Raw genomic sequence first — 57671 nt, 5'->3', positions numbered from 1 at the left:
GATTCTGCGCACCGAGCGGGACCGGGTGGCCGAGCGGATCAGCAGGGACCAGGCACGGCTTGAGATGCTTGACCGGCTGGCGGAGGGTGGCCTGCCCGGCTATGAGGTGACGATGAACAGCGAGCCGGAGCGACGGCTGGCGGTGGTGCGGGCGGTCTGCACCCCTGCGGAGATCGGGGAGAGGGTCGGGGAATGCGTAGGCCGACTGCTGCCCGTGCTCGGCAAGGCGGGAATCGCATGGGAGCCGCCGCTGTGGGGCCTGTACCCACTGGACCTGGAAGAGCGTATGGAGATCGCCGTCGGAGCGCAGACGCCGCAAGGGCAAGGGACAGCCGGCCTGGAATTCGAGGTGCTGCCCGGTGGACTTGTCGCCGAGACCGTGCACATCGGGTCCTACGCCCAGCTTCCCCTGGCCTACAACGCTCTCTTCGCCGCCGTCCACGAGCGCGGACTGCGCCCGCAGGCGCCCGTACGTGAGGCCTATCTCGTCGGACCGGCAGAGGCACCGCAAGAAGAACTGATGACCCGGCTGATCATCCCCGTCCAGGAGGGCATGGCATGACGACGGTACTGGACATCGACGCCCACGGTGGGCAGCACTGCGAGACGACGGCTCTGGGGGTGCTGCTGCGGCACCAAGGACTCGATCTGTCCGAGGCCATGCTCTTCGGCCTCGGCTCCGGCCTGTCCTTCATCTACTGGGACAGCAAGAACATGGGCTTCCCCTTTCTCGGGGGACGGGTCAAGCCGTTCGACCTCACCAGAAACCTGGCCACCGGACTCAAGGTGGAGCTCGTGGTCCAGGAGACCACCTCGCCCCGCAGGGCGTGGGAGAACGTGGTGGCTCCCATCGACGCAGGTCACCCCGTCGGGCTGCAACTCGACAGCTACCACCTGGACTACTTCGGCTCGAAGGTGCACTTCGGCGGTCATGTCGTCGCCATGTACGGCTACGACGAACACGACGCCTACCTGGTGGACACCGACCAGCAAGGCGGAGCGGTGTCCACCAGCCTGACCAGCCTCGCCCAGGCCAGGGCCGCGCGTGGCCCGATGACCGCCAGACACCGGTCCTTCACCCTCACCGCTCCGAGGAACCTGCCCTCCCCACAGGGCCGGATCATTCCCGCCGTCACCGCCTGTGCCGACGCCTTCCTCGACCCGCCCATCGCCAACCTCGGCCACCGAGGCATCGAGAAGGCCGGCAAGCTGGTACGCACCTGGCTCCGGCGCACCGACAACCCGGAGCGGGACCTGCCGCAGGCTGCCCGCCTGATGGAGAAGGCCGGCACCGGCGGCGCCCTGTTCCGTAACCTCTACCGAGACTTCCTCGCCGAATGCACCCACCTGCTCGACAGCAGCCACCTGCGCACCGGCCACGCGCTGTACACAGAGGCAGCCACCCTGTGGACAGAAGCCGCAGCACTGATCACAAAAGCCGGCGAATCGGGCGATGCGCAATGCCTCGTACAGGCAGGCACCATCATCTGCGATCTTTCACGAGTGGAGCGCGAGGCCATGCAGGCGCTGCGCCGCCTGGGGAGTGATACCCCAAGCGCCATCCAGCCCGGACAGTGAGCGTCCTCCATCTTCGGTCCGCGCTGACCGGATACACACAGAGGGCGGTCCGGACGATGTCCGTGATCCGGACACACACGCGAAGCCTCTGGAAGAGACGGATTCCTTGGTCGAGCACCCGTATTCCAGGTGCTTCACCCCTGTGCCGAGCCAACAGGCAAGCTACCGAATCAGGTGGGCAAACCTCTTTGGCCACGGGGCCGGCACATGCGAAGTCTTGAAATCATGGGGAAGCCGGTGGTTCTGACCGATCTGCTGCTGCGCCCGTGGTGTCGACCGCTGAGCCGCCCCCGAGCACCTGGGTGACGAAGTCGAGGAAAGCCCCCGTGTCGTCGGCGACGACGCACGGTGCAGCGTTCGCGCAAAAAGCCGAGTCGCTGCGTTGGGGTCTACGCTTTCACCGTTGCCCATTACGTTCAACGGCCCGGCTTCCGGAGTGGGAGCCTCGGAGCGTTCCCGGATCCCGGATCGCTCCGGTCGTCTGCAGAAGGGACAATGCGATGGATCCTGATACGCGGACCAGGGCCGCACTTGAGGAACACTGGCAGGCATCGGAACGTGGGGACACCGAAGCCGAGCACGCCATCTATGCTGCGGACGCGATTCTCGACTACCCCCAGTCAGGTGAAAGATTCCGGGGCCGAACGGCGATTTCGGCGCAACGTGGCGGGCACCCCGCCAGTCGCCACTTCACCGTCCACCGGATCGTCGGCAGTGGGGAGCTGTGGGTGAGCGAGTGTGTCATCACGTACGACGGGGTGCCCACCTGCTCAGTGAGCATCATGGAATTCACCGACGGGCATGTGGTGCACGAGACGCAGTACTTCGCGGACGCTTTCGGTGCGCCTGAATGGCGGACAGCACTCGCGGAGCCGATGCCGGGCAGGAAGATCGCGAGGGCCTGACCCAGGGCCAAAGGGCTGTGCCGTAACTGGTCCCGGTCCTCCGCACCGAATGCCCCACAGTTCAGCGAGAAGCTCCGCGACGTGATCGGGCTGTATCTGGCTCCGCCCGAGCATGCGCGGATGCTCTGCGCGGGGGAGGAGCCCGGGAAGGCATGGGTGCCCTGCCGGCACAGTTCCGCACCCGGTTGATCGCAAACCCGGCTGCGTAACAGCCCTTCGACCGGACGTCGTTGGCATGGACTTTCCCCGAGGTGTGCCTGAACACGTGCCGCTGACGACCCGCCGGGAGCCCGGCGGGTCGTCGCGTTCTCCGTCAGCAACGGTCACGGAAGGCGTGCGCGAAGGAGACGGGGGTGACGTGGTGGTACCGGCCTTCCAGGTGTGGCCCTCGAAGCGGGCCGGGCCCAGGGCCTGCTTCATCCCGCGGTAGTCGTGCTCCATGCGTCGATGTGGCTTCGCGGCAACGCCGAGCTGCTCCTGGCGTCATCGCCCTCGGGCTCGCTCGGCTGTTACAAGACAGCGACACATACCCGATGAACGTCTGCCCCCGCTGCGCCGTCGTTTCTAGTGACTACGCCAATCGGCACGTAGGTGCCCTATGGCGCGAAAGGCTGTTCTCATCATAGAAAGGGGCAGAACTGTGATGGTCTCGAAGCGGCGCTCCCTGCGCACAGCTGTCGTCGGTGTCCTCGGCGCGGCCTCCCTCGCCCTCGCGGGTACCGCGACGGCAGCAACCCCGGCAGCACACAACGCAACTCCGGTCGCCGTCGCCCAGAAGGCCGTGCCCGCCGGGCCCGGCATCACGGCCAAGCCGTCGGTGTCCTCCGTCCGCGCCTGGCAGCTGTTCCGGGTCACGGGCCGGACCACCGGCCTCAAGGCGGGCAGCAAGGTGACCCTTCAGCAGAAGCAGCACGGCAAGTGGGTCAGCCTGCCCGCGTCCACGAGCATCTCGCGGGACGGCTCCTACTCGCTCGGCGTCAAACTCGGACTGAAGGGCAAGAACGACCTGCGTATCGTCAGCGGCGCCACGGCCTCGCCGGTCTTCAACGTGACGGTCCGCTGAGAACCGCTCCCACCGCGGCAGAGATGCGTTGCCGGCACCGGGGTTGTCTCGTCTGCCCCGGTGCCCGCACCGGGCGGGGCGCCGGAGACATCGCCGACGCCCCGCTGAGTCATCGGTTCCGACCCGCGCATGTGGGGTGGGATCGCAGGGAGTGGTCCTGTACGGTCCGCTGGCCACCGGCTCGTGCGCGCACGCTGCCATGCGTCCGCGGTCACTGTTGCAGGGTCTTTGTGGGTGAAGTCCGCGCAGGGATGTGACGAGGCCCTTCCCCTGATGGGGGAAGGGCCTCGCGAGCGAGCGCTGGGCAGGCCTTGCACCTGCATTTCCCCGCAGGAAGCGGGGCGTCTTTCCTTGGACCACCAACGCAGCGTCAGTCGCCGTGAGTTGCGGCGGACTTCCAAGATCAATCATAGCGCATGCGGGCGTCAGCAGGCCCTTGCCGTCACGGAGGCGGTTGAGCGGCAGACCTGCCTGCCCCGCCGAGGCCGAGGATCGCGCTGTCCCGGGCCGCTGGGAAGGCGACCTCGTGACGGGCGTGCGTTCCTCAACCCAGCGCGGCGCGTGGGCGGCCGAACGCCTCCTGAACGCTCCGAGAGGCACACCCGTACCCACCGCCCAGCGGGGCATCGAGGCCCGACGACGGACCGGTGTCCTCGGCTGATCACGCGCTCCCCGAACGAGTGGGAGACCATCGGACGGGACCGAGCAGAGCCGTTGGTTGACCTTCACCTTGGGGGAGCCCACAGCATCAGTGAGGCCGGGCGACGTGCCTGGCATGAGGAGGAACGAGCATGGGGCTGCTGACCATCGGGACGTTCGCGAAGGCGTCCCGGCTGTCGCCGAAGGCGCTGCGTCTTTACGACGAGCTCGGTCTGTTGACCCCCGCTCGCGTCGACGCGGTGACCGGCTACCGCCTCTACGCACCGGAGCAACTGGACCAGGCCCGACTGGTCGCCTGGCTCCGACGCCTGGGGATGCCTCTCGCCCGGATCCAGCAGGTCTGCACGCTGGAGGCAGGCCAGGCGTCCCAGGAGATCCGCGCGTTCTGGGCCCAGGTCGAAGCCGACACCGCCGCACGGCGGGACCTCGCCACCTTCCTCATCGACCATCTGTCCCGGAAGGACCCTGCCATGTCCCCTGCCGCCACGCCCCTCGAAATCCGTTACGCCGCCCTGTCCGACACAGGCCTTGTCCGCAGGAGCAACCAGGACACCGCCTACGCCGGGCCCCGCCTGCTCGCTGTCGCCGACGGCTACGGCAGCCAGGGAGCCCCCGCGAGCGCAGCCGCCGTCGACGCACTCAAGCACCTCGAAACCGGCAGTATCCCGGCGGGCGATCTCCTCAACGTCCTTGAAGACGCGATCGAACAGGCCAAGCAGGCCGTCCACGGCGTCGCCGGGGGCGGTTCCTCCCCCGAGAAGGCCGGCACGACACTCACCGCGATGTTCTGGACCGGATCGCAGCTGGCCCTCGTCCACATCGGCGATTCCCGCGCCTACCTCCTGCGCGACGGAGAGCTGTTCCAGATCACCCACGACCACACCATGGTGCAGTCGATGGTCGACGAAGGGCGCCTCAGCCCGGAAGAAGCCGCCTCCCACCCCCAGCGGTCGCTGCTGATACGAGCTCTGAACCAAGGAGCCGACGCCGTTGCCGACATGCGCCTCCACGACGCACAGCAGGAAGACCGATACCTGCTCTGCTCCGACGGTCTGTCCACCGTCGTGTCGACCGGGGAGATCCGCCGCGTGCTCTCAGAGACCGGTGAGCCCGAGCAGGCGGTCCGCGAACTCATCGCCCTCGCCAACGGCTCCGGCGGCCCCGACAACGTCAGCTGTGTGGTCGCCGACGTCATGGAGCTTCAGCAGTAGGAGCGAGCGACATGCACCGGATCCGCTCTCAGCAACTCATCCGCGAGGCAGACAAGTACCGGATCGCCCAACAAGTCGGACGGCCCGAACCGGCTCCCCGAGCCATGGCAGCCAGTACGTTGCGGCAGGCTCCACGGCGCCTGCCGGCCCGGCTGCGCGGGTGAACCATCAGGCTGCCCACGGTTGAGCGGGACATCGACCGCCAACTCGTCCCGCTCAACCGTAGGCACAGGTCACCGCCCCACCCTGCCCGAAGATGTCCGAGACAGGACAGCCACAGTCGGCAAGCAATTACCCGACTGTGGCTGGAGGGAGGGCAGTGGGCGGCCGCGGCGTCCCTCGTTCGGTCGGTGGACGCAGCATCGAGCACACGTGCGAGGATCGCGCCGTGAACGATCTGCACTTCCGCCTCGCCGACGAAGCCGACCTCGCCACTCTCGTCCGCCTGCGCGACGACGCTGCCCGCTGGATGATCGCCCAGGGCAATACCGGCCAGTGGCAGCCCGGTGAGCTGGACGAGGACCACTTCCGCCGGATCATGGCGACCGGCGAGGTCTGGCTCGCCGAGGCCGAGGGGCGCACGGCCGGGGCCTGGGAACTGTGGTGGGCTGACGAGGAGGCCTGGGGACCGCAGCCGCCGGTGGCCGGCTATGTGCACCGGCTGATGGTGGACCGCAGCACTGCCCGGCCGGGAACGGGGCGGCTGCTGCTGCGAGCTGCGGAGCACCGCGTGGCCGCTGCGGGGCGGGAGTACGTACGTCTGGACTGCCTGGCCGGCAACGTGCGCCTGAACACGTACTACTCGGACGACGGCTACCGGCTCGTCGGCCACAAGACGGGCAAGCCGCAGCCGGGCGGTGCACCCAAGTCGTTCGCGCTCCTTGAGAAGACCCTGCGGGGCGGCCACCAGGGCTGAGCAACCTCGGCCAGGACTGCGAGCCCGCTGAGGACGTCGAAGGCGGACCGGAGCCGCTGGTCGGGATCGGGGTGGGCGGCAAGGCGGTGCGCGGGGCGAAGACTGCAGGTCGTGCGGACCCAGACCTGTTGGCCGCCGCGACCCATGACGGGCTGGTGCCGGCCCAGACCGATGTCGGCGCGAAAACCAACGAGATCACCTGCATCAGGGGCTGCTGGATGCCATCGACATCGCCGGGTGCGTGGTTACCGCCGACGCCCTGCACACACAGCGGGCCCGACGCCCGCTACCTGATGGGACGCAAGGCCGACTTCGTGTTCTGCGTCAAGGGCAGCCGGCCCAAGCTCTGCAACGCTGAGCCCAGTCGATGTCGTGAACGGTGGCCAGAACGTCGTTCACAGTGGGCCCAGCACTGCGACCTCGTGGCCGAAGCCCACGGCCAGCCGGCCGTCCGGGGTCATGGCGACGGCTTTGACGCCCGCCGGGGTAACCAGATCCGGGCAGAACGGCTGCATGGTGGTGAGGTCCCACAGGCGTACCGTGCCGACGTCGATATATTCGTCGTCGAGATCGAGCAGTTCCCTGTCGGCGTCCCAGTCGGTGACGTTGGCGGTTCCGCTGCCGGCGACGGCGATCGGGCGGCCGTCCAGCACCACGGTCACCACCGTACGTACCGGGTATGCGTCGCCGGTCAGAACAGCGCTGACCTGCTCCCGGGTGGTCAAGTTCCACACCCGCACCGTGCCGTCGCTGCTGCCGGTGACCGCGACCGGACGGCCGTCCAGCACCGTCGTCGCCACGGCACGCACCGCTTTGGTGTGGCCGGTCATCGGCTGCCCGATCTGCCGGCCGGTGGCGAGGTCCCACACGCGCACGGTGCCGTCGTAGCTGCCGCTGACGGCGACCGGGCTGCCGTCCACGACCGTCGTCGCCACGGCACGCACCCGGCCCGTGTGGCCCTTCAGCGCGTCGCCGGTCTGTTCCCGCGTGGTCAGGTTCCAGACCCGCAGCTTGCCGTCGTCGCCGCCGGTCACGATGTGGGGACGGCCGTCGATCATCACCTCTGACAGCGTCCGTACAGTGGTGAGGCTGTGAGGGCCCTGAGGGAGGTCGAGCCAGGGCGGGAGGTTGGGATCCGGTGCGGCCGGCTCCGGATCGGTGCGGTTGACGATGGACTCGCCGACTTCCTTCCCGGTGGCCAGATCCCACACCCGGATGTCGATGCGATGGTGGCTGCTGGTGCTGACCGCGACCGGACGGCCGTCGAGCACGCAGGCCGTCAGCCCCCACACCGGGCCGTCGTGGCCGATCAGGGGTTCACCGACCGGAAGGCCGGTGTCCGCGTCCCAGACCCGCACCGTCCGGTCCACGCCGCCGGTGACGACGACCGGGCGGCCGTCCAGCACGGCGGTCGCCATCGCGTACACGTTGTCGGTGTGGCCGACGACAGGCGCGCCGACCAACCGGTCGCTGCTCAAGTCCCACACCCGTAGCGTGCCCATGAAGTCCACGGTCACCACGTGGGGCCGGCCGCGGACCACCGCCGTCGCCATCGCCGCAACCCGGGGGACGTGCTCGGCCACGAGCCTTTCAACCAGGCGGCGGTCGGCCAGATCCCACACCCGCACCACGGGCTCCCCACCGCCGGCAAGTACCAGGGATTGCCCGTTCACCGCCACCACCCCCACGGCGACCATGTGATCGTCGCAGTCCTTCAGCACCTCACCGACCTGCTCGCAGGTGGTCAGATCCCACACCCGCGCGGTGCCGTCCATGCTGCCGGTCACCAGATGAGGATGGCCCCCGATCACAGCGGACACCATCCGTCCGACCTGATGTTTGTGGCCGATCATGGGCTTGCCGACCTGCCTGCCAGTAACCAGGTCCCACACCCGCAACGTGGCATCGAAGCCGCTGGGAGCGGTGACGGCCACCGCACGCCCCGCCACCACCGCCGTCGCCATCGCGAACACCTCGTCCCCAGCCGAAAGACTGAGCACGCACTCGCCGACGGCAAGGTCCCACACCCGCACCGTGCCGTCCAAGCTGCCGCTGACGACGACCGGGCGGCCGTCCACCTCGGCCGTGACCACGGCCGTGACACCGCCGTTGTGGCCGGTCATCGGCTCGCCGACCTGCTCGAACGTGGCCAGGTCCCACATCAGCACGCGGCCTGCCTCGTCGCCGGTGACCAGGACGGAACGGCCCTGCACAGCCGCCGTTCCCACAGCGAGCACGTCGCCGCCCTCCGCGACCCGCACCTCACCAAGGTGCTCGAAGGTCGTCAGGTCCCATACCGGCACCTGGCCGTCCAGACCGGCGACGGCCACGATCGGGCGGTCCCCCGCCGTCCCCGTCGCCACCGCTTCCGTCCACGACATACCGCCTTGGCCCTCGATAACGGCACACAGTCGAGGCGCCACCTGCGAACCCGTGGCCCACTGCACGTGCCACGCGGAACCGGGTTCCCCCTCTCCCTCGCCTGCGGCGAAGCGCTGAGCCAACTCCCGGTCCCCGTAGCGCGCCGCGTCCAAGGCCAACAGCTGCCGTCGCACGGCCGGTTCCGCGTCGCGATGCAGATGTGCAGACGCCTGGTACACGGCAGACGCGAGCGCGCTCGCCTCGACGTTCTCGGTTGTCAACTGCTTGTTGTGGGGCTCGGACATGGTCGAGATCGTATCCGACTGAGCGACTCTCTCAGAGACTTGAGAACGATCACCGCGAACAGCAGTGGCAAGTCACGTATTTCTACGCACCCCCCACCCCAGCACGACGATCAGAACGCCCGTTCCAAATCCTCGGGCTCACATCATGATGTCGGAACAGCCGCGAGGCGTATCCGCCGCCCGTCACGAACCGCCCACCACCGCCGACTTGGAGTATCGAGCCCATACCTGCGGCTCCGGGGCAACCGCGAGAACGACGGAGCCCTGGCCCTCCATCGACAGCACCTGCGGAGCCGGTGGGCGCCGACGGGGCGGTTCGCGGTGCCGGACGAGGCGGAAGTCGAGCTCGATGAGCACGGGCGATCCGTCGGTGGTCCGTGCCTGCCTGTGCGTCACGGTGTCAGTGAAAAGTAGCTCTCTTCCTCCTGGGCGAAGTGCAGTCGCAGGACGGTGTGCAACCCGTAGAGGCAGGAGCGCAAGTCACCGAGTTGATCAGGTGTCAGGCCACCGTCGGCGCGGGCCAGGCGCAGATGGGTGGCGATGCGTCGGGCCAGGCGTTCGATCTCCGTGTGGGCGCGGCTCATGGTGGCGGTGGCCTCGGGGCCGCCGAGCGTCGGGGCAAGTGCGGGGTAGAGCTGGTGCTCTTCGGCGTACTCGTGCGGAAGGAGCCGTTCGGTGAGCAGCCGGTGCGTCTCCTCGACGGCCGCCAGGGCCTTGCGGTCGGGGCTGTCGCAGAGACGGTCGGCGGCGTCGCGTACGGCGTCGAGGACATCCTGCAAGTCGTCGTGTTCGGCGGCGAAGCGGTGAACGAGCGCTTCAGCGGCCGGGGTGAGGGCCGGTCGCGTTGTCCGGTCGACGCGCAGGGCACGCAGGGCGTTGAGGATCACCGCGACGTCGATGCCCTCCTGGAGCAGGGCGCCGGCGGCGGGCGGGAGCAGGCCGGCGGCGGCTGCGACCATGGCGGCCAACGACATCAGCATGCCGCCCAGCGCACTCTGTACGGCGATGCGCCGTGCGCGTCCGGCGATGGCGACGGCGTCGGCAAGGCGGTCCACACGGTCGGTGGTCAAGACGATGTCGGCGGCCTCGGAGGAGGCGGTGGAACCGCGGGCGCCCATGGCGACCCCGATGTCCGCTGCGGCGAGCGCGGGGGCGTCGTTGATCCCGTCGCCGACCATGACGGTGATGGCCCGGTCGCGTTCGGCACGGACCGCGGCAACCTTGTCCGCCGGGTCGAGTTCGGCCCGTACGCCGTCGAGGCCGAGGACGGTGGCCACTTCGTGCGCCGGTTCGGCACGGTCGCCGGTGAGCATCATGATTCGCTCGATGCCGGCCGTACGCAGGTGTCGCAGGGTCCTGGGCACATCCGGACGGATGGGATCACGCAGGAGGATGGCGCCGACCAAGTGCTCGTCGACGCTCAGCCAGGCGACGGCCGCGCCATCGAGCAGCGCGCGATTGTCCACGGCCCGGGCCCAGGCCGGGGGAGCATCTTGAGTGTCGACACGGCCGACCGACAGCCGGTGCCCGTCCACGGTGCCCGAGGCGCCTCGGCCCGGCTCCTCCGTGACGTCCGAGGGCACCGACAGTTCCAGCCCGCGTTCCCGGGCGGCGTCGACGATGGCGTGGGCCAGCACATGCGGCGAGTAGTGGTCGACCGAGGCGGCCAGACGCAGTATCTCGGCGGGCTTCCACCCCGGTGCGGCAGCGACGTCCACAACGCGCGGACGGCCACCCGTGACGGTTCCGGTCTTGTCGAGCAACAGAGTGCGGGCGCGGCCGAGGTTCTCCAGCGCGCCGCCGTCGCGGATCACCACGCCGAGGCGGGAGGCACGGGACAGGCCGGAGACGATCGCGACCGGTGCGGCCAGCAGCAGGGGGCACGGGGTGGCGACCACCAGGACCGCGACTGCCCGGACCGCGGAGCCGCTCAGGAGCCAGGCCAGTCCGGCCACCGTGAGGGACAGAGGAAGGAACCAGGCTGCATACCGGTCGGCCAGGCGGATCACGGGGGCGGATTCCGCACCGGCCTGCTGCGCCAGCCGCACGATCTCGGCGTAGGTACTGTCCTGCTCGGCAGCGGTGGCCCGCAATTCACAGGCACCGCCTGCGTTGACCACCCCGCTGCGCACTGATTCGTCCGGCGCCCGCTCGACGTGGAGGGGTTCACCGGTGAGAGCCGACTCGTCGAGGACAGCGGCACTCTCCAGGCGGCCGTCGACCGGAACCACTTCGCCCGGGCCCACCACGAGCAGGTCGCCGACGCCCACTTCGGCCAGCTTCACGGTGTGCACCCCGGCGTCGGTGCGTCGACGGGCCGTGCGGGGAGCGTGCTCCAGCAAGGCCCGCAGGTCGTGGGAGGCCCGCCGCTGAGCGGCGGTTTCGAGCGTGCGGCCGGTGGCAAGCATCAGGGCGATCAGAGAACCCGCCAGGTACTCGTGCACCGCCAGGGTGCCGCCGAGGGCCAGGACGGCGATCAGGTCCACGCCCGACCGACCGCGGTGCAACGCAGCCAGAACCCACCCGACCGCCGGGACGACGGCGGATACGGTGCCCAGGCCCCAGAACAGGTCAGCCAGGCTGCCGGCGCCGACCACCCAGGCCACACCACCGGCCGTGAGGGCCGCTGCCGCAGTGGCCAACAACGCCGGTTCGAGTCCCGCGGACAGGGTTGCCGCCAGCCGGCGAACCGGCCCTGTCCCGGCGGTATGCCCCATCGCTCACCTCTGCCGTTCCGGATTGATGGACTGCAGCCCCGTGGCCTGCCTCTCGCCCCTGTATCTCTGTCCACGACACACCGGCACCAGCACCGCCAACAAGCACCGAGGCCGCCAGCCAGGGCCGACCGGACGGCCCGCAGACTGGGCGACGGAATGGGCACCGCCCACTGCCTGTCCGGCGGAGCCGGAACGTCCCGGAACTCGGCCGGGTGGAGCCGTCGAGTCCGGAGAACTCACGCGAGGTCCGCGCGCATTGCATCCGGCCGAACAACGACGCACGCGAAGCCCCCGCCGGTCCTCCTCCAATCGTGCCCATCGACGCAGCTCTGCGCCAGCCAGACCTCATCGGGAAGGCAGTCGACTCGTCGTCGGGCCGGTGGTGCTGGAGGCAGAGGAAGAGAACATGCCCATGAAGCAGCCGGTGGTGCGCAACGGCCACCACCGGCCCCGGAAGGTCACCACGGCGGCCTGCGCGATCGCAGCCGCCGCGCGCAAGCGACGTCCTGCACGCTGGTCGGCAGGGGCGTGCGCGCGGACGGCGCCAAGGAACTGATCGCGACGGCCGACGGCTCCCGCGAATCCGCCGATTCCTCGGCCGGCCTGCTACACGACTGCGCCTTGCGCGGCATGCGCGCCCCGGTCCGGGGCGAACGGCAAGCCGAGCGGTTCGTCCTCCCGATGCAAACCGCGGAGCAGGTGCCCGGCCCCGTGTCGGCGCCGACGGGCAACCTCCCCCGGGGCCGGCGGCATCGCAGGCCCATGTGTCGTCGGCCGTCGGAGATCACTTGCCGGGCGTCTTCTGGTGAGGGGTGTGGGGCGGGACGATGTCGAGGACGGACATCATGCCCATGTCCTCGTGGTTGAGGATGTGGCAGTGCAGAACAGTCCTGCCGGTGAAGTCCCTGAAGTGCACGCGGATGACGATGGCGCCACGCCTGGGCACGTTCACCGTGTCGTACACGCTGTGGGAGGGGTCCTCAGTCTTTCCGTTGATACTCATCAACTGGAAGTGGTCGGTGTGCAGGTGGAAGCTGTGGTCCTCGTCGGAGTCGTTGCGGACGGTCCACTCCTCGACGGTGCCGAGGGTGGAGGTGAAGTCGGTCCGTTTCGGGTCGAACGTGCGGCCGTTGATGTAGAAGACGGTGCCCGCTGTGTTCTCCGTGTAGACCATCGTCTTGCGGGCCGTGATCTTCGCGTCGCTCAGGTCCTCCTGCGGGGCGAAGCGGCTCGGGATCGTCGTCCGTGGCAGGGGAGTGCCGCCGGTGACGACGGTCGCGAGGTCGGCCCGGGGGAGCTGGTTGCCGGCCGGGCCCGTGTTGTAGGGCAGTGTCTCCAGCCGATTGGTGCCGGGAGCACCGCCCTGGACCAGGACGTCGAAGCGTGAGGCGGCGGGGATGAGCAGCGTGTCCTTGGCGTAGATCCTGCCCACCGGAACGCCGTCCTGGGCGATCACATGGAAGCGGACGCCCGGCAGGTGCAGCTTGTAGTAGATGTTGGCGCCGATGTTGGCCAGCCGCCACAACTGGGTCTCGCCCGGCCGCATGCGGATCACGGGGTTGTGCTGGCCGTTGACGGTGCGGTTGGTGGGAGCGCCGATGCTCAGGGGGTGGGTCTTGATCGCGTCGCCCTCGACCTGGAAGTCCTTGAGCGCGATGGTGTGCTCGGTGATGTGGTGCAACGACGGCGGCAGTTGGCGTCGCAGGCCGTCGACGACGATGATGCCCGACTCCCCACCGGCGACCTGGGGGGCGGACAGCATGTCGGCGTGTGAGTGATACCAGTAGGTACCGGTGGGGTGATTGCGCGGGAGCCTGTACGTGTAGTGGTACGACTGCCCGTACTTGATGGAGATGAAGATGTTGTCGGCGGGGGAGCGCGGCGAGACCATGAGTCCGTGCGTGTGCAGGTTGGTGTGCTTGTCGGTCTTGTTGGTCATGGTCAGGTCGATGCGGTCACCTGGGCGCACGCGCAACGTGGGCGGCATGTAGGCACCGTTGTAGGTCGTCGCGTACAACCGGCGGTCGCCGACCTGGACCTTGCGCCGCTCGACGACGATGGCCGCCTTGAGCACGCCGCCGCCGCTGACGAGCTCCGGTGGGTCCTGGAGCAGGGGCCCCGTGCCCCCTGAGGCGGGGTGGCCGTCCTGCGTGGCGGGGCTGTGTGCGGCGCGGTAGAACCCCGTCGGTGTGTGCGCCACGCCGCCGGACAGCCCGGCCACGGTGAGCGCCAGACCAATGGCCGTCAAGGTCGGCGGGAAACGGGTGCTGAGCCGGGTCACGTCACTCCCCAGGGGAACCGTGCGGCCGCGCGGGTGACGCCCGGCCGGGAACGAGTGTCGATACATGGACGGTCCGTGACCCGGATCGTATGCACGGCGGGGCGGTGATGCCCCCGGTCGCACCCGGACGGTTCCTCCGTTCACTTGAATGAACCCCGCAGCGGAGTTCACGCAGGCGCGGGGCTCGGTGCCGGGGACAGCAAGGCGGAGGAGGGAGTCCTCGCGACCGGCGACGACGCGGCGAGGAACGGCAGTCCGACGCCGCGCGCCGCTCCACCGCGGATTTCCGGGCAGCCCTCAGACGTGGTGAGCCGCGGAGATCTGACCGACCAGGACGGCGAACGGCATGTCGAGGGCGGCGTAGAGGGCGCCGGCGTCGGGGGAGGCGTTGTCGGCCAGGGCCTCGACCATGAGGGTGGCGTAGTCGCTGACGATGACGCCCGCCTGCTGCATGCGCAGCAGTCCGGCCTCGCGCTTGGCCTGGCTGAACGTGCCGGAGGCGTCCACGACGACGTACGCGTCGTGCCCGGCGGCCGTCGCGGAGATCGCGGGCAGCGCGGCACACACTTCGAGCGACACCCCGGCGAAGATCAGCTTCTGTCGGCCGGTGGTCTCGATGGCTCCGCGGACCCGGTCGTCGTGCCAGGCGTTGACCGTGCTGCGGTCGATGATCTTCTGTCCGGCCGGCAGCACCTGGACCAGCTCGGCGGTGGTCGGCCCCCACATGCTGTCCGCTGCGGTGGTGGTGACAACGAGCGGGATGCCCAACACGGTCGCCGCGCGTGCCAGCGCCACCACGTTGTGCTTCAGCTCACCGAGGGGGATGTCCCGGACGCCGGACAACAAGCCCACCTGGTGGTCCACCAGCACCACGGCGACGTTCTCGCGGGTGATCGGTTCCAGGAACCTGCTGCGCTCGCTCATGTTCCGCTCCTTTGGGGAGGTGAGTCGCAGCTTCATTGGTCGCTAAACTCGATAGTCAAGTTTGGTGACTACTTTTGAAGCTATGCCCAGGCCTTCCGGAGCGCAAGCAACGGACGCGACGTCGCTCCGGGGGTGAGGTGACGATGTCCGAGCCCAGCGGGCGGTCGGTGACCGGGCATCAGACCATGGAATCGGATCTCGGCACGCTCGCTCGCCCGGGGCTCCTCTCCGCTCAGTGTGAGCTGTTGATCGCGCTCGCCGGGCGGGGCTTCGACGACATCCCGTCCATGCCGGTATCGTCCTCGCCCTCCTGCGTGCCGACGGCATCCGCGCAGGCGACTCGCCGGCGCCTTCGGACAGCACAAGCAGGTCGTACGCCCCCTCGCCGAGAAGATGCCGCTGAACGTCCGTACCCGGACGTGCGACTGGGGAACGACCCACGACCGGGACGTGAATGAAGCGAAGAAGGTTGTGCTGTTCGCGTGAGCTTCTCAGGGGCCCCACTCTCGCGCGTTCGCACCTCGTGCGACCGATCTGTGGTCCGGTCGAAGGCGAGGAGGCGCGGGTTGTCTGCACCTGGGGTGTTGCGGGACCTGCGCAAGTACGCGGATCCGGTCGCGGCGGAGGAACCCGGTTCGGTTCGGGATCGAGCCCCGCACTCTCCGGTCCCCTCATGGTCACTGTCCGACTCCAACCCGGTGCGGTGCGTCGCCGAGCGGGCGCATCGCGCCGCATCCCGCTCCCTTCCAGGTGTGGTCATGCGACCGATAGCGCCTGCGTCATTCGGCACGCAGGCTGGGGGCATGGACACCATCGTGCTTGGAAACGCGGAGATCACCCGTGTGGTGGAGTTGCCCGCCAAGGGCCGCGCCCGCGACTACGTCTTCCCCGACGTGCCCGTCGAGCACTGGCAGGCACACGAGAACTGGCTCGCTCCCACCTTCCTGGACCCGGCCGCCGACGAGGTCCACCTGATGATCCAGACCTGGCTGATCCGCAGCGAGGGCCGGACGATCCTGATCGACACCGGCATCGGCAACGACCGGGAGCGACCGGCCATGCCGTCCTTCCACCGTCTGAAGACCCACTACCTCGGTGAGCTGGCCGCGGCAGGCGTCCGCCCGCAGGACGTCGACACGGTGATCTGCACCCATGTCCACGGCGACCACGTCGGCTGGAACACCCGCCTGACGGACGGCGGAGAGTGGCGACCGACCTTCCCCCACGCCCAGTACGTCATCTCGCGCGCCGACTTCGACTACTGGAACCCGGCCAACGGACACCGGACCCGCTCCGGCCCACGGATGGCCAACGTCTTCGAGGACAGCGTCGCCCCCGTGCACCGGGCCGGGCAGACCGTGCTGTGGGAGGGCGACCACCACGACATCGACGCCCAGCTCCGTATCGAGCCCGCTCCCGGCCATACGCCCGGCTCCAGCGTCGTATGGCTGCGGTCGGGCACGGACCGGGCGGTGTTCGTCGGGGACCTGCTGCACAGCCCACTGCAGATCGTGGAGCCGGACGACTGCCCCGGCTTCGACGAGGACGAACCTCGCGCACGGGACAGCCGGCGCCGGGTGCTGGGGGAGGCCGTGGACCGGGGCGCCCTGCTGTTCCCCGCGCACCTCCCCGGGCCGGGCGCAGCCCAAGTACGTCGCGTCGGGGACCGGTTCGCGGTGAAGGAGTGGGCGGCATGGCGATGAGGGCATGGTCGCGGTGATCGGCCCTGCGGGCCTCGTTCTTGACGCCGAGTACTTCCCCCACATCACCTTGCAAGACAGCCTGACGAGCCTCGCTCAGCGAGGGGCGGGCGTCGGGCCCGCCCCGGGATCTCCCCGCTGCTCATCTCGTCCTGCACGAGGTCCGTTCCGGTGACCACCGGAACGGACCGTACGTCCTGAGCCTGCCAGTCGCATTCGTGCATCCGCCCGACCAGGCGTCCGGCCGGTCCGAGCCCGGCCACGATGCCGGTCGCGGCCGGGAGCAGGCAAACGGAATGCGCGGCTTCCGGTACGCGGTCGGGGAGTTGCCGGAGTCCTCCGTTCTGGCTGTCGATGTCAGCAACTGGCTGCGGCCGGAGGCCGGCACCAGCCCGAACCGGTGCGGCGGGGCGGTTCGGCGGTGGGGGTCAGGCCAGCAGCCACACCGCCGTGTCCTGGGGGAGGTGGCCCCGGTCGTCCAGGGGGCCGCTGGCAAGCAGGACGTCTGTGTGGGCCGGGAGCTCTGCGGGCTCGGTGGCGAGGTTGACGACGCAGGTCAGGCCATGACCCCGGCCGAAGGCGATGACTCCCGGCGTGGACGGCAGCCAGGTCAGCGACTCGTCCCCGAAGCCGGGGACGGTACGTCGCAGCCGCAGCGCCTCGCGGTACAGCGTCAGCATCGAGGCGGGGTCGGTGATCTGCCGGTCGGCGGCGTAGGACGGCCAGTCCTCCGGTTGCGGCAGCCAGGGTTCGCCCTGCGAGCCGAAACCGCTGTGCGGCGCATCGGCGACCCACGGGAGCGGCACTCTGCAGCCGTCGCGTCCCGGGTCGGTGCCACCGGAGCGGAAGTGCATCGGATCTTGGATTCGGTCCAGGGGCACATCGGCCTCGGGCAGGCCCAGTTCCTCGCCCTGGTACACGTAGACGGCGCCGGGAAGCGCCAGGGTCAGCAGGGCAGCGGCCCGGGCGCGCCGCGTGCCGAGGTCCAGGTCCGTGGGCGTCCCGAAAGCCTTCTCGGCGAAATCGAATCCGGTGTCCTCGCGGCCGTACCGTGTCACGGTCCGGGTCACGTCGTGGTTGCACAGGACCCAGGTCGCGGGGGCGCCGACCGGGGCGTGCTCAGCCAGGGTGTTGTCGATGGTGCGCCGCAGGCGGTCCGGCTGCCATGGGCACGCGAGGAAGTTGAAGTTGAAGGCGGTGTGCAGTTCGTCGGGGCGGAGGTAGCGGGCGAAGCGCTCGGAATCGGGCAGCCAGACCTCGCCGACGTAGATCCCCTGGTACTCGTCGGCTATGGCGCGCCAGGACCGGTAGATGTCGTGGAGTTCGTCCTGGTCGATGTAGGGGTGGGGGTCGACGCCTTCGACGAAGTCGGCGAGTTCCGGGTCCTTGGCGAGCAGTGCCGCGGAGTCGATCCGTACGCCCGCGACGCCCCGCTCGAACCAGAAGCGCAGTATCTCTTCGTGTTCTTGACGGACCGTCGGGTGCGCCCAGTTGAGGTCGGGCTGCTCCGGGGTGAAGAGGTGGAGGTACCACTCACCGTCGGGCACGCGGGTCCAGGTGCGTCCGGAGAACTGGGAGGGCCAGTCGTTGGGCGGGAGTTCGCCGTTCTCGCCCCGGCCGGGCCGGAAGTGGAACAACTCGCGCTCGGGGCTGCCGGGCCCCGCCTCCAGGGCCGCCCGGAACCAGACGTGCTGATCGGACACGTGGTTGGGGACGATGTCGACGATCACCCGGAGACCGGACTCGCGGGCTTCCGCGATGAGTTTCTCGGCCTCGGCGAGTGTCCCGAAGGCGGGGTCTATGGTGCGGTAGTCGGCGACGTCGTAGCCGCCGTCGACGAGTGGTGAGACGTACCAGGGTGTGAACCACAGGGCGTCGACGCCGAGTTCGGCGAGGTAGGGCAGTTTCGCCCGGATGCCCGCGAGGTCCCCGGTGCCGTCGCCGTCGCCGTCGGCGAAGCTGCGTGGGTACACCTGGTAGATGACGGCGTTGCGCCACCAGTCGTCGGTGCGTTCCGAGTGAGGGGCTGCCACGTGAGGGTCCTTTCGGGCAGGGGGTTCTCCACCGTCGGCCCGGACAGCGGGGCGCCGGGGAACGGGCCGGCGGCGGAGGCTTCATGGAGGTGCGAGAAGGGTGGGACGTGTGCGGGGGCGGGAATGCTCGGTGCGGGTGCGCACGGGCTGTCAGCCCTTGAGGCCACCGGCGGTGAGGCCGCTCATGATGTTGCGCTGGAAGATCAGGAAGATGAGCAGCGTCGGCAGGGACGCGATCGTGAGCGCGGCGATCAGCACGTTCTCGGGGACGCCGTTGGAGAGTGAGTAGATGCCGACGTTGAGCGTCTGCATGGCCGGGTCGGGCAGAGTGAGCATCGGCCAGAGGAAGTCCTTCCAGACCCCGACCACGGCGAAGATGGAGACCACGCCCAGGATCGGCCGTGAGATGGGCAGCACGATCGACCACAGTGTGCGCATCGGTGAGGCTCCGTCCATGGAGGCGGCGTCCAGCAGTTCCTTCGGGATGGAGTCGAAGAACCTTTTCAGCAGGAAGATGTTGAACGCGTTCGTCACCGAGGGCAGCCAGATCACCCAGGGGGAGTTCAGCAGATTGCGCTCCACGAGCGGCACGTCCAGGACCGTGAGGTACTGCGGAACGACAAGCACGGTCGCCGGGATCATCAGGGTGGCGAGCATCATGCCGAGGATCGCCTTGCCGAAGAGCGGCCGCAGCTTGGAGAGCGAATAGGCCGCCGCCACGTCGAAGATCAGCTGGAAGGCCAGGGCGCCGAAGGCGTAGTACAGCGTGTTGAAGAGGAGCCGGGAGAGGTCCATCACCTCCCACGCGCGGGAGTAGTTCCCGGACTCCAAGGACCCGGGGACGAGGGTCGGCGGTATCTGGACGGCTTCCTGAGTGGACTTGAGGCCGCTCGACGCCATCCAGTAGAGCGGTCCGAGAAACACCAGGGTGAACAGACCGACGACGAGGGCGAAGGTCACCCAGTAGGCGATCCTGCCCCGGGGCCTGGCCAGTTGGGCCGGTGAGATGAGTGTGCGTGTGGACATCCGTCGTATCCCCCGGTCCTACTCGTCCTCGGCGCGGCTGAGCTTCACGTACGTCGCCGAGACACCGGCGAGCAGTACGAGGAGGACCAGACCGAGCGCCGCCGCGGCGCCGTAGTTGTTGAAGTTGAAGGCGTATTGGTAGATGAGGTAGACGACGGTGGTGGTCGACCCCTCGGGGCCCGCGCCGCCGGTGAGCAGGAACGGTTCGACGAACACCTGCATGGTCGCGATGACCTGCATGAGCAGCAGGAGCGAGAGGATGAGCCGGGTCTGCGGGATGGTGACGTGCCAGATCTTGCGGAACAGACCGGCGCCGTCCAGTTCCGCGGCCTCGTACAGCTCGCCGGGGATTCCTTGCAGTGCGGCGAGGTAGATCAGGGTCGCGCCGCCCATGTTCATCCACGTCGCCGCGATGACCACGGAGAGCATGGAGGTGTCCGGGTCCTGGAGCCACTGTTGCGCGGGCAGACCGAAGAAGCCGAGGATCTCGTTGAGCAGGCCGTACCCCGGGTCGTAGAGGTACTTGAAGAGCAGTACGGAGGCGACCGGTGGCAGCATGACCGGCAGGTAGACCAGCAGACGCAGATACCCCCGCGCGTGCCGGAACTCGTTGAGGACGACCGCGACGACGAACGGGACGGCGAAGCCGAGGACAAGCGCGAGCAGGGTGAACAGCAGTGTGTTGCGCCAGGCCTGCCAGAAGGCGGGGTCGTGGTAGACGGTGCTCAGATTGGCGAGGCCGACCCATGTGGTCCGTCCGCTCTCGGTCTTCTGGAAGGCGAGCAGGAACTCCCTCACCATCGGGTACCAGGAGAACAACGAGAAGCAGATCACGGCACCGATCAGGAAGCCGTGGGCGGTGAGATTGCGGCGCAGGTGCTTGGCGAAGGTGCCGCCGGACGGCCCCGGCCCGCGACCGTGATGCCGGGAGCGGTGGGGCTTGTTCGCCATGTTCGTGGTGGAGATGGTGGGGGCCGACATCTGTCGCCTCCTCGGTGCGGGAGTGCCGGAGCGCGGTCGGGGAGCGGTCGGGACGCGGGGGCCGGCAGGCCGGCCCCCGGTGCCGGTCACTGGTTGGCCAGGACCTGGTTGACCTGCGCCTCGGCAGTGGCGAGCAGCTTGTCGAGGTCGGCGTCCTTGTTGGTGAGGATGCCCGACATCACGTTGTCGAGGACCTTGTAGACCTCCTGGGCCTTCGGCGGCTCCGCCTTGCCCGCGACGGGGTTGTCCATGAACGTCTTGAAGTTGGCGACCGGCATGGTGGCGTACTGGACACGGGCCGCGTCGTCCTTGGTCTTGGACTCGTTCAGCCAGAAGTTGGGCTGGGGAACGCCCACGGGCAGCTTGTCGGCCTTGGTACGGGCCCACTCGAACTGCCCCTTGCCGACGGTGAGGTTCTTGAAGTTCAACCAGGCGACGGCGGCCTTGATCTTGTCGCCGGAGATTCCCTTCTTGACCATGTAGTTGTTGCCGCCGGCCAGAGTGTTCCTCTCGCCCGGGATCGGTCCCATCCCGAAGTTCGCGTAACTGGCGCCGAGTTGCTGGACCATGTACGCGATGTCGTCGGGTGCGGCCAGGAACATGCCCAGCTTGTCGGCGGCTATCTGCTTCTGCAGGTCGCCCCACTTGAGCAGTTGCGTCTTGCCCATGCTGTCGTCCTGCCAGCGCATGGCGTGCAGGTTCTCGGCGACCTGCTTGCCGAGTTCATTGTTGAAGGCGGCCTTCTTGCCGCTCGCGTCGACGACTGCACCGCCGAGACTGTACATCTGCGCGGTGAAGTGCCAGCCGCCCGTGTTGCCGGCACTGTACTCGCCGAAGCCCGCGATGCCCTTGCCCAGGCCCGCGATCTTCTTCGCAGCCGCGCGGACCTCCGCCCAGGTGCGCGGCGGGGCGTCGGGGTCCAGGCCCGCCTGCTGGAAGAGCTTGCGGTTGATGAGCAGGCCCATGGTGTAGTTGCTGGTGGGCAGGCCGTAGAGCTTGCCGTCCTGCTTGAGCGAGTTGAGGACGTTCGGATCGATGTCCTTCAGCAGGGGAACGCTCTTGTCGTTGACGTAGGCGGTGATGTCCGCGGCACCGTCGTTGTCGAGAACCTGAGGCAGATCGGTGAAGTAGGTGTAGAACACGTCCGGCTGGGACTTGGCCTTGAGCATCGCCGTGAAGCGTGGCGGCTCCAGACACTGGCCGGGTGTGGAGCGTCCTTCGATGGTGACATTCGGGTACGTCTTGTTGAACTCGGCGACGTCCTCCTTCCACTCCTTGAGCTCGGCCGCCTTCGCCGCAGGGGGCATGCAGTCGATGGTGAGCGTCACCTTGGTCTTCGGATCCAGGGGGGCGGCGGGGTCGGTCGACCCGCCACCGTCGGATGCACCGCTGCCGTTGTTGCTGCTGCTCGTGCCGCAGGCGGCGAGCGCGGTCAGCGTGAGCGCGGAGACGAGGGTGACCGCGCTGGCGCGGCGGATACGGCGGAACCGGGCACTTCTCATGGGTGGTCCCCTTCGGGCATGAACGTGGAGGTCGCCCCACTGCCGATGCGTTGCGGGGCGTCGCACACTCAACCATCGCCGATAGATTGACGCAATATCTCGCGCTGATTTCGTAATTGTTTGACAGATGACCGCATGGGGCGCCCGGGAGCATGGGGCCCGCCGTCGGACAACCCCGGCTGCGCGGACCCGGAAATGCCGCAGGGCCCTGTCCGGGAAGAGTGGACAGGGCCCTGCGGTGTCGCGACGCAGAGAAGCGGGCCGACGGCCGGGGCTACCGCGGAGCCTGAGCCGTCGAACCGCGCACCACCAGTTCGGGCTCGAAGAGCAGTTCACCGGGGTGCACCTCCCCGCCCTGGATCTGGGTGCACAGCAACTCGACGGCCGCGCGCCCCATCGCCTCGATGGGCTGACGCACGGTGGTGAGCGGGGGCTCCGTGCAGTTCATGAAGGCGGAGTCGTCGTATCCGACCACGGAGACGTCGCCCGGTACGGCGAGACCGCGCCGACGAGCCGCCCGTACGGCACCCAGGGCCAGCGGGTCGCTCGCACAGATGATGCCGGTGACACCCCGGTCGAGAAGGCGCGACGCGGCCGCCTGGCCGCCTTCCAGGGAGAACATCGTCCGCTCCACGCACACGTCGGGCAGTTCCCCGCCGTTGGCCCGTGCGACGTCCCGCGCGGCCCCCAGCTTGCGCCGCGAGGGAATGTGGTCGGCGGGGCCCAGCACCAGACCGATGGACTCGTGGCCCAGCGAGACCAGATGGCGCCAGGCCTGCTCGACGGCGACGGCGTCGTCGCAGGAGATGCAGGGGAAGTCGAGGTTCTCTATCGGGGCGTTGATGAGGACGACCGGGATCTTCCGCTCGGCGAGCTGCCGGTAGTGCTCGTGCGGCGCGTCCGCCTGGGCGAACAGCCCGCCGGCGAAGACGACGCCGGAGACCTGCTGCTGGAGCAGCAGGTCCACGTAATCGGCCTCGGAGACGCCACCCTTGGTCTGGGTGCACAGGACCGGAGTGAGACCCTGCTGCGCCAGCGCACCGCCGATCACCTCGGCGAAGGCCGGGAAGATCGGGTTCTGCAGCTCGGGCAGGACCAGGCCCACGAGGCGCGCGCGCTCGCCCCGCAGCTGGGTCGGCCGCTCGTACCCGAGCACGTCCAGTGCGGTGAGTACGGACTGCCGGGTCGCCTGGGAGACTCCGGGCTTGCCATTGAGGACCCGACTGACCGTGGCCTCACTGACACCCACCTTCTTCGCTACTTCAGCAAGTCGTCGCGTCATACACGCAAGACTAACGCAAGCTGCGCAAGCTGCTTGCGTTAGTCCTGCATCTCAGCTGGAGGGACTCCCCGTCCACCTGCTACGGGTTCCCGTCTCCCTTCTACGGATTGACGTTTATCTTGAAGGTGGAGGTCGTGTTCCGGGTGTCCACCGCGTTGCCGGAGAACCGCAGACCGTTGAAGGTCATCTCACCGACCGCCGGCCCCTGCCCCGATTCCGGCAGCTCGTTCGCCCACAGGCCGAACCCGGACTTGGCGTCGAACGCGTCCCCGCTCTTACGGGCACCCGAGATCGAGATGTCGGTGAAGATCGTGTCCTTGATCGGGAACTGGGGCTGCCCGCCGACGTAGTTCGTCTGGAACATGACTCCGCTGTAGGTCGGATCGACGATGTCGACATGGTTGACCCTGATGCCCTGGAAGATCTTGGAAGCCGAGAACACCCAGATGCCCGGGAAGGTCTGCGAGCCCCAGAAGTGGCCTCCTGCCCGCACGATCGAGATGTTCTCGAAGGTCGTCGGATCGGTCCCGAAGCCGTTCATCGGGTAGCCGAAGTCCAACGACGAGATGGTGACCCCGGAGTAGACGAGCGTGTCCGCGATGCGGATGTTGCGGAAGGTGTTGTCGTAGCCGCCATAGACGGCGACGCCCGCGGCCCGCCAGGTCAGTATCGAGGTCAGGTTCTCGTAGACGTTGTTCTTCATGTCCGACCCGCCGGCGTCGATCGCCGAGAACAACGCGAAGCTGTCGTCGCCCGTGGCGCGTGCCTCGTTGTTGGTCACGAGGTTGTCCGTCGACCCGTTGGTCATGTTGATGCCGTCGGCGAACATGTTTCGGATCCGGGAGTTCTTGATGGTGATCCGGTCGGTGTTGGCGCCCCAGTACAGGCACACCATGTGTTCGTTCCAGATGTTGTCGATCACGATGTCGCTGACGTTGGCGAAGTCGAACACCTTCCCCGGTCCGTCGATCCGCGAGGTGTAGTTGCCGAAGTACGCGAAGTTCGAGAACGACGACCCCTTGGCGGAGGCGTCGGCCCGGAACCCGACATCGGTGTTCTCCTGCGCGGAAGGCGCCCGGAACTTCGTGTACCAAGGACCGGCGCCGACCACCTTCACCGCCTTCCCGTAGACCTGGAACTTGCTCGACGTCTGGTAGTCACCGGCCGGCAGATAGACGCCGACCAGCTTGCCGGTGGTGTCCATCCGCACCGCGTCCAGCGCGTTCTGCACGTCCTGATGCGTGAAGCCGGCAGGCACCGTGTACGTGGCAGGATCCGGGTTGGCGACCGGCGCGACCTTCTCCAGGCTGATGAAGTCGATCGCGTACGTGGAGGTGTTCGCGGCGTCCTTCTGCAGTCGGATCTTGCTGCCGACGGGCACGGTTTCGTCGAGCATGATGTGCGCCTCGTCGTAGATGTGCCGCGGCGCGCCCGAACCCGGGGAATTGCCGGGCGAGGTCTCGGCGCCGTACAGCCAGGCGTACTTGGACGTCAGCGGGAGCGCCTTCTTCATCACGCCGTCGACATAGACGTTGATCGTGGAGTCGATGCCTCCGCCGCCCGGGGCGTCCGGGATGGAGAAGCGGGTCACCAGGGTGTTCGACGGGGCGCGGGTGGTGAACTCGACGTACTCACCGGTCGCGTCCAGATTCACCGCCTTGCGGCCGGACGCCTCGCCCGCGATGTCGCCGACCGTGCGGTTGGGACCCACGACCTGGGCGCCGCCACCGACCGTGCCGTCCTCCGCCTCGTACATGTCGTACGGCATGTCGGCGCCGCGCCCGACGAAGAGCGGCTGGGTGGACGTGTTGTTCTCGCGTTTCACCGGCAGTTCGTTGGCATCGTCGGCCAGGACGACCTTGATCGTGTACGAACCGTCGGCCGCGGTCCAGGTGCCGAGCTTCACCGGGGCGGTGGTCGCGCCGGCCTCGATCTTGCCGGTGTACGCGCCCGTCAGCGTCTTGACGGTGGCGCCCTTGGAGTCGACCACGGCGAGTGTCACGCCGTGGTTCCCCCCGTCGGAGGCGACGGTGCCCTGATTCTTGATCGCGACGGAGAAGGTCACGGCGTCTCCCGCGGCGGGGCTGGACGGCGAGGAGTCCACCGCGGCCGCGATCAGGTCGGAGCTGCTGACGGGCTTCACCACGAGGGAGTCCGGACTGGTGAAGGTGTTGTTGGACTCGTCCTGCTCGATGATCTCGTTCGCCTCGTCGACGACCGCGCTCAGCTCGTAGGTGCCCGCGTCCCGGGACCCGATGGAGGCGCTGACGGTGGTCTGCGCCCCGGCGGCCAGCGCTCCGACCGGCGCGGTGGCGACCTTCGTGCCGCCGAGCCGCAGCGCCACGCTGCCGGCGGGCGCCGCGACCGGGCCGTTGTTGCGCACCGTGGCCTTGAGCGTGATCACGTCCGACTCGACCGGCGCGGCGGGTGTTGCCGTCAGACCCGTGACCTCCAGATCCGGGTTGGGTGCCGGAACTCCGATGACCTGGAACTCCGCGAGCTGCCCGGCCGACGAGCCGGAGTTGGCCGTGAACTTCAGTTGCACGTCGGCGACGCGCGCGGTGACGGGAACGGTGACGCTGTTCCCGCTCGCCGGGTCGAACGTGTAACTCTTCGCGGCGACGAGCCCGGTGAAGGACGTGGCGCTCTGTTCCCGGCCGAGTACCTCGATGGTCTGGGTGCGGGCCGACCACACGCTGTCCGGGTTGAGTTTGAGAACGAGGCTGCTGATGTCGGCGTTCGCGCCCAGCTTGACGGTGAGGGTGTTCGGGTAGCTGCCCGCCGCCCCCTCCCAGTAGGTCGTCACGCTGTTGTCATTGGCATTCGCCGCGACGAAGGTGTGGACCACGGAGGACGCGCTGATCTGCTTGCCCACCGCGAGGTTGGAGCCCGCGCCCCCGGATCCGTTGCGGGTGACGGAGTTGCTGTTGCCGGACTGGTTCCCGGCGGCGTCCTTCGCCCGGACGACGTAGTTGACGGTGGCGGAGGTTGGTTGCGTGTCGGTGTAGGTGGTCACATCGCCGGCGACGCTGCCCCTGAGCGTGTTGTTGGCGTAGATGTCGTAGCCGGTGACGCCGGTGTCGTCCGAGGACGCGCTCCAGGTCAGCTTGATCCGACCGTTCGCCTGTTCCGTGAGTGCCAGGTTGGCGGGCACGGTCGGCGCCTGCGTGTCACCCGTGCCGGCGCGCCGGGTGACGGTGTTGCTGTTGCCCGACTGGTTTCCCGCCGCGTCCCTGGCCCGCAGGTAGTACGAGACGGTCTGGTCGGCGGGCCGGTTGTCGGTGTACGTCGTGACGTCACCGCTCACGCTCGTCAGGAGCGTGTTGTCGGCATAGATGTCGTAGCCGGTGACGCCCGTGTCGTCCGAGGACGCGCTCCAGGTCAGTTTGATCTGACCACTCGCAGGCTCGGTGAAGGCCAGGTTGGCGGGCACGGTCGGTGCCTGCGTGTCACCCGACGCCGGACCGTAGATCTCCAGTTCGGAGACCTGGGCCCCAGGCTGGACACTGTTCGCGGTGATCAGGACGCGGACGTACCGTGTGGTGGCCGCGTCGAAGGTGATCGTCGCGGACTGCCCGCCCGCACTGTCGAAGGTGTACGCCTTGGACGCGGTCAGGTCGGTGAAGTCCGAGCCGTTCGTGCTGCCCTGGAGCTTCAGTGTCTGGCTGCGCGCACCCCATCCGTCGGGCAACCGCAGGACGACCCGGTCGACACGGACGGCAGAGCCGAGATCGGCCTGGATCCATTGCGGGAAGGCGTTGTTGCGGCTCTCCCAGTACGTGGCCCTGTTGCCGTCGTTGGCGTTTCCTTCGGTGTAGACCTCGGTGTGGCTGCTCGCGGTCAGAGTGCGTCCGCTCGCCAGGTTGACGGAGGACTCGCCTGCCGTGTGCACCTCCAACTCGGAGAGCTGGGCGACCCGCCCGACCGTGTTCGCGGTGATGTTGATCCGCACGAACCGCGCCTTGGTGGCGGGGAAGGCCACCGTGACGGTATTGGCCGATCCCGGACTGAAGGTGTACGCGGCGGAGTTCTTCAGCGTCGTGAAGCTCGTCCCGTCGGTGCTTCCCTGCACGGAGAGTGTCTGGCTACGGCGCTTCCATCCGGCCGGCAGCTTCAGGACGACCTGGTCCGCCCTGATCGTGGTGCCGAGATCGGTCTGGACCCACTGCGGCAGAGAGGTGCCTGAGCTCTGCCAGTACGTGCTCTGGTTCCCGTCGGTGATGCCGGTGGCGGCCTTTCCGCTCTGTGCGCTGCTCGCCGCGGCCGACCGGCCGGCCGCGATGTTCTCTCCGTCGGCCGCCGATGCCGTCAGCGTCGGCGCGCCGAGCGTCAGAAGAGTGGTCACGATCACGGCGCTCAAGCCCCGCGACCTCCAGCGTTTCGCTCTCATGGTTCCCCGATCCTCGGCCTCGCGCCCTGACGGCGACGAAGCGCGGCTCAGTCGTGTCGTGATGAGGATTAGATTTATGCACCATGTACGAGATCTCTTGCGTTGAACGATCGGAGGGTTGCAGAGAATTGATGCACCGTCTACTGATCGCGCAGGCAGCGATCGGCAACGTCTCGACCTCGTGCAAGCCAACACCCGTTCACACCAGGGGTTTTCGCTTCGACTTTCAGGAAACGTAAGTTCGCTGCAAACCGTGCAAGCCGCTTGCGTCCATGGACAAGGACACCGTGAGCTGCTCGGGGGTGCCTCGGAGCGTCCGTAACGGATCGCGGTTGCTTCTGGATACCGGTGCCGGCCAGGCCGGGGGAGAGGCGCATCGATCGCGCCTCCACCCGTTTCGTCGAGGGGCGGAGGGCAAGGGGTAAATCGAGCCGACATACCGCGGCGTCGGCCACTTCCGCGGGGAGGCGGGCAAGGGCGCAGGAGAGCAGGGTCGTGCCGAGCGGGTCGGCTCCGTGGATGGGGGAGAGCCGTGACCATCGACGTGGTTCGCGATGTCTCGGTCGACAAAACGTAATGCGGTGGCAGTGGTTGCCGAGCTCCTGCTTGGATGCTCGGCGTGACGTCTCTGGATCTTGCTGATGGCCGAAAGCTGCTGGGTCGACTTGAGCAGTACTACGACGCGGTTCCCCGCTCCGGAGCCCGAGTCGAGGACTTCGGGCCGCTGACCCTGTTCGTACGAGAGGAGCAGGGCTGGCCCCTCTATGCCCGTCCGACCCTGGGGTGGTCCGGAGCGGTGAGTGCCGCCGATGTGAACCGGGTCCGTGCCCGGCAGCGCGAACTCGGGATTCCGGAGACGTTCGAGTGGGTCGCCGAGACCGCCCCCGAGCTGCGGGCTGCGGTCGAGCAGGCGGGCCTTGAGGTGCACGAGCACCCCTTGATGGTGCTCGGCCCGAACGTACCGACCCCTGTCGTGCCCGAGGTGGCCGACGGCGTGGTGCTCCGGACTGTGAGGCACGACGATCCCGTGCTGCCGAGCGCGCTGGCCGTCCCCCACCTGGCCTTCGCCGAGCCCGGCACCGCTGTCGGGGCCGCCGGCCCGGCGGAACTGGACGAGGCGGTGCGCGGCCATGCCGGTGACGGATCGATGGAACGCGCGGTCGGACGCATCCTGGCCGGTCTGACGCGTGTTGCCGCCGCGGTGGAGGACAGCACGGCGTTGTGTGCCGGCCAGCACCAGCCTGTCGGCGCGGTCACCGAGATTGTCGGCGTGGGAACTCTGCCGACCGCGCGCCGCCGGGGTCTCGCTGAGGCGGTGACCGCTGTGCTGGTGGCCGACGCACGATCGCGAGGCGTCGAGACCGTCTTCTTGTCCGCGGGTGACGATGACGTCGCCCGGATCTACGCCAGGCTCGGCTTCCGAGCCATGGCCACGGCGCTGATCGCCGAGCCCGCCGGGCCCGCCGAGTAGCGACGGGCAGACAGGCCGTCAGCCGCGACGCGACGACGGTTGCACGGGCCGGCCGGGCCTGCGCCCACGGGTATCGCATCGGCGTCCATCACTGGCCCCTTCCCTCGTAAGGCATTCGTTGTGGGCCGCAGCGCGGTCCGATCCCGTGGCGAGCGCGTACAGCCTGCCGTCACGGCCGTTCACCGCGTCTTCTCCACGACCGTGTCGGTGTCGGTGACGTGGTCAAGGTCGAGGTCGAGGTCGTCGGCCACGGTGGAGGTCGGGGTGTGGAGGATGGCGTCGAACGCGTCGAGGACGGGGGTGCGCAGGTAGGCGCTCTGGATCCGGATGCGGTCGGGGCCCGGGGCCAAGTCGGCGTCGCTTCCGGCCTCCGGGCGTGCCCGTCGCAGATCGGCGATGCTGAGTCCGAGGCCGGCATCGGCGAAAGCGGCTTCGATACTTCCCGGTTCGGGGGCGTCCAACGGGGTGGGGTCGACGGTGAAACCGAAGCGGGTGTTTTCGTCGCGGCGCATCTCCGCCGTGTGTCCGGTGGTGCTCGTCAGGGCGAGGGCGACGTACTCGTCCCCGAGAGCGCGGTGCAGGTGCTGCCCCATCGGGAGTCCCGTGAGGTGACCGTTGAAGGAGACAGGCGTTTTCTGGATATGGGCGTTGTGAGCGGCCAGCACGACGCGGGTTCCGGGTTCGAAGCGCTCCAGGTGCCACAGGACCGACTCGGCCATGTAGACGTCCCGGGCCGACGTGTCGGCGGTCAGACCTTTGCCGGCGAAGAGGCCGGCCATGGCGCGGAAGGTGTAGTCGCCGTGGCAGGCGCCTTCGAGTCGGTGCACGGCGATGTCGAAGCTCTGCTGGTCGCCGCGGGAGACGTACAGCGGTTCGAGGGAGCGGAACCGGATGAGCAGGCGCATCAGGGTCGCGCTGAGGCCGTCCTGTTCGGCGGTGGCCAGGCGTGCCCACGCGGGCGCGGCGTCCGCCCCGGAGCCACCGGCGAACGATTCGGCGATCCGTATCGCCTCCTGGGCCGCCGGCAGGGTTTCGGGGTCGATGCGGCGCAGGTAGTCGGCGATCGGGGCCAGGGCGGGAAGCAAGGACCCACCGGCCGCCGGGATGTCGATGCCGGCGAAACGCACCGGCGATGAGGCCGCGCGGTTGTGCCCGCGCATCCAGCGCAGCGGCCCATCGACTCCTACGGGGATCGCCGCGTCGAGGTGGGCCGACAGGTCGTCGTCCACCCCCTCGCCCAGGGCCCATGCATCAAGGGGGAAGCCTTCGCTGAAACCGTATTCGAAGGCCAGGACGGTGAAACCACAGCGTTCGACCAGGAACCGCAGGATACGCTCGCGCATGAGCGCGAACTCGTCGATGAAGTGGGAACTTTCACCGATCGCGACGACGCGGGCATTGCCGATGACGGCGCGCAGCGGCTCCAGGTCGTCGAGCGGTGCTTCCCGGTCGAGGTGGGTGAGCGGGGCGGCATGGGTGCGAAGCCGGTCGGCGAACGGGTTGTGGTGGGACGAGGCAGGCATGTGGACACTCAATTCTCGGTGCTGGAACGTGAAGGGACAGCCGGTACGGGAGCGGGCCACCGCTTGTAGGGCGACCACCGGAGTTCGGCAACACGGCCGTGAAGCCGTTCGGCCCGACCGCGCGTAGCGTTTCCTCAGGAGGAGCCCGGCTTTCGCAGGGTCGGTCGTTCTCGGTCAGGGTTCGTTCAATGGATCGGCGGCGGGCCTTGACGTGTAGGAGAACTCCCCGACCTCGATCAGCGGCGAGGTGATCAGCGGCTTGAGCAGCGCCACCCGTGGCTGCTCGGGCAGCGGATGCACCACGGTCGGGTCGGCGTGAACACGTGACATCACGAAGTGCTTCCTCTTTGAAGGGATGCCTGCGGGGCCGGCGGGCCTCAGGCCTGGGCGGTGGACGCCGCAGTCGGCTGCACGGCCAGATGGGCGCCCCGCCAGCGCCGCCGCAGGCGGCGATCATGGCTGACGATGACGACTGCGCCGTTGTACCCGGTCAGAGCGGCTTCCAGTTCTTCGACGAGGGCGGGTGACAGATGGTTGGTGGGTTCGTCGAGCAACAGGACGTCCGACGGCTCGCTGAGCAGTCGCGCCAGAGCGAGACGCTGCCGCTGTCCGGTGGACAGCCGGCCGACCGGCACCATGAGCTGATCGCGGTCGAACAGGCCGAGGGACAGCAACCGTTCGGTGTATCCGGCCGCCTCCCCCGCCCGTCCACGGGCGAAGGCGGTCAGTACCGTCTCGTCCGCTTTCCCGGGTCGTGGCTCCTGGGGGAGGTAGCCGATCCTGCCGCGACGGTTGACGCTCCCGGTGTCGGGGGCGACTTCCCCGGCCAGGACACGGAGCAGGGTGCTCTTGCCTGCTCCGTTCGGCCCCGTGATCAGCAGGCGTTCGCCCGCCGTGACGGTGAGGTCGGTGCGGTCGAGCCGGTCGTTGACGGCGATGCCGGCGGCGTCGAGTACGACGCCCTGCAGGCGGCGGGTCCGCAGTACGGGGGTGAAGCGCAGTGGCTCGGGCGGAGGCGGGACCGGGTCGGCAAGCAGGCGGCGCAGTCGCTCCTCGGCGTTGCGAACCCGGCCTGCCAGCGACTGCTGCACTCGGCCTCCCGCCCGGTCGTAGGCCATCTTGTTGCCGTCCTTCATCGGACGGCCGTGGGCCACCTGGCGGGCGGTGGTCGCGGCGGCCTCGCGAAGCCGGTCGACGTCGGCCCGCCACTGGTCGTGCGCCTGGACCCAGCGTCGTCGGGCAGCCGCCTTCTCGGCGAGGTAGCCGGTGTAGCCGTTGCCGTACCGGACGACGCGGAGCCGGTCGGCGTCCACCTCCAGCAGGCTGGTGGCGACACGTTCGAGGAAGACACGGTCGTGGGAGACCGCCACCGTGCTGCCCCGTCGGGTGCGCAGGTGATTTTCCAGCCAGCTCAGGGCAGCCTCGTCGAGATGGTTGGTCGGCTCGTCCAGCAGCAGCACCTCCGGTGCGGCCGCCAGAACGGCCGCCAACCGCAGCCGGACCTGTTCTCCGCCCGACAGACTGCCCACGGTACGTTCGCGGCCCACCAGCCCCAGGCCGAGGCCGTGCAGGGCACGTTCCACCCGGGCGTCGGCGTCGTAGCCGCCACGCAACTCGAAGACCGTCATCAGTTCGCCGTACTCGGCCATGCCCGACTCGTCGCCATCGGCCATCGCGGCCTCCAGACGACGCATTCGCTGCTCGACTGCGCGTAGATCTCTCAGGGCCCGGTCGACGATCTGCTGGACGGTCGCCTGCGGCGCCAGTCGCTCGTCCTGGGCGAGATAGCCGATGCCGCCGGCGGCCTGGACGACGACCTCCCCCTGATCGGGCCGTTCACGCCCGGCCAGCAGGCGCAGCAAGGTGGTCTTGCCGGAGCCGTTCTCGCCGACGATCCCGGTGCGCTCGCCCGCGGCGAGCGAGCAGGTCACCGAGTCAAGGACGAGCCTGCCGTCGAAGGACTTGCTGACGGCGAGCGCAGTGATCTGTGTAGGCATGCAGGCACTCCAGAGCATTCGAGAACAAGGCGGCCGTCAAGGGCCGCGCGGCCGGGCGAACGCTTCGGAAGAGCATCGATCGATCACTCCACTAATGCGACAACTGTTGTTTTAAGATGCTGTCATACCACTGTCCCCCTGAGCAATCGGATTACCGGCTATGACTCCCACCGACCCAGGACCGGAAAGCACCCGGCCGCCTCCGACGCGACGCCGGCCCGGAGGCCGCACCGCCCGAGTTCGTACGCAGGTGCTCGACGCGGTCCTCGCGGAACTCGGCGAACACGGCTATGACGGGCTCACCATGGACGCCGTCGCCGCCCGCTCGGGTGTGCACCGCACAACGGTGTACCGGCGCTGGGTGGACGTCGGCGGCCTGCTCGCCGACGTCCTCGACGCGGCGAGCGACGACGACTGGCAGCCACCGGACACCGGCTCACTGGAAGGCGACCTGGCAGCACTGAACCTGGAGATCCAGACAGCCCTGACTGCACAGCCACCGATCGTCGCAGCGCTGATCGCCGCCTCGTTCCGTTCCGAGAAAGCCTTCCACGCCCAACAACGGCTCTGGGAGGACCGATACGCCCGTTGCGAGATCGTCGTCGGCCGGGCTGTCCGGCGCGGCGAACTCTCACCGCACACCGACGCCCGGCGACTGCTCATCGTCGCCACCGCGCCGCTGTACCACCAACTCGTGCTTCTCCGCACATCACCCGACCCGCACCTGCCCGGTCACGCGGCCAGAACCGCCGCCCTCGCCGCAGCCGCCGGCGCTTTCGCCGAGTCCCCGTCAGCGGGCCACACCTGAGGGAGACTTCACCGGTCCGCAACCCTTCGAAGGCATGTGCTCCGGCCTCTTCCACCACCTGGTGGAGGCGTCTGTCCCAGCCCGGCTCCCGCACGCGCCCAGAGCGCGGAACTACCAGGCAGTGGGGCCGACGAGTTCGGTGAAGGGCCGGCGTGCGGCTCTGGGGATGCCGAGGCGTTGGCGTGCCTCGTGGACGGCGTCGAGCTGATCCGCGGCCGACGGGCCCCAGTCGAAGAGCTCGACGGCCTGTTCTGGGGTGGCGAGGACGCGAGTGCAGACGTGACCGGTGGCCGGATCCGGTGGTGAGCCGATGCGGGGCGCCCGGGACCGGCTCGGGCGTGAGCCGTGTGAAGTGCTCGGTTCGGATGATCTTGTGGCGGGTTTCTTCGGGCAGGCGGACGAGGACGCCTGGCAGGGAGCGCTCGCGGGCGACTTCGCCTTGATGCGCGAGGATCGCGGCCCACTTCACAGCAATCCACGGGGTTACGTCCACGAGCGTGGTGACGTACTCGTCCGGGACGCGCAGCACGCTCTTTCCGACACCCGCGAGCAGCGGTGCCAGCTCGCCGACGTCGCTGTCGGGGTGGGTGGCCGCGTACAGGGCTTGAGGCCGCCAGGGGGCGCCGGCTTCCGGATAGAGGTGCGGGAGGCCTGAGGCTTCGCAGGCGAGGAGGGCGATCTGGTGGGTGCGGCGGTGGTCCGGGTGGCCTGTCATCTGGCCGAGTACGTCGTGGGTCACGACGATGTCAGGGCGGAAGCGCCGCATGTGGTGGACCAGTCGGGCGACGGCCTCGTCGAGGGGCGTGTCGATGAGACGCGGCCGGCCGGGAGCAGAGGAGGGGTTGCGTGCGTCGGCGTAGCCGAGCATGCGCGGTTTGCCCGCGCCGAGTACGTCCAGGGCGTCGGCGAGGTGGGCCGCACGGGGACTGTCTGCGGCCCAGGTGGTGGTGACGACCGCGGTGCGGTTCCCCGCGGCGGTGTGCTGGGCGATCGTGCCGCCCGCGAGCAGGGACTCGTCATCAGGATGCGCGAACACGCCCATCGGAGACGGGGGAGTGGATGGCGTCACGGGGTGCCTCCGGCTGGTGAACGGATCGATCGGGAATGCGCCTGCGCCGCCTCGCGGATCAGCGCGTCGACGACGTCCTCGTGGAGGCCGTCGAGGTGCCCGAGGACCAGGTGCCACAGCCCGGAGGCGTAGAGGTTTCCGGCACGGCGGGACAGCAGGAAACCTCCGGGCCCGTGGTGCCGTCGCGGCGCAGAATCAGCTGGACGTCGACCGGTTCCCGGTGTCGCTGCTCCGGCCGGGTGGTGAGGGAGCACCATGGAAGCGGCGCCGCGGTGACCTCGCCTGCCACGAGTCGAGGCTCGGCCACCGCCACGTGTTGGGCGCGCTCTCATCAGGGGGCGTCTACGATGCCCCTGGACCCCAGGCGAACGTGCGCACACGCTCGGAGACACGGAATCGCCGGCCGGAATTCTCAGCTGTCAACCGCCCACCGACGTGCAGCTCAGCACTCCAGTCTCCTTGAGTTCTCCGCAGCAGCACAGCGTCATCGCTCTCTTCCCAGGAATTTCCTTGCTTCTCCAGAGTCCTGAACTTCCTGGGTAGCTGCTGGAAGCAGGGGTACTCCACAGTGAGAACGTCGCCATCATCCATCGGAGGGGCGAGGACGGCGTGAGGGTTCTTCTTCTCGTCGTACCAGAGGTAGCACGGCTCCCAGGACTGGTAGAGAGAGGGAACCGGAACCGTACTCAACTGCCCGGTCCTGGACACCTCCGAGAACTCCAGATGGCCCGGCCGTCCTAGTCCGTCACAGCCGCCGGAATTCACTCCGGAGAGCAGCAACCGCCCGTCGGGTCCGGGTTCGACCACGTCGGGGTAGGCGTTGGCGACGGTGAGGGCGGATGGCTGGAGGCGCGAGTTGACGCGAAACAGCTTGGGGCGACAGTCGTTCCACGGAATTCCGATGAGTGAATCGCCCGAGCTCGCCGCTTCGCCGTAGAGATCAATCGTCGCACAGCCTCCGGTTCCGCAGTATTTCCTGGCCACCTCCCAGACTTCTTCTTGGGTCTGCCCGCGGTGGAGCGTCGCGGGGTTCTCCAGGTGAACAGCGGTGGGCTCTTCTTGCCCGATGCGATACCGGGCGAAGCCGGCTTCCTCACCACCCAGCGTGTCCCATTTGGAGAGCAAGGCGTCTCCCGCGAAGGAGAACCGACAGCTCCCGCACTCCCAGCTGCCGACCTTGCCCGTCGCCAGATCAGCCAGGTAGACGCGCCCCTCGTCATGACCGGATCTCGTCGGGGCGGTGCTCCAAGCGAGTTGTTCGCCGTTCGGTGACCAGACAAGCCGGCGGGCCGCCATGCCCGGGGGAATCGGGGCGACGCGGTCAGGGCCGGCTTCGCCCGTCCTGACCTCGATGCTGCTCTGCGTGGCGTAGGCCAGGGTCGGAGGGATCTTGCGTTCCCAGAGTGGCACTTTGTAGAGCGGAATCGTCATTCCGACCTGCCGGCCGGCGAACTCACCTGCGCTCACCTCCATGCCGGCGCCACCTTCGATGAACCCTTCGACCTTGGCCTTTCGGTTCAGTGGTTCGATACTTCCCTCCACACCGGTTCCGAATTCCAGGAAGAATTCTGTAGCAAAAACATCCAGGGGTACGCCCGCCACAAGTTTGACCCTGAAGCCGACCTTTCCCTTCAACTTCCCTTCTGTGGCCCCGGCCAGCTTGGAATCATACTTGGCAGGATCCTTGTCCTCGATATGCGCTGTAGCGAAAGGTCTCAGGCTGAGCCGGGACTTCACCGTGAATTCATTCTCAATCTTCGACTCAATCTTGAGTCCTGTCGCCGCCTGGGCTTCGACCCCTCCGAAGACCGACAGTTCAGGACGGACGGTGAATGGTCCGACGCGCGCCAGCACGGCGATCATCGCGCTGGCCACGTGAGTCTTGTCCAGGCTTTCCTCCCATTCCCAGCCGCAATGCGCAGAATGTGGGGTACCCCAGGTGGTCTTCAGGGAATATTTGATCTTTGCTTGAAGCTGCGCCCAGACAAGATCGGTCTCATCGAACCCCATATCGGTTCCGGTGAGGTCGACGCTGGGCCATTCGCCCTCCGCCTTGAACAGCGGGTGGTTGATCCCGCATGAAGCCTGACCGCCTTTGACCTTGCCCATCCGTGCGTCGATCTTGAGGGCTACCTCGGCCTCGGGCTTGGGGATCGGCGGATCCGCCGCGTACGCGGCCGGCACCACGTCCGAGGCCGCCGCGCTCCCCTTGCGTGCAGCAGGGAAGCGCAGGACAGCCTTGGGCATGGCCTCCTGCAGCCGCGCCGGTGCCGTTTCGACGGCCAGCACGGACTTACGATGCTCGATACGGACTACCCGCCGCAGCAGGCCTTTGGGCGTCTGAGGCCCCTCGGCTGCGAGAAGGATGTCGCCGGTCTTCAGATTCTGTGCGCTCTCGGCATCGGCCCGGAACAGCAGCTCTTGATCCTTGCCCGTGGTCGTTCTGGCCAGCCCGGGGTTGGTGTGGTCGAGAATGCGAGCCTTGTCGGCAACAGCGATCTGGTAGTCGACGATCAGGCGCGCCGACTCGCCGCTGTCGACTGTGGTGGTGAGCACGTCACGCGAGGTGTAGTAGGTCGCGTGGGCCGCCTTGAACGGTGCAGGTGTCACGCGGACGGATCCCGGGGGTACCTCCACGGTGGCGGAGGCCGTCACTGAACGCCTGAACCCGCCGGCCCCGGTGACCGTGACGGCTGACCGGGCATCGCCGGGCAGCCCTTTGATCTCGATGGCAAGGCGGGTGTCGGATTCTTGAATCTTCCAGAAGGCGACCCCGCCTCCGGCCAGTAGTGCGAGCACCACAAGGACGCCGAGCCACCAGGCCCGTCTGCGTTGCATGGTCATGCGTTATCCCTTCACGGCGCCACGGTGAGGCGTGACACCCATCAACAGAGTGAAAGGTATTAACCACATAACATGGTGTCACTGCAACTGGGAGATCCATCAACTTCGCAGCGGCTTGGCCGAGTTGCTGAGCCGAGAGTCATTGAGAGGTGAAGATGCGCCCCTCCGTCAGGGGAGAGACCGGTCGGCCCGCGTCACGTCGGGAGCGCCTGCGCGTCGAGCTGGAGCACGACGCGCTCGCGGCGGCGCGCCGGCTCATCGCCACGCAGGGCGTCGAGGCCCTGAGCCTGTCGGCGGTGGCCCGGGAGCTGGGGGTCACGCCGCCGGCGTTGTATCGCTACTTCGAGGGAAAGCCGGGCCTCACGCTCGCGGTCTACCAAGGCGTCACGCGTGATTTCGTGTCGACCGTCGCCGACGCGGCGGGGACGATGGACCCGGAGGATCTCGGTGGTCAACTCTACGCAGCTACAAGGGCAGTGGTGGACTGGTCGGTCGCGAACCCTGGTGAGTTCGATCTCCTCATGGGCGCGGGCTACGCACGGTTGGTCGCCTCAGGGCAACACGTCGACCAGGTGCTGATCAGGGAATTGGGCGGTCTGTTCGGACAGACCTTCGCACAGTTGTGGCGCCGGGGCATCCTGCGGTACCCGTCTGTGAAAGACATGGAGCCGCGCCTTCGGGCACAGGTGACGGCGTACGGACGGTTGATGGAGCACGACTACCCGCCAGGGGTCGCCATGGTGATGATCACGTGCTGGCGGCAGATCTACGGGCTGCTCTGCATGGCCGTCTACGGACACATGGCCTCGTCATTCGATGACTACCTGCCCTTGTTCGAAAACATGATGGACGACCTCCTCGCCCTGTGCGGTGTGCCGCGGAAGCGGTGAGCGCGCGCCGCGCCCGTCGGGGAGAAGCTGAGCGTGTCGCCGTCGGCGAGCTCGGTGCGCTCCAGGACGAGAGGCGTCAGCTCGACCGGCGCGTCGGGCGCGTAGCCGAGGAAGGCGTAGGCGCCCGGCCAGCCCCTCCGCCTTGCGACGGGCAGCACGACTGCTGTGGTGACGGTCCCGATTCGAGCGGCGTCCCGCGGATCCATGCCGTACACGAGCCGCTCCTCATCCTGCCGACTGCCGTGAGGCAGGATGAGGCCATGAGCGTAGTCAAGATCAACGTACTGACCGTCCCCACCGAGCAGCGGATGACGCTGGAGAAGCGCTTCGCCTCCCGTGCCCATGCTGTGGAGAACTCCGACGGGTTCGAGTGGTTCGAACTCCTCCGCCCCGTCGAAGGCACCGACAACTACCTCGTCTACACGCGGTGGCGTGATGAAGAGTCCTTCCAGGCCTGGATGGAGGGCCCCATGAAGACGGCCCACCAGAGCGGTGGCACGGAGAGCAGTGAGCGCCCCAGGCCGGCGGCGAGCCAGTCCACACTGTGGTCCTTCGAGGTCGTGCAGCAAGCGGCGCCGCCGAGCGCGTAGCCAGGACACGTCAGCCGGGGCAACGAGGTGACTCAGGAAGTACGCCGCGCGTTCGCCACGAACTGAGCGGCACGCCCTGCCGCCGGCCCGGTGAGTCCGTCAGATCAACCGGCATTCGACCTGACGGACTCACCGACGTCCGCTGCGGGACGGGAACAGCGGCTCGTATCTCATGAAAGCCACCTCCTCTCATGGCAGCCACCCCCGCCGCGCCGCCTGCCACACCAACTGCGTCCGCGTCGCGGCACCGGCGCGCTGCATCAGTACCTGGATCCGGCGCTGCACCGTGCGCTGACTGACCCGTAGCTGCGAGGCGATCGCCTTGTCCGCGACCCCGGCGACGACCAGGGACAGCAGATACCGCTCGTCGTCGGCGACGTTCGCGCCGGGTCGCTGACTGCCGCCGAAGTCGGCCAGTTCACCGGAGTCCGTGACGTGCAGCGGCGACGCCGCCGCCCACTGGCTCTCGAACAGCGCGATCAGAGCGTCGAGCAGGCTGCTGCCGTGCACCACCGCGGCCGTAGGCTCGCCCAGTGAACCCCCCGAACCACCGTGCATCAGCGGGCAGATGGCGATCGAACCGTCCGCGATCACCATCCGCACCGGAAGCGTCCCGGTAGCCCGCGCCTGCTCACCCGCGCGGATACTCCGGGCAACGTTGTCGACCATGCCGGGCTCCTCCAGCAGAGCGCGCTCGTATATAGCCTCGTACCGCACCCCACGGGCGAGCAGCTCCCACTCCTCGTCGTTCTCCGCCGCAGGCATGGCCACATGGCCGGCCTTGCAGAGCCAGCGCATCTCACGTGCCCCGTAGGCCATATGACGCAGCCGCTGTCGGATCACACTCACCCCCGTGATCACCTCGACGAGCTGCCCGGCGTCATGCCGCCGCCCCGCGGCCCGGTACTCCTCGGTGAGCTGCTCCACCCCCCGCCGCGCCGACTCCAGCGCCTCATGTCCACGCAGCAGCAACGGACGCAGCGCCGCATCGGGCGCCACCGGCACATACCGCACCGCGCCCCCCGGAGGCGAGACGGCCACCCGTCCCACCAGCCCCTTGTCGTGGAGCGAGGCCAACAGCCTGTGTGCCTGGGCCACTTCGAGCCCCAACTGCTCCGCGATCACTGCGGCATCAGCCTCACGCATCCCGACGAGGAAGCGGTACACCCGCTCCTCCCCCTCCCCGATCCCCGCGGCCTCCAGCATGTGCCCGCCTCTCACGACGCCCCCACCCACCCCGACCCACCCCAACCGATGTACCACCCACCGGAAACAGCGTGATCTAACCACACCCGCACGCCGGGACGATGTCCGCGCTATCACGTACGACGACCTCCCGACTGCGATACGCGCAAAGTGGCGGCGAGCGGACATGTCACTTCTTCGTCAGGCGCGGCCGTAGCGTCGGTGCCCCTTCCTGCCAAGGCTTGACCCGCCGGTCGCGGAACCCTCCCTGCCGGCGGAAGGAGAGCGTTCAGCATGCGTTTCAGGCGAAGAGCCGCACTGCTCAGCTTCACCTTGGCGACCACCATGGCCACCACCCTGGCCGGCGGCGGTCTGGTGTACGGTGCCACCCCCGCACCGAAGACCGGGGAGGACGCGGTAACCACCCCGTCCCAAGCAGAAGTCCGCACCTCGAAGGTCACCCTCGTCACGGGGGACCAGGTGACGGTGGCCACGAGGGCGGGCAAGACCCTCGCCGTCAACATCCTCCCGTACCACCGCAATGCGGCCGAACTGCGGACGTACGCCGTCGGCACCGATGTGTACGTGATCCCGCGCGACGTCGAAGCGCTGGTGCACAACGGCCAGGTGGACGGTCGGCTGTTCAACGTCACCCAGCTCATCGCCCAGGGGTACGACGACGCCCACCACGCGTCGACCCCGATGATCGTGCGCTACGCGTCCGGCGCCAAGGACACCGTACCCGGCGGAGCCCGCCTCACCCGGAAACTCCCCGGCCTGCGCGGAGCCGCCGTCAGCGCCGACAAGCGCAAGAGCGCCACGTTCTGGGAGGCCATCGACGACGACAGCGCCCGCGCAGGTACCCCCAAGGCCCGCCTGTCGGGCGGCATCCAGCGCCTCTGGCTGGACGGGCAGGTCAAGGTGCTCCTCGACAAGAGCGTCCCGCAGATCGGCGCCCCGGAGGCGTGGAAGGACGGTTTCGACGGCACCGGCGTGAAGGTCGCGGTGCTGGACACCGGTGTCGACGCCACGCACCCCGACCTCACCGACCGCATCGTGGAAAGCCGCAGCTTCGTCCCCGGCGAGACGGTGCGCGACGGCCACGGCCACGGTACCCACGTCGCCTCCACCATCGTGGGAAGCGGAGCCGCCTCCGGCGGGAAGTACCGGGGCGTGGCACCGGGAGCCGGACTGATCGTGGGCAAGGTGCTCGACGACGGCGGCAGCGGCTCGGAATCCTCGATCATCGAAGGGATGGACTGGGCCGCGCACTCGGGGGCGAAGGTCATCTCCATGAGCCTGGGCGGCGGAGAGGGCGCCGACGGCACCGACCCCATGTCGATGGCGGTCAATGAACTGACGGCGCAGACCGGCGTGCTGTTCACCATCGCGGCGGGCAACAGCGGCCCCGCGGCGACGTCCGTCGGCTCACCCGGAGCCGCCGACGCGGCCCTGACGGTCGGCGCCGTGGATTCCACCGACACGGTCACCGACTTCTCCAGCCGGGGCCCACGAGGCGGTAACGGCGGGCTCAAGCCGGAGATCACCGCGCCGGGCTCGCGGATCGTCGCCGCCCGCGCCGCCGGCACGACGATGGGCACACCGGTGGACGGCTCGTACACCACCGCGAGTGGCACCTCCATGGCCACGCCGCACGTGGCCGGCGCCGCCGCGATCCTCGCGCAGCGCCACCCCGACTGGACGGCGGCCCGTTTGAAGAGCCAGCTGATCAGTACGGCCAAGACCACCCCCGCCACCTCCGTCTACGCCCAGGGCGCCGGCCGCGTGGACGTGGCACGCGCACTCCGGCAGCCCGTATCGGCCAGCGGCACGGTCGACTTCGGACTGCGGGACTGGGACGCCACCGCCCCGGTCGGGAAGAAGATCGAATACGTCAACGACGGCGACCAGCCGGTCACCCTCGCCCTGAAGGTCGAGAACGCGGGTGAGGAGCTGCCGCCCGGAGTGCTCAGCCTGGGAGCCGACTCGGTGACCGTGCCGGCGCACGGGACCACCGAGGTCGACCTCACCCTCAACACCGTCGGTGTGACGACCGGATCGCACGGCGCGCACGTCACCGCGGTCTCCGCCGACGGGCGGACGGCGGCAGTGACGGCGGTCGGCTTCGGCCGGGACGTACAGCGCTTCGACGTCACGCTGAAGGTGCTCGACCGCGACGGCAAGCCGACGAGCGGCATCGCCGCGGTCACCGCCTGGCAGCTGGGCCGCTACGGGCTGCCCGAGACGTACCCGGTCGCAGCGGACGGGACCGTCGTGGTGCGGGTACCGCGCGGCGAGCACGCCTTCATCTCGGAGATCTTCCACTACAATTCCGACTGGAGCCGACTGGAGGAGTACACCTACGCCGCCCGGCCGGGCACGGTGATCGACTCCGATCGGACCTTCACCCTGGACGGCACCAAGGCCGGCCCGGTCACCATGACCACCTCCCGGCCGACGGAGACCAACCGCGCCCGCATCGGTCTGAACTTCCAGGCCGTGGAGGGCGACCTCATCCACGACCGCGAGACGTGGCTGGACGGCGAGACGGCCGTGTACTCCATCCCGTCGCAGACCGCGAACGAGCGCTTCGAGTCGCGCGTCGGCTGGTCGCTCGGCGCACCCGCACTCGACGCCCGCCTCGTCGGGCACGGCAACCGGGCCCTGGACGCGGCCTACCTCGAGGGCTGGACGGGCTCCGCACGTATCGACGGCACCCGCGTCCTGCGCGTGGCGAAGGCCGGCGAGGACGTCCGGGGCAAGCTCGCCCTGGTGAAGCGGAGCGCCGAGCGCACGGTGCGGGAGCAGGTCGACGACGCCGCGAGCGCGGGTGCGCTCGCCATCCTCATCTACAACGACGTGCCCGAGAACTGGCTCGCAGGCAACTGGGGCTCGACGGCCACCAAGATCCCGGCGATGACTCTCTCCGGCACCCAGGGCGAGGAGCTGGCGGCCCTGGACAACGCCGTGATCAGGATCTCCGGTACGGCGGTGAGCCCGTACGCCTACGAGCTGCTGAAGTACCGCAAGGGCGGCATCCCCGCCGACCAGCGCTACCGGGTGCGCGACGAGGAACTGGCCACCGTGGACTCCTCGTTCCACGCTTCGACGCCGGTCACCGAGGGCGGATACGCCCGGCTGACGCGCTCGCCGATGCAGCCGACGGCGTACTTCGGCTTCGACCGAGTGGTCCTGCCGCGCTCCCGGACCGAGTACGTCTCCGCGGACGTGCCCACCTGGGAAGCGGTGAAGGCGGCTCCCGTGTGGACGTCGGACGGCTCCTGGATGGTGACGAACGCCTCGACGCTCAAGGCCGGACAGCGCGTGCACCGCGACTGGAACAAAGCCGTGGTCCGCACCGCGCTGCGGGACGGACAGTCCAACTCGGCCGTCCGGCAGGGCGATGTCGGTGTGGTGGCGTCGGGCGGTCTGCTCGACACCGCGCCGGACCAGTCTTTCTCCGTCGAAGCCGCCGGCGACAAGGCGCTGTCCACCGTCTACCGGGACGGCCAGCTCCTCGGCAGCGTCCGTTCGGCGCCCGTCGCCTTCCCGATGACGGCAGAGCGCGCTGAATACCGCGTGGTCACCGACGTGCAGCGGGACGCCCCCGGCTGGACGACCTCCACCAAGGTGCGCACCGACTGGCGCTTCCACTCCGAGCGGAAGGAAGGACTGACCCTGCTCCCCGTCCTGTCGGTCGACTACCGACTCGACGTCGACCAGGCCAACAGCGCCCGGCCGCACTCCACCACCCGCATCGGACTGGGCGTGCGCCACCCCAAGGGCCTGAACGGTCTGAAGCTTGCCGGGGCGAAGCTGTGGGCCTCGTACGACGACGGCGCGAACTGGCGGCAGGTCCGCCTCGACGGCGGCCTCAACGGCACGATCGGCAACCCCGCGAACGCGGGCTTCGTATCGCTGCGCGTGCAGGCCACCGATGCCGATGGCAACACCATCGAGCAGACCGTGACCCGCGCCTACCAGATCCGCCGCTGACCGATGCCGGGGCGCCCGCACCGCAGGCGCCCCGGCGCGCGCGTTCACCCGGCGTCCGGGGCACAGGCCCCGTCCCGCGCGCCCCTCTTCGTGGAGCCCTGCCACACTGCGCTCGGCGCGGCCCGTTGTGGCGGGGCTCACCCCACCCGCGGCTCGCCCGCGGGTTCGCCGCTGTCCTGCTCGCGCGCTGGGGCCGCGCCCGGTGCGGGCCCCTCGCCGGCCGGGGCGTCCGCCACCGACGGCACCACCTCCGGAGCGGGAATCGAGCGGACCAGCAGACTGACCGCGCACGCCACCGTGGTCACTGTCATCACCAGGTACATGACCCGGTAGTCCAGCACCCCGATCAGCGCGGCGCCCGCCGTGAGCGACAGGGCCTGCGCCCCGTCCTTCGCGGTGTTGACCGTGGCGTTGACGCGGCCCTGCATGCGGGCCGGTGCGTACAGGTGCACCGCCGCGCCCAGCACCACGGCCACGAACGGCAGTCCCGCACCGATGAGTGTCGTCCCGACGAGGAAGAGCGCCACATCGCGGGAGACGCACAACAGCAGCCCCACCGCGACGAGTCCGTAGCCGACGCAGCTGGTTCCGACGTCCCCCAGCCGCCGTACCACCGTCCCGGAGATCAGACCGCCGAGCGCGGAACCGGCGCCCTGGATCGACGCCATGACCCCGACGAACGCCGCCGGGCGTCCCAGGCCGTGATCGACGGCGGCGAAGGCCGCGGTCTCCAGCATGCCGATGCCGCCGAGGAAGACGACCATCGCCAGCGTCAGCCGGAACAGCAGCGGTATGCCGCGCAGATACCGCAGGCCGGCGGCGAGGGAGGTGGTGAAGGACTCCTCGACAGGATCCGGTTCCGACTCGACCACCCGGACCGAACCGATCAGCAGCGCCGCCGCGCTCAGTGTGAGCGCCCCCAACACGGCCAGTGCGACACCGCCGAAGGCCACGTACACCCCGGCGCCCGCCACCGGGGAGGCGATGCGCACGCCCTCCCTGGTGGCGATGAGGAGCGACCTGGCCTGGACGGCGTCGGACGACGGCAGCAGGTCCTTCAGCAGCGCCTGCCGGGCGGGCGTGGAGACCAGCACCCCGTAGGCGAGGGCGACCACATAGATGATCCACAACTGGCCGGAGCCCCGGACGGCCAGCAGCGACAGCACGAGAACCGCCATGCCGCCGTACATCCTGACCAGCAGCGGTTTGCGATGCACCCGGTCCACGAGGTGCCCCAGCAAGGGCGCGGACAGGCCCGGCACGGTGAGTGCCAGCATGACCAGACCGGCGGCGGCGTTCGAGCCGGTGAGGTCCTTCGCCCAGATGGCGAGTGACAGAAACATGGCGCTGTCCCCGAAGCTGGAGACCGCCTCGCCGGCGAACATCCGACGGAACTGCGCATTGCGGCGAAGAAGCGCCCACACGGCTGACCTCCACTGCTGGCTGGGATACGACCGGGGAAGGCACCCGTACGACGACGGATTCCCTCCCCGGCCCTCGGTCGGTGAGCTGTCAGTTCTCGCCCATGGCCACCCGCAGGCTCCTGGGGCGCATGTCCGTCCAGACCTCGTCGATGTGGGCCAGGCACTCCTCGCGCCCGCCGCTGAAGTCCGTGCGGTGCCAGCCGGCCGGGAGCGGCCGCCCTTCGGCCCAGAGGCTGTACTGCTCCTCGTCGTTGTGGACCACGCTGTACCGGGTGCCGGTCGTCTGCTCGCTCATGAGTCTGCTGCCTTTCTGACTGACGGTTGAATCGACTGGAAGGATCAGTTCGGGCGCACGACCGGTGACGGTGTGCCGTGCCTTGTTCAGGGGCGTCTCAGGCGCTCCTCGACGATCCGCCGCACCTCGTTGCGGTCGGTCTTCCCCGAGGCGTTGCGCGGCAGTTCGTCGAAGAACAACAGGCGCCCCGGCCGCATGTGGACCGGCAGGTCCCGCCGCAGGCGTTCGCGCAGCGCGGCCTCGGCGGCTCCCGGGCCGACGGGTTCGCCCTCCCCGGCCCGGTACACCACGGCGAGATGCAACTCGGCCCGCCCACGCAGCGCTTCGGTCAGCAGGGCGACCGCCTGCAAGACGCCCGGGGTGCGCTCGGCGACTGACTCGATCTCGCCCAGCTCGACCCGGTGTCCCCGGATCTTCACCTGGTCGTCGATCCGGCCGTGGAAGAAGTACTGCCCGTCGGCACCGATCCGCACCATGTCACCGGTCAGATAGGCACGGGAGCCGTCGGGGCCGGTGGTGAAGGACCGGGCGGTGAGACCGGGCTCACCGACGTAGCCGCGCGCCACACCGACCCCGTAGAGACAGAGTTCACCGACCTCGCCCTCGGGCACGGGCTGCCGCGACCCGTCCAGCACCTGGGCGCGCAGGCCGGTGATCGGTACGCCTATCGGCAGCGGGTCCCGGTAGGGGGGACGGACCTCGGTGCACAGGCCGCAGACGGTCGTCTCGGTGGGGCCGTACCCGTTCCACAACGTACCGACGACCCCGTCCAACTCCTCGGCCAGCGCGGCGGGCAGCGCCTCCCCGGCGCTGACCAGGTGGGTGAAGGCCCGCTCACCGGCCAGGAAGGGAAGCAGCAGCCGCAGCTGACTGGGTGTGGCGTACGCGGCGCCGGGCGCCTGGGCGAGCAGCCATTTCGCGAAGAACTCCGGGTTGCGCGCACACCGCGACGGAGCGACGGCGATCGTGCCGCCGCTCGTCAGCGGCACCAGCATCTCCGGCACCGACATGTCGAAGACGATGCTGCTGTGCGCGAGCATCCGGTCGCCCGGCCCCAGGCCCATGGACTCGGAGAAGTGGTCCAGCATGGTGAGCAGCCCGGTGTGCTCGATCTCCACCCCCTTCGGGAGCCCGGTCGAGCCCGAGGTGAACAGGATGTACGCGGCAGGCTCGCCCGCGCCCGGCGGGCCGGCGGCCCAGGTCGCCCCCGCGGAGACCACGTCGGCGACGGCGGCGCGGACGATGCCGTCGGTGTACGGAAAGGGAACGGCCGCCTCGCAGCCCGCCTGTCGGACCTGGTGGCGGCGGCGCTCGGCCGGCGCGGCCGGATCGAGCGGCACCGCCACCGCGTCCAGCAGCCAGGTCGCCAGCAGGGCGACCACGTAGTCGGTGCCGTACCCGCACTCGACGGCGACCCGCGTTCCTGGGCGCACCCCGGCGGCCGACAGCCCGGCCGCGCGGGTGCGGGCGGCGGACTCCAGTGCCGCGTAGCTCAATTCGCCGCTCTCGTCGACGATCGCCGCGGCGCCCGGCTGGACCTGCGCCCAGTGCAGGAAGCGGCCCAGAGAAGGAGCGGAGCTCACAGCTCACCTCCCGTCAGTTCCTGCCGCACGAGGGTGGTGAGTCCGCGCAGGGTGGGATTCTCGAAGAAATCGACCAGATCGATCGTGACGTCCAGCTCCTCGCCGAGGAGGGCCAGCAGCCGCATGGCCTTGATGGAATGTCCGCCCGCGTTGAGGAAGTTGTCCTCCGGCCGGACGCTCCCGGCGCCGAGCACCTCCTGCCAGAGCGCGGTGACCGTGCCGTCGACCGGGTCGCCGTCCTGTGACGGATCGGCGGACTCTGCCGGAGCACAACCACCGGCCGCCGCCGACGTCGACAGGAGTGCCTCGCGGTCCGCCTTTCCATTGGCGGTGACGGGGATGCGGTCGACGACGATCAACGTCGGCAGCATGTACTGCGGCAGTTCGCTGCGCAGTCCGTCCCCGAGCACGGTGACGTCCAGGGCCGCCTGCGGTCCGTCCCCGGCGGTCTGCGGTGCCACGAAGGCGGTGATCTCGATGCCGTCGTCCGTCGCACGTGCGTGCACGACGGCGTCGGCCACCCCGCTCTGTCTCCGTACCGCCGCCTCGATCTCGGCGAGTTCGACGCGATGGCCGCGCACCTTCACCTGGTCGTCGAGCCGCCCCACGTACTCGTACCGTTCACCGGGCAGGACCCGTACCTGGTCGCCCGTGCGGTAGAGCCGCTGCCCGGGACGCCCGGCGAACGGGTCGGGGACGAAGGCGGCGGCGGTCTGCGCCGGGGCGTCGAGGTAGCCGTGGGCGAGCCCGTCGCCGCCCACGTACAGTTCCCCGGTCCCGCCGGTACCGACCCGGTGCCCGGATGCGTCGAGGACGTACGCCGTGCTGCGCGGGAGCGGTCGGCCGAGGGGGACCACGCCCTCGGCGAGATCCTCGGCGGTCACCTCGTGGGTGGTGCTGAACGTGGTGTTCTCAGTGGGGCCGTAGCCGTTCACCACAGCGGCGGGCGGGGCGGCCGCGAACAGCTTCCCCAGCCTGCGTGCATCGTGCTTCTCGCCGCCGAAGAGCAGCACCCGGAGATCCCGGAAGGCATCCGGCGCGAAGTCCACCATCTGATTGAGGAGCGTCACGGTGAGGAACATGACGGAGATGCGCTCGTCGGCGAGGAAGGTACGCATCCGCCGCGGAGACAGCAGGACGTCCCGGTCCGCGACGACGAGAGTGCCGCCGCCGGCCAGCGCCCCCCAGATCTCCAGCGTCGCCGCGTCGAAGGCGGGATTGGAGACATGGGCGACCCGGTCGGCGGGGCCGAACGTCACGAAGTCCGCGTCGGGCACCAGCCGTACGACGGCGCGGTGCGGCACCACCACTGCCTTGGGGCGGCCTGTCGAGCCCGAGGTGCAGATAACGTAGGCGACATCGGCGCCGGTGACCTCCGCCGGGGCCACCGGGGTCTCGTCCGTGACGAGCAGCTTCTCCAGCAAGTGGGTGGGCACGACCTCCGCGAGCAGTTCGGCCGCGGCGTCGTCCGCGACGACGGCCACCGTCGCCGCGGTCCGCACGATGTGCCGGGTGCGCTCGGCCGGCTGAGCGATGTCCACCGGCAGGTAGGCGGCGCCCGCGTACAGGATGCCGAGACATGTGATGACCGACCCGATGCCACGCTCCATGGGCACGGCCACCACCGCGCCACGGCCGATCCCGGCCGTCCGGAGCCCCGCGGCCACAACGCCCGCCCGCCGGTCCAGCTCCCCGTACGTCAATGTCGTCCGCCCGTGTCGCACCGCCGTCGCGCCGGGGTGCTCCACGGCCCGGCGGTGCACCCTTTCGTGGATCGGGACGAACACGTCGAGCACGTCCGTACCGCACTCCGGTAGCGGGGCGTCCGGTTGCGCGAAGGCCTCGTCGACGGCCGCCACCATGCGTCGGTGGAGGGCGGCTGCCGCCTCGTCGGTGAACAGGTCCGTGGAGTACTCCAGTTCGCAGACCGTTCCGTGACCGGTCCGCGTGACCAGCCACAGCACCTCGTACTTCGCGGTGCCCGTGCCGATCTGCTCACGCTCGGCATCGTGACCGTCCCACCGCAGCCCGCACCGTGTGGTGTCCATGTAGGTGAGGGCGGTCTGAGCCAGCGGGGCCCGCGAACGGTCGGTGCCGGACCGTACCTCCTCGACGAGCGTCTGGAACGGCACCTCCTGATGGGCCAGGGCACCGGTCACCACACGACGCACCAACCGCACCACGTCACGGGCCGTGGCCCCCGGCCGGACGGTGAACCGCAGCGGGAGCGTATCGACGAACATGCCGACCTCGCCCGCCTGGGCGGGACCCCGCGACGAGGCCGGCACGGCGAGCACCAGATCCCGGTCGCCCGTCACCGCGATCAGGCCGGTCACATAGGCGGCCACCCACGCCATGAACGGACTGAGCCGTTCCTCCTCGGCCGGCGACAGGATCGTCGACACCTGCTCGTCCGTGAGCAGGATGCGATGGGCGGCGCCGTTGACACCGGGCCGCGCAGGACGGGGCAGATCGTGCGGCAGGGACAACGCCCCCGGGCAGCCGGCGAGCATCGTCCGCCAGTGGTCCAGCGCCGCTCCGGCATCCCGGGGCCGTACGGACACGGCCTGACGACCGGCGGATTCCCGCTCCCATCCCGAGCCCTGCGAGCCCGAGTCGCCCTCGTAGAGGTGCTGGAGCTGAGTTTCGAGGAGGTCCAGCGACACCCCGTCGCACACCAAGTGGTGCACGGTCAGAATCAGTTCAGCGCCCGCGTCGCCCCGGTCCACGACGAGTGCGCGCAACAGCGGCGGCCGGCCGAGGTCGAACGGTGTGCGCACCTCGGTGTCGACGAGCTCGCGCACACTCCCGTCCGACACGCCCCGCGCGTCCACCCACCGGCACGCCACGGAGGCCTTCCGCGCGGTCAGTGCGAGCGCGGGCTTCACGAAACCGCGCCGCAGTGCCTCGTGCCGGGCCGCCAGCGTGTCGAGCGCGGCGCGCAGCCTGATGACGTCGAGACCGCCGGGAAAGCGGTAGCGGACGGCGAGATGGTAGACGGCGGTTCCCGGGTGGAGCTGTTCGGCGGTCCACAGCCGTTCCTCGGCGGCGGTCAGCTCCCTCGTCTGCGGCGCTCCCTCGTCGGGGCCGGTGATCAACGCCGCCGACAGTGCGCCGAACTCCGGGTACTCGTAGAGGATGTCCAGTTCGAGCTCCTGGCCCATGAGTTCGCGCAGCGAGATCGCCACCTCCACGGAGAGGACGGAGTCGCCGCCCTCGTCGAAGAAGTTGCAGTCGTCGCGGACGTCGTCCAGGCCGAGGGCGTTGCGCCAGATCGCGGCGACGGCCTCACGGAGCTCCGCCGCGGAACGTGCCCCTGCGGGGGCCGGCCGCTCACTCATCGGTCGCACCTGCGGTCCCGGCGGCCGACGGCTGGTCGCGGGTCACCAGCCAGTCGCCGATCGCCAGTGCGTCCAGCGTCGAGCGGGCGTACGTGGCGACCGCGACGTCCGGCGTCCGCACGATCGGCTGGCCGCGCAGATTGAACGAGGTGTTGACCACCATCGGGATGCCCCGGTCGTCACCGACCCGGCGGATCAGGCGCCAGAACCTCGGCGCGCTCTCCCGGTCGACGGTCTGCACCCGGGCCGAGCCGTCGACATGTGTGATCGACGGCAGCCTGTCACGGTACTCGGGCCGCACCTGTGCCACGAACAGCATGTGACGGTACATCGACTCCTGACCCGGCTCGATCTCGAAGTAGGTGGTCGCCTCCTCCGCCAGGACGGCCGGCGCGAACGGCCGGAACTCCTCACGCTGCTTCACGACGGTGTTCAGATGGGCGCGCATGCCGGGCGATGCCGGGTCCGCGAGGATGCTCCGGTTGCCCAGCGCGCGCGGGCCGAACTCCATCCGCCCCTGGAACCAGGAGACGACCTTCCCCGCGCCGATCAGCGACGAGACCTCGGCCAGCAGTTCGTCCTCGGCCAGCTTCCGTACGGTGAATCCGGCACCCAGCCCACGCAGCTGCGCCTCGATGTCCGCGTCGTCGAACTCCTCGCCCCAGTAGGGCATCATCATCGGGGCCGGCGGCGCCGGTACGTGCTGCTGGAGCTGCCACAGAGCCGCGCCGAGGGCCGTACCGTCGTCCCCCGACGCCGGCTGCACGAACACCCGGTCGAACAGACCGCTGCGGGCGATCACTCCGTTGGCCGTGCAGTTCAGCGCGACACCACCCGCCATGCACAGATTGCGGGAGCCGCCCGCGCCGTCCGCCGTCTCGCGCAAGACGTACAGGAGGCTCTCCTCCAGCTTGCGCTGGACGGTCGCCGCGACATCCATGTGCCGCTGGTCGAGCGGTGCCTCCGGATGCCGGGCCGGACCGAACAGCTCCTCCAGCCGTCGGATGGCCCCCCGGTGCGTCTCACGCTCCGTCGGTGACTTGTCGTGCGCCAGAACGGGGACCAGCAGCCGTCCGCCCGGAGCCCTGCGCACCAGTTCGTCGGCCACATTCGCGTACCGGCTCGCGTCCCCGTAGGGCGCCAGGCCCATCACCTTGTACTCGTCCATCCCCGGCAGGAACCCCAGGTACTGGGTGATGACGCTGTAGAGGATGCCCAGTGACGCGGATATGGAGTAGCTGCGCACACCGTGCAATGCGTCACCGCTGCCCCGCAGCACCGACGTGGACTCGGCCTCGCCCATGCCGTCGGCCACCAGAACCGTCGCGTCGGAGAACCCGCTCAGGTAGTAGCTGCTGGCGGCGTGGGCGACATGGTGGCCCACCCGGACGAACTTGCGCTCCCAGTCCTGGTCCGGATAGTGCGCGCGCAACACCTCGTACTGCACGTCCTCGCTGTACACCTCGTGGTACCAGCGCCGGGCGAACTCGTCGCGCTCGAAGGCGACGGACGGCTCGTACCGGAAGCCGTGCGCGACGAAGTCGACGTCGTCCAGGGTCACTCCGGCCATTCTCAGGCAGGCCTCGACCGCGTCGACGGGGAAGGCCCCCGTTCCCTTCACCCCGTCGTGCCGCTCCTGCGCCGAGGCGGCGATCACGCCCTGCTCCCCGACCAGGGCCGCGGCCGAGTCGAGGCCCTGCACCACACGCTGTTCCCGCCGGTCCAGACCGGGCAGCATGTTCTTCTTGACGGACAACGATCGGTCGAGTCCGCTGACACCGAGCACCAGCACGTCGAGTTCCTTTCGAAAGGGTCCAGCCGGATTCGGATGTGTACGGCGGATCAGGACCGGCCGGACACGCCCCCGTCGGTCTGATCTGTCGGATCGTCCGGGCCGGCGAACGCCTTGGCCACGTCCCCGATCCAGGGCTCCCGCATGAGCTGGTAGTGATCGCCGTCGGTGTACGAGACACGCAGCGTCCCGGCGCACCGCTCCCACCCGGCGATCTGGGCACGGACCGCCGCCTCCTCGCTCCGGCGGGACACCACGAGGTGCACGGGGCCCGGGTAGAAGGAGGGCCGGTGCCCGGCCAGGCCGGACAGCATCCCCTGCCAGAACTCCATGAGTGACGCGGTGACGGGCCCGTTCAGCTCGGCCAGCGCCTCCGCGTCCACGCCGAGCAGTCGCAGCACGTCGTCGATGGCGTGCTCCGCCAGGAGCCGGCGCGGTCCCAGCCGTGCCACATCAATACGCAGCCGCTCCAGCGCCTTTGCGTCCGCAGCCGTGTCCGGCCCCTGTCGGGGAGCGGCGTCGATGACGACGACGCGATCGGCCACGATGCCCCGGTCCGCCAGCCGCGAGGCGACCTCGTGCGCCAGCACACCGCCCGCCGACCAGCCCGCGATCACCGGCCGCCGCCCCCGGAGCAGGGGCGCCAGCTCGCGGGCGTAACCCGACGCCAGCGAGGCGAAGTCCGCCGTGTCCCCGCCGCCCATCAGGTCACCCTGGACCCCGAGGACCTCGAAGGACCCCGAGATCCGGGCCGTCAGATCCCGGTAACAGAAGAGCGTGCCGCCGAGCGGATGCACCAGCACCAGCGGCTGGAGCCCGGGAGAGCCGCCGAGGCCGATGACGCTGCGCGGGCCGCCGCTTCGGCCCCTGCCCTCACGCTCGTGCCGCGCGTCGTCGAGGTACGCCGCCTGACCCGCCAGTGTGGGGGTGCTGTACAGCTGCGGCAGGGGAACCGTGGTGCCGAACGCGGTGCCCAGCTCACCAGCGAGCCGTACGGCCAGCAGACTGTGACCGCCGATCGAGAAGAAGTCGTCCTGCCGGTCGGCACGAAGGCCGAGGAGCTTGTGCCACACCTCGGCGACGCGCCGCTCCGTCCGGGAGAACGCCGACTCCGTCGTGCCACGCACCGGTTCGCCCGGACCCCTGATTTCTTCGGACGTCCCGATTCCTTCGGGACCCGTGCCGGGGCCGGTGGTCAGCAGGGCGCCACGGTCCAGCTTTCCGGCCGGGGTGAGCGGCAACGCGTCGACCACGACGAAGTGCGCCGGAACCGCTGCCGACGACAGCCGGGAGGCGGCATGCCGTCGCAGTTCCCGCTGGTCCGGGGCACCGCCCTGGGCCGGTACGACGTTCGCCAGCAGCCCCTCGTGGTCCGGATGGCGGCCGACGATCGCGCCGGCCACGCCCGGATGGGCGCGCAGCACCGCCTCGACCTCCTCCGGCTCGACGCGCTCGCCGAGCACCTTCAGCTGGTGATCGACCCGCCCCAGGAACTCAAGATCGCCGGAGTCGGTGAGACGGCCGACATCACCCGTGCGGTAGAGACGACTGCCCGCCGGGCCCCAGGGGTCCGGCACGAATCGCTCGGCCGTGGCCCCGGGCCGGCCGAGATAGCCCCGGCCCACCCCGGCGCCGCCGACACAGATCTCACCCGCGGTGCCGGGCGGCACTTCACGCCCTGCGGCGTCCAGGAGATGGATCCGGGCGTTGGCGCAGGGCCGGCCGATGACGGGCTGGCCGTCACCGGTCACCCGTGAGACGGTCGCCTCGACCGTCGCCTCCGCAGGCCCGTAACTGTTGAACACCTGCACCCCGGACCGTGCGGCCAGCGCCGCCCACAGGTCGGGCGGGCATGCCTCGCCCCCGAAAACGAGCAGCCGGGGCGGCCACGGGGCATCCAGCAATCCTTGCTCCACCAGGAGTTGAAGCTGGACGGTGGTCGTGTCGATGACGTCCACGGCCCGCTCACGGTCATGGGCGAGGGCGACGAGATGTCCGGGGTCTCGCCGCTGCTCCTCGTTCAGCACGCACAGTGTGTGACCGTCGAGCACCAGGAGGACCTGCGCCAGCAGGAAGTCGGAGATGTACGCCGACGTGCCGGTCACCACCCGCAGCGGCCTCTCGGCCCCCAACGAACGGGTACGCGCCAGCGGTGTTCCCACCGCGTAGGCGGCGAGGCTGCCGTGCTCGATCATGACGCCCTTGGGACCGCCGGTGGTGCCGGATGTGAACATCACATAGGCCAGGTCTCGGGCGCTCACGGACGGCAGTGCGGAACTGTCCGGGCCCTCCCCGGACCGCGAACCGGTCTCCTCCCGCATTGCCTCGTGCGTGACGGACGAAAGGTCGAACAGTCGGTGACCGCTCGGGGCGGCCTTCGGGTCGTCGGTGACCAGCACAACGGGCCGGGCCTGATCCAGCATCGAGCGCAGACGGTGTTCCGGCAGCCCGGGATCGAGCGGAACGAACGCGGCCCCCGCCTTCCACACCGCCCAGAAGGTGGTCAGCGCCGCCGATCCGGGCCGCAGGAAGATTCCGACGAGATCGCCGTGACGCACCCCGTCCCGGCGCAGCCGCCGGGCGAGCCGGTCACTGTCCGCGTCCAGCCGGGCCAGGCTGATCCGTGTTCCGCCGTCCTCGATCGCGAGCGCGTCCGGGGTACGGGCGGCCTGCCGCCGCAGCAGCTCGTGCACCGGAACCCTGCCGGCCGCCCGGGCGTCCGTCGTGTAGTTCAGCATGTCGAGCAGCGCCTGCTCGGACTCGCTCAGCAATGGCGTCCCGTACGCGTCCGCTCCGATGTCCGCCGCCACCGCCTCCAGTGCCCGCAGGTGGTAGTCGCGCAGCCGGGTGACCTGGTCGGCCGACAGCTCCGCGGTGTCGTACTCCAGCTCCATCCACATCCCGCCGAGTACCGACTCCCGGCTGAGCGTGACGCTGAACGGGAAGCTCGTGGGAGCCACGCCAGGGACGTCATTGCCCGGTCCCTCCTTGGCGAGTGCACCCGCCTCGGCGAGCGCACCGAACTGCGGGAAGCTGTTGTAGGTGAAGTTGACCTCGAAGAGCGGTGCACCACCCAGCTCGCGCCGGAGCGCGGCCATCGGATATCTGCGATGCGGCAGCATCTCGCGCTCGGCATCGAATACGGCCCGCGCCAGATCGGCCCAACTACCCTCCGCCAGAAGGAGCCTGAACGGCACGGTGTTGAGGAAGAGCCCCCGCACCTCGGTTCCGTCGGTCTCCTCCAGCCGCCCGTTGGCCGTCAGCCCGGTGATGACATCCGGGCTCCCCGTCGCCAGGCCCAACGCACGCAGATGGGCGGCCAGCAGCACCGCCTTGAGCGGAACACCGGCCTGCGCGGCACCGTGCTCCAGTGCGGCGAGGAGCTGCGGGGGCAGATGCGTGGTGACGTTGCGGTAGCCCGGCTCGTCGGACAACGCGGCCGAATCGCACCGGAGGCGGGTGTCGGGGCGGTCGGTGAGGAGGTCCAGCCAGTAGGTGGTGTGTGCGGGGTTGGTGAGTGCTTCCTGTTCGGCTGCGATGTAGTCGCGATAGGTGGAGCGGAGGGGTGGAAGCGATGGAGTGCTGCCGTCGAGGAGGGTGTGGTAGGTGTCGATGATCTCGGCGAGGGTGGAGGCGAGGCTCCAGCCGTCGAGGATGGCGTGGTGGTCGGTGACGGTCCACTGGAAGGCGTCGTCGGACAGCACGTGGACCGTCATCCGGAACAACGGCGCCGCACCGATGTCGAACACCTTCGCCCGCTCGGTACGGACGCACTCCCGCAGAGCCGTGCGCTGCGCGTCATCCCCGAGTCCCCGCAGATCCAGCACCGTCAGCTGCACATCGGCTTCGGTGTGCACCAGTTGGAGCGGCTTGCTGTACCCGGTCAGCGCCAATGACGTACGCAGAACGGGATGCCGCTTCACCACCAGCGCGAGAGCCCGCCGGAAGAGCGGAGCGTCGAACGGACCGGCGACCGGAAGGTTCTCGACGTTCAGGTAGGGGTTGCGGTCGGGGTCGCGTTGCATTTCGTAGACCATGCCGATCTGGAGTTCGGCCATGGGGTAGGCGTCGTCGAGGTGGTGGGGGAGGTGGTTGCGGTCGTGGGGTGTGAGGAGGGAGAAGGGTTGGGTGGTGGGTGGTGTGGTGGTGGGTTGTGTTGTGGTTGTGGTGGTGGCGAGGTCGGCGAGTGTGGGGTGGTGGAAGAGGTCTTGGAGGTGGAAGGTGAGTCCGTTGTCGCGGGCTCGGCCGAGTATCTGGATGCTGCGGATGGAGTCGCCGCCGAGGTCGAAGAAGTTGTCGTGGCGGCCGATGCGGTCGACGCCGAGGATGTCGGTCCAGATCGCTGCGAGCAGTTCCTCCGTCCCCGGCAGGGGAGCGATGAACTCGGCCGACAGGTCCGGACGTTCGCTCGTCGGAGCGGGCAAGGCCCGCTGGTTGAGCTTTCCTTGCGGGGTGAGCGGGAGGGCGTCGAGGAGGACGAAGTTCCTCGGGATCATGTAGTCGGGGAGGTGGTCGGCGAGGGCGTCGCGGAGTTCGCTGGTGGTGGGCTGGTCGGTGCCCGGTTCCGGCACGAGATAGGCGACCAGGTCCGCACGGTCCTCGAGATCGTCCCGGACGACGACAACGGCCTGCAGGACCGCGTCCAGCCGGGCCAGCTGATCCTCGATCTCTCCCAGTTCGATGCGGTATCCGCGGATCTTGACCTGGGCGTCGGCCCGGCCGAGGTATTCCAGGTCGCCGGCGGGTGTCCAGCGGGCGAGGTCGCCACTGCGGTAGAGGCGGGAACCGGGGGACGGCGTCAGGTGATCCGGTACGAATCGTTGTGCGGTGAGTGCGGGTTGGCCGGTGTAGCCACGTGCCAGGCCCGCGCCGCCGACGTGGAGTTCCCCGACCACTCCGATCGGAGTGGGGTTCCCGTACGGGTCGAGGACATGGAGTCGGAGGTCCGGGAGGGGGCGTCCGATTCTGGACGTGTTGTTGTTGAGTTGGTGTTCGTCGATTTCGTTGGTGGTGACGTGGACGGTGGTT

The 57671-nt window shown here is 69.2% G+C and carries 34 protein-coding genes and 3 pseudogenes (1 of these 37 running past the window's edge); 14 read left to right on the top strand and 23 right to left on the bottom strand.

From position 1 onward, the window contains the following. The 6 genes from ACIQCZ_RS23915 to ACIQCZ_RS23890 form a co-directional block, all read left to right on the top strand. Positions 1-562, top strand: partial view of a MerR family transcriptional regulator gene (locus ACIQCZ_RS23915; protein ID WP_402284722.1) — the 3' portion only. The gene continues 245 nt to the left of window position 1, outside the view; only the last 562 of its 807 coding nucleotides appear in the window; the start codon falls outside the window, past its left edge; its stop codon occupies positions 560-562. After that, positions 559-1578: a BtrH N-terminal domain-containing protein gene (locus ACIQCZ_RS23910; protein ID WP_402284721.1), complete on the top strand. Its 1020-nt coding sequence runs from the start codon at positions 559-561 to the stop codon at positions 1576-1578. The genes ACIQCZ_RS23915 and ACIQCZ_RS23910 overlap by 4 nt, the downstream gene beginning before the upstream one ends. Before the next feature lie 500 nt (positions 1579-2078). Further along, entirely contained in the window at positions 2079-2483 is a 405-nt protein-coding gene (locus ACIQCZ_RS23905) for a nuclear transport factor 2 family protein (RefSeq protein ID WP_402284720.1), read from the top strand. A 643-nt stretch (positions 2484-3126) separates the two neighbouring features. After that, on the top strand, positions 3127-3546 hold the full coding sequence (locus tag ACIQCZ_RS23900) for a hypothetical protein (RefSeq protein ID WP_402284719.1): 420 nt from the start codon (positions 3127-3129) through the stop codon (positions 3544-3546). Between the two features lie 791 nt (positions 3547-4337). Then, positions 4338-5417 (top strand): MerR family transcriptional regulator, encoded by a 1080-nt coding sequence (locus tag ACIQCZ_RS23895; protein WP_402284718.1) that lies wholly within the window; start codon positions 4338-4340, stop codon positions 5415-5417. Positions 5418-5805: 388 nt separating this feature from the next. Continuing rightward, positions 5806-6333 (top strand): GNAT family N-acetyltransferase, encoded by a 528-nt coding sequence (locus ACIQCZ_RS23890; protein WP_402284717.1) that lies wholly within the window; start codon positions 5806-5808, stop codon positions 6331-6333. Between the two features lie 395 nt (positions 6334-6728). Here ACIQCZ_RS23890 and ACIQCZ_RS23885 read toward each other — a convergent pair whose 3' ends face one another. The 3 genes from ACIQCZ_RS23885 to ACIQCZ_RS23875 form a co-directional block, all read right to left on the bottom strand. After that, positions 6729-8999: a WD40 repeat domain-containing protein gene (locus ACIQCZ_RS23885; protein ID WP_402284716.1), complete on the bottom strand. Its 2271-nt coding sequence runs from the start codon at positions 8997-8999 to the stop codon at positions 6729-6731. A 183-nt stretch (positions 9000-9182) separates the two neighbouring features. After that, positions 9183-9395, bottom strand: coding sequence for a hypothetical protein (locus ACIQCZ_RS23880; protein WP_402284715.1), 213 nt, complete (start codon positions 9393-9395; stop codon positions 9183-9185). Next, on the bottom strand, positions 9392-11716 hold the full coding sequence (locus tag ACIQCZ_RS23875; protein ID WP_402284714.1) for a heavy metal translocating P-type ATPase: 2325 nt from the start codon (positions 11714-11716) through the stop codon (positions 9392-9394). The genes ACIQCZ_RS23880 and ACIQCZ_RS23875 overlap by 4 nt, the downstream gene beginning before the upstream one ends. Positions 11717-12220: 504 nt before the next feature. Here ACIQCZ_RS23875 and ACIQCZ_RS23870 point away from each other — a divergent pair. Next, positions 12221-12358: pseudogene (locus ACIQCZ_RS23870) on the top strand (IS256 family transposase); the annotation flags it as partial. A gap of 142 nt (positions 12359-12500) precedes the next feature. Here ACIQCZ_RS23870 and ACIQCZ_RS23865 read toward each other — a convergent pair. Both ACIQCZ_RS23865 and ACIQCZ_RS23860 read right to left on the bottom strand, forming a co-directional pair. Then, positions 12501-13997, bottom strand: a complete 1497-nt coding sequence (locus ACIQCZ_RS23865) for a multicopper oxidase family protein (protein ID WP_402284713.1) — start codon at positions 13995-13997, stop codon at positions 12501-12503. A gap of 297 nt (positions 13998-14294) precedes the next feature. Continuing rightward, positions 14295-14921, bottom strand: coding sequence for an isochorismatase family protein (locus ACIQCZ_RS23860; RefSeq protein ID WP_402284712.1), 627 nt, complete (start codon positions 14919-14921; stop codon positions 14295-14297). An 803-nt stretch (positions 14922-15724) separates the two neighbouring features. On the opposite strand from ACIQCZ_RS23860, the gene ACIQCZ_RS23855 reads away from it, so the two are divergent. Beyond that, positions 15725-16624 (top strand): MBL fold metallo-hydrolase, encoded by a 900-nt coding sequence (locus tag ACIQCZ_RS23855; protein ID WP_402284711.1) that lies wholly within the window; start codon positions 15725-15727, stop codon positions 16622-16624. Positions 16625-17049: 425 nt separating this feature from the next. On the opposite strand, the gene ACIQCZ_RS23850 is transcribed toward ACIQCZ_RS23855, so the two are convergent. The 6 genes from ACIQCZ_RS23850 to ACIQCZ_RS23825 all read right to left on the bottom strand — a co-directional run bounded on the left by ACIQCZ_RS23850 (position 17050) and on the right by ACIQCZ_RS23825 (position 27835). Then, positions 17050-18654, bottom strand: a complete 1605-nt coding sequence (locus ACIQCZ_RS23850; protein WP_402284710.1) for a glycoside hydrolase family 13 protein — start codon at positions 18652-18654, stop codon at positions 17050-17052. 150 nt (positions 18655-18804) lie between these two features. Continuing rightward, positions 18805-19680 carry a carbohydrate ABC transporter permease gene (locus ACIQCZ_RS23845; RefSeq protein ID WP_402284709.1) on the bottom strand — a complete coding sequence of 292 codons (876 nt, stop codon included), beginning with the start codon at positions 19678-19680 and terminating at the stop codon, positions 18805-18807. Between the two features lie 18 nt (positions 19681-19698). Continuing rightward, positions 19699-20661, bottom strand: a complete 963-nt coding sequence (locus ACIQCZ_RS23840; protein WP_402284708.1) for a carbohydrate ABC transporter permease — start codon at positions 20659-20661, stop codon at positions 19699-19701. A gap of 86 nt (positions 20662-20747) precedes the next feature. Next, positions 20748-22163, bottom strand: a complete 1416-nt coding sequence (locus ACIQCZ_RS23835; RefSeq protein WP_402284707.1) for an extracellular solute-binding protein — start codon at positions 22161-22163, stop codon at positions 20748-20750. Between the two features lie 274 nt (positions 22164-22437). After that, entirely contained in the window at positions 22438-23445 is a 1008-nt protein-coding gene (locus ACIQCZ_RS23830) for a LacI family DNA-binding transcriptional regulator (protein ID WP_402284706.1), read from the bottom strand. A gap of 100 nt (positions 23446-23545) precedes the next feature. Further along, a complete protein-coding gene (locus ACIQCZ_RS23825; protein WP_402284705.1) occupies positions 23546-27835 on the bottom strand; it encodes a discoidin domain-containing protein in 4290 nt (1429 codons plus the stop codon). Between the two features lie 619 nt (positions 27836-28454). Between ACIQCZ_RS23825 and ACIQCZ_RS23820 the strand changes: the two genes are divergently transcribed. Further along, positions 28455-29306 carry a GNAT family N-acetyltransferase gene (locus tag ACIQCZ_RS23820; RefSeq protein ID WP_402284704.1) on the top strand — a complete coding sequence of 284 codons (852 nt, stop codon included), beginning with the start codon at positions 28455-28457 and terminating at the stop codon, positions 29304-29306. A gap of 179 nt (positions 29307-29485) precedes the next feature. Here ACIQCZ_RS23820 and ACIQCZ_RS23815 read toward each other — a convergent pair whose 3' ends face one another. The 3 genes and pseudogenes from ACIQCZ_RS23815 to abc-f all read right to left on the bottom strand — a co-directional run bounded on the left by ACIQCZ_RS23815 (position 29486) and on the right by abc-f (position 32826). Further along, a complete protein-coding gene (locus ACIQCZ_RS23815) occupies positions 29486-30829 on the bottom strand; it encodes an erythromycin esterase family protein (RefSeq protein WP_402284703.1) in 1344 nt (447 codons plus the stop codon). A 201-nt stretch (positions 30830-31030) separates the two neighbouring features. Next, positions 31031-31159: pseudogene (locus tag ACIQCZ_RS23810) on the bottom strand (antibiotic acetyltransferase); the annotation flags it as partial. A gap of 47 nt (positions 31160-31206) precedes the next feature. Next, positions 31207-32826, bottom strand: coding sequence for a ribosomal protection-like ABC-F family protein (gene abc-f / locus ACIQCZ_RS23805; RefSeq protein ID WP_402284702.1), 1620 nt, complete (start codon positions 32824-32826; stop codon positions 31207-31209). Between the two features lie 160 nt (positions 32827-32986). On the opposite strand from abc-f, the gene ACIQCZ_RS23800 reads away from it, so the two are divergent. Continuing rightward, positions 32987-33634, top strand: coding sequence for a TetR/AcrR family transcriptional regulator (locus ACIQCZ_RS23800; RefSeq protein WP_402284701.1), 648 nt, complete (start codon positions 32987-32989; stop codon positions 33632-33634). A gap of 373 nt (positions 33635-34007) precedes the next feature. After that, on the top strand, positions 34008-34289 hold the full coding sequence (locus ACIQCZ_RS23795) for a hypothetical protein (RefSeq protein ID WP_402285095.1): 282 nt from the start codon (positions 34008-34010) through the stop codon (positions 34287-34289). Positions 34290-34310: 21 nt separating this feature from the next. On the opposite strand, the pseudogene ACIQCZ_RS23790 reads toward ACIQCZ_RS23795, so the two are convergent. Both ACIQCZ_RS23790 and ACIQCZ_RS23785 read right to left on the bottom strand, forming a co-directional pair. Next, positions 34311-34676 (bottom strand): annotated as a pseudogene (locus tag ACIQCZ_RS23790) (PIG-L deacetylase family protein); the annotation flags it as partial. A 369-nt stretch (positions 34677-35045) separates the two neighbouring features. Next, positions 35046-37547 carry a hypothetical protein gene (locus tag ACIQCZ_RS23785; RefSeq protein WP_402284700.1) on the bottom strand — a complete coding sequence of 834 codons (2502 nt, stop codon included), beginning with the start codon at positions 37545-37547 and terminating at the stop codon, positions 35046-35048. A gap of 155 nt (positions 37548-37702) precedes the next feature. Here ACIQCZ_RS23785 and ACIQCZ_RS23780 point away from each other — a divergent pair, with 155 nt between their 5' ends. Together ACIQCZ_RS23780 and ACIQCZ_RS23775 are read left to right on the top strand one after the other, a co-directional pair. Next, on the top strand, positions 37703-38437 hold the full coding sequence (locus tag ACIQCZ_RS23780) for a TetR/AcrR family transcriptional regulator (protein ID WP_402285047.1): 735 nt from the start codon (positions 37703-37705) through the stop codon (positions 38435-38437). 260 nt (positions 38438-38697) lie between these two features. Next, positions 38698-39027 carry an antibiotic biosynthesis monooxygenase family protein gene (locus ACIQCZ_RS23775; RefSeq protein WP_402284699.1) on the top strand — a complete coding sequence of 110 codons (330 nt, stop codon included), beginning with the start codon at positions 38698-38700 and terminating at the stop codon, positions 39025-39027. Positions 39028-39216: 189 nt separating this feature from the next. On the opposite strand, the gene ACIQCZ_RS23770 is transcribed toward ACIQCZ_RS23775, so the two are convergent. Continuing rightward, entirely contained in the window at positions 39217-40233 is a 1017-nt protein-coding gene (locus tag ACIQCZ_RS23770) for a helix-turn-helix domain-containing protein (RefSeq protein ID WP_402284698.1), read from the bottom strand. A 273-nt stretch (positions 40234-40506) separates the two neighbouring features. Between ACIQCZ_RS23770 and ACIQCZ_RS23765 the strand changes: the two genes are divergently transcribed. Beyond that, positions 40507-44208, top strand: coding sequence for a S8 family serine peptidase (locus tag ACIQCZ_RS23765; protein WP_402284697.1), 3702 nt, complete (start codon positions 40507-40509; stop codon positions 44206-44208). A gap of 137 nt (positions 44209-44345) precedes the next feature. Here the strand turns inward: ACIQCZ_RS23765 and ACIQCZ_RS23760 are convergent, their stop codons facing one another. The 6 genes from ACIQCZ_RS23760 to ACIQCZ_RS23735 form a co-directional block, all read right to left on the bottom strand. Beyond that, positions 44346-45632: an MFS transporter gene (locus ACIQCZ_RS23760; protein ID WP_402284696.1), complete on the bottom strand. Its 1287-nt coding sequence runs from the start codon at positions 45630-45632 to the stop codon at positions 44346-44348. 88 nt (positions 45633-45720) lie between these two features. After that, on the bottom strand, positions 45721-45927 hold the full coding sequence (locus ACIQCZ_RS23755; RefSeq protein ID WP_351078794.1) for an MbtH family NRPS accessory protein: 207 nt from the start codon (positions 45925-45927) through the stop codon (positions 45721-45723). A gap of 86 nt (positions 45928-46013) precedes the next feature. Continuing rightward, positions 46014-47510: an amino acid adenylation domain-containing protein gene (locus ACIQCZ_RS23750; protein ID WP_402284695.1), complete on the bottom strand. Its 1497-nt coding sequence runs from the start codon at positions 47508-47510 to the stop codon at positions 46014-46016. After that, positions 47507-50851 carry an amino acid adenylation domain-containing protein gene (locus ACIQCZ_RS23745; protein WP_402284694.1) on the bottom strand — a complete coding sequence of 1115 codons (3345 nt, stop codon included), beginning with the start codon at positions 50849-50851 and terminating at the stop codon, positions 47507-47509. The genes ACIQCZ_RS23750 and ACIQCZ_RS23745 overlap by 4 nt, the downstream gene beginning before the upstream one ends. Continuing rightward, entirely contained in the window at positions 50844-52643 is a 1800-nt protein-coding gene (locus ACIQCZ_RS23740) for a carbamoyltransferase (protein ID WP_402284693.1), read from the bottom strand. The genes ACIQCZ_RS23745 and ACIQCZ_RS23740 overlap by 8 nt, the downstream gene beginning before the upstream one ends. A 50-nt stretch (positions 52644-52693) precedes the next feature. Next, positions 52694-57671: amino acid adenylation domain-containing protein (locus ACIQCZ_RS23735; protein WP_402284692.1), on the bottom strand; the 4978-nt coding region annotated here is incomplete at its 5' end.

It is taken from the genome of Streptomyces sp. NPDC093149 (genome assembly GCF_044754145.1).
Classification (GTDB): Bacteria; Actinomycetota; Actinomycetes; order Streptomycetales; family Streptomycetaceae; genus Streptomyces.
This window is presented reverse-complemented; position numbering and strand designations above follow the sequence as displayed.

Bases quoted from the DNA above. Each gene is read 5' to 3' on its own strand.
- ACIQCZ_RS23855 (WP_402284711.1), top strand. From the start codon at position 15,725: ATGGACACCATCGTGCTTGGAAACGCGGAGATCACCCGTGTGGTGGAG.
- ACIQCZ_RS23895 (WP_402284718.1), top strand. From the start codon at position 4,338: ATGGGGCTGCTGACCATCGGGACGTTCGCGAAGGCGTCCCGGCTGTCG.
- ACIQCZ_RS23910 (WP_402284721.1), top strand. From the start codon at position 559: ATGACGACGGTACTGGACATCGACGCCCACGGTGGGCAGCACTGCGAG.
- ACIQCZ_RS23775 (WP_402284699.1), top strand. From the start codon at position 38,698: ATGAGCGTAGTCAAGATCAACGTACTGACCGTCCCCACCGAGCAGCGG.
- ACIQCZ_RS23815 (WP_402284703.1), bottom strand. From the start codon at position 30,829: ATGCCTGCCTCGTCCCACCACAACCCGTTCGCCGACCGGCTTCGCACC.
- ACIQCZ_RS23845 (WP_402284709.1), bottom strand. From the start codon at position 19,680: ATGTCCACACGCACACTCATCTCACCGGCCCAACTGGCCAGGCCCCGG.
- ACIQCZ_RS23860 (WP_402284712.1), bottom strand. From the start codon at position 14,921: ATGAGCGAGCGCAGCAGGTTCCTGGAACCGATCACCCGCGAGAACGTC.
- ACIQCZ_RS23765 (WP_402284697.1), top strand. From the start codon at position 40,507: ATGCGTTTCAGGCGAAGAGCCGCACTGCTCAGCTTCACCTTGGCGACC.
- ACIQCZ_RS23825 (WP_402284705.1), bottom strand. From the start codon at position 27,835: ATGAGAGCGAAACGCTGGAGGTCGCGGGGCTTGAGCGCCGTGATCGTG.
- ACIQCZ_RS23905 (WP_402284720.1), top strand. From the start codon at position 2,079: ATGGATCCTGATACGCGGACCAGGGCCGCACTTGAGGAACACTGGCAG.
- ACIQCZ_RS23755 (WP_351078794.1), bottom strand. From the start codon at position 45,927: ATGAGCGAGCAGACGACCGGCACCCGGTACAGCGTGGTCCACAACGAC.
- ACIQCZ_RS23875 (WP_402284714.1), bottom strand. From the start codon at position 11,716: ATGGGGCATACCGCCGGGACAGGGCCGGTTCGCCGGCTGGCGGCAACC.
- ACIQCZ_RS23830 (WP_402284706.1), bottom strand. From the start codon at position 23,445: ATGACGCGACGACTTGCTGAAGTAGCGAAGAAGGTGGGTGTCAGTGAG.
- ACIQCZ_RS23900 (WP_402284719.1), top strand. From the start codon at position 3,127: ATGGTCTCGAAGCGGCGCTCCCTGCGCACAGCTGTCGTCGGTGTCCTC.
- ACIQCZ_RS23800 (WP_402284701.1), top strand. From the start codon at position 32,987: ATGACTCCCACCGACCCAGGACCGGAAAGCACCCGGCCGCCTCCGACG.
- ACIQCZ_RS23835 (WP_402284707.1), bottom strand. From the start codon at position 22,163: ATGAGAAGTGCCCGGTTCCGCCGTATCCGCCGCGCCAGCGCGGTCACC.
- ACIQCZ_RS23885 (WP_402284716.1), bottom strand. From the start codon at position 8,999: ATGTCCGAGCCCCACAACAAGCAGTTGACAACCGAGAACGTCGAGGCG.
- ACIQCZ_RS23840 (WP_402284708.1), bottom strand. From the start codon at position 20,661: ATGTCGGCCCCCACCATCTCCACCACGAACATGGCGAACAAGCCCCAC.
- ACIQCZ_RS23780 (WP_402285047.1), top strand. From the start codon at position 37,703: ATGCGCCCCTCCGTCAGGGGAGAGACCGGTCGGCCCGCGTCACGTCGG.
- ACIQCZ_RS23745 (WP_402284694.1), bottom strand. From the start codon at position 50,851: ATGAGTGAGCGGCCGGCCCCCGCAGGGGCACGTTCCGCGGCGGAGCTC.
- abc-f (WP_402284702.1), bottom strand. From the start codon at position 32,826: ATGCCTACACAGATCACTGCGCTCGCCGTCAGCAAGTCCTTCGACGGC.
- ACIQCZ_RS23785 (WP_402284700.1), bottom strand. From the start codon at position 37,547: ATGACCATGCAACGCAGACGGGCCTGGTGGCTCGGCGTCCTTGTGGTG.
- ACIQCZ_RS23770 (WP_402284698.1), bottom strand. From the start codon at position 40,233: ATGCTGGAGGCCGCGGGGATCGGGGAGGGGGAGGAGCGGGTGTACCGC.